A 57671-nucleotide genomic window follows, 5' to 3' on the forward strand; every position below is an offset into this window, starting at 1 on the left:
CGTAACTTTAAACCCACCGATACCAGCTATGCTTTCAAAGAATCCGGCAACTATCATGCTTACGTTACTGTCACCTATCAGGGTCGGTACCGTCTCAAAGGTGGAGACTGGAATATTGTTGGCTCGCTTACGGTTCGCAGTGATCCCACTCTAGTACGCGTGTGGGATACCGAGGTGCATTCTGTAGGTAAAACCTGCCACGAAGACCCTGGTGCTCGAGGATGCCCAGCACATCCGGATGAGCCCGATCGTAATAACCCGAATCCAAAGTTAACGCAGCCTGACCCAGTGACAGGGCAGCATTGGCATCGCGATGACTCGGGAGCAGGCGATACCGAATGGCGGCTCCATAAGAAAAAATAAATCCGAACAAACTCTATAACCTGCCCGAGCGTCGTACACTTTTCTTCTCTATCGTGCCGTTGTGCCCATCTACAAGAAGGACAGAGAGTGTACGGTTCTTGACTATCATCTTCTAGGTCAGAGCGAAAATCTCAGCGGGCGTGCCCTCAGCGGTAATCATGCCTTCCTGAAGCAAAACGGCGCGGTCTGCCAGGGATGCAATACGCGCATCGTGCGAAATAATCAACACAGCACGATTCGCGAGCACGGCCTGTAATGATTCGGTCGCGTCCACAAGCTCAAGCTGGGTGGTCGATTCATCAAGAATCACCGCGTGAGGGTTTGCCGCGACGATGCGCGCTAAAGCAAGCTGCTGAATCTGGTCACGGGTGAGTTCGTGCTCTCCCGTACCGATGCGCGTCTTCAACCCTTGGGGAAGCTCACGCCACCAACGAGCGCTAACAGCATCCAGAGCGTCACCGATCTGTTTCTCGGTGGCTTCTGGTACTACAGCAGTGAAATTATCAATAACGGTACCAAAGAAAATATGTGCTTCTTGGGTACAAACCAGTAGTCGCGGCCTACCATCTTCGTACTTGTCGGTTGGAAATTCCCCATTGCCAACTGGTTTTCCCAGCACACGGATTGTACCGTCAAGCGCGCTCAAGGAACCGCCAATGAGCCTTGCAAGCGTGGTTTTTCCAGAGCCAGAACGCCCAACTAACGCTAAGCACTCCCCAGGCGCAATCTTTAGATTAATATCAGTCAGTACAAGCGCATCTGAAGAATAACCGTACGAAACATGGGAGCACTCGATTACATGTGCGGTATTCCCTAAAGTTTCATGATGTTGTGCTCTACGAATATCTTTGCGCCGAGCACGCTGCGCTTGCGCCAGATTAATAATCCCGAACACGCGCCCCATATTAACCAGCATTATGCGTATATTGCCCACGTGATGCCCCAAAATATCCGCCATAGTTCTCAGGCTGAAAACCATAATGGATGCAGTCGCCAAGGCACCCCAGCTTGCCCACCCTTGCATGACGCAGAAGGACCCCCAGAGCAAGCAGATAACGGTAGGGAACCACGCATTCAGAGCATCAAACGTGTAATAATTTTGGCGTATACGCACCATCTTGAGTGTAGCCCGATAACGCCGATCGTTATCAGCCTCGAATGTTTCGTTGCGGGCATCATGCACCCCAAGTTCACGAATGGTGGATGCGCCCCGAACATTCTCGGTCAGCACGCTATTAAGCTCGCTCGTAATCTCCTGCACGCTCTGATTTTCACGGGCAAGACGCGGCAGAAAATATCCCATCAGCACGCCCAAGCCGATAATCATAGGCAGGAAGATAACGCTCAGAGGTACGCTGAGTGTGGCAAGTGAAACCATAGAAACTACGAAATACAGAATCACAAAAAGAATTTCGAGCAGGTCAAAGCTGACGGCGTTCGATGCTGAAGACAGGTCATCAGTCACTCGCGTGAGCAGGTCGCCACTGCCGGATTCCTCGACGGTTCGCGCATCAAGATCTAGAGTTGCATCAATGGTATCTATACTTGCTTGGCGTGTTACGAGGGCGCCAAGACGGGCGGCGCTGTACATAGCCAAAAGCATCACGATGGCTTGAGCAACAGTAGCGGCAAGAATGATCAATATAGGTTTCCACGGAAATTGCGCATACTTACCAGCCACAACGTCGTCAACAGTTGCACCAATCTGCAGAGGCACTACCGCACCCATGACGCTGCTCAACACATAAACAATAAAAGTGAAGAACGCACGCCCTCTATAACGCACAATGTAGGAACCCATTTTCTGCACAACCACGCGGGGCGGTTCGGTTGGTAACTTAGACATGATTTACCCTCTGGGTTTCGATATTGTTATCTCGCGCAATACGCCGAGATACTTCTGCAGTTGTCGAAATAACGTAAATAGTCTCAAAACTCGCAAGCAGCCCAGGATAGAGCTCTGGCGCGGTAGGTGTGCCCACGCATTCCTCAAGTCTGTCGTAAATATATTTCTGGCTTGGCTCATCCACAGAGTTAAGGGGCTCAGTCAAAATGAGTATTTGGGTGTCCTGGGCGAGCGCACGCGCAAGAGCTAAACGTTGGCGTTGTCCGCCCGAAAGGTTAGCCCCTTCGCTAGTGATCAGCGCTTCAAAATATTTATCTGGATTTCGCCCACCCAAACGGTAAGCAATTTCGCTAGAGTCGGTTATCTGAAGGAGAGCTTCATCTTTCGCTTGCGCAGCTACAGTATCTTCGGGCGGTACGGTGCCCAGACGTAGGTGATTCCGCAAAGTTCCGGCGAAAATCATAGGGTTAGGCTCACTTAGTAGGATTCGCTGTTTATCCGGCAGTTTTTCGGCAGCGAGCGCACGCACATGTTCGACAAGCGATTCTGCATACTCTTGAGCAGTCAGCTGCCAATGCCGAGGATTGATGTATACGATGCGCGCGTTGCGTGCCTTTGCGGGAACCTGCGGGATATCGACAACCGGCATATCGTGTTCTTTCTCATGGCTCACATATACTTCAAGTTCGGTATCTGTTCGCGGTTCTTTGAGCACACCTTGACGTACCCCGGCGTATCCTTCAAGCCGAGCAATTTTAGCCAGCCCCACCTTGGCGTAACGCCATTCGGTGAGAAAGTTTTGTGAAATCCAGACGGGCCCACCCATCATGGCAATAATAGAAGCAACCGTTACTAGGGAAGCAGCTGGAACATCAGGTACCCAGCGTCCGTTCTCAACGTGTCCCGTCAGCGCGAAACCAATACCAAGCAGGGTGACTGTTCCGCTGAGGAATACGCGGATAAGGAACATCCAGCGATGAGTTTTCTCATATTCCATGAGAGCATCGAAAACATCATCTGCTCCCTGGTGATAGCGCTCGCGCATTTGCTGTTCAGCGCCCAGTCCCGTGATGGTGCGTAGTCCCGTTGCTATATCTGAGGCACGCGAAGAATTTTCACCATCTTTCGCGCGGTAGACGCCCACTTTACTTTCCATGAAGGTGGAGTATTTCGCCAGAACCCATATCACTAAGGCTGTTCCGGTAAGAGTCACCGCCGCAGTGAGCGGACTAATGAGCCACAACTGTATAGCGCCTAAAGTTGCGATAATCATAGCGTTGGTGAAGAGAGGGATTGAGAAGAATACTGCGCTGATACGGCGCACGTCTTTGCTCATAACGGTAACCATCTCACCCGCATTGTTCTTATGCGCTGCGCGGTTGAGCAGGGCGTTAATATAGGTGCGCCAGTCGCGGTCTAGCTCGGCACCAAATTTCATGGATGCGCCCCACCCAAAGTATTCGTTGAGCGCGATAAACCCGATGGAGACGACAACGACCCAAAACAGCAGCCAGGCATCAGCCGTGTGTCCTGCGATTTGGTGGTTGATAAAAGTGCCCACGACAACGGGAATGCCGATAGCGCCTATACCCGCAGTAGTTTCGCCAAGCATGGGGATAACCCAACGGTACCAGGGATATGTATAACCGGGGGCACTCACACGTAAAGATACCCGATTTTTCAGGTCATCGTCAGAAATACCTACCTTGGGAGTTTGTGAGGACTGTGTAGGATTTTTCTGCTGGTGCTGTGTCGTCTTTGTACTAGTGGGAGCTTCTTCTGTACTTCTTTGGTGATGCTGCTCATCCACGTTCGCCATATGTGCCTCGCTTATACCCTCTATTTCATTAAATATTGAGGCTAACACATTTACCTTATATATGTGACATGTTGCATTGCAGATTTTATAGTTTTCTGCTGTACCGCTTATTTTCACGAGGGCCTACAGAAAACTAGCTACGATAGTTTTGTAGACAATCTAGATGAAACATACACAACATGGGATGTCACGCAGTAATTTTTGGCGCGAAGACTCAAGACGCTGATTCTATACGTTCATGTGCCGCGGTAGAGTACACTCTCGACTCCACGGTTCGATAGTTCTTGCGCAAGCGCCACAATTTTCTCCGGGGTGACATCGTGAATATCCGATGAGGTTTCAAGAAGTATTCCCTGATACAGGGGTTTTCCTAAGTCGCTGATTAGTTCGCATACTGCTGGTTCGCTGAAATAGGTTTTCCATCCTAGAGATGGTGTATACGCTTCTCTTTTCGGTACAGCACGTAACCAAGTGGTTGTTGTCCATGTGGCTAAGTGCGGTGACCAACAACGAATAATTGTTTCTAGCAGTTGGTGACCGGATTCAAGAGTGGGTTCTCCCTGTGAAGATTCTGGCACTTCGGGGTCTCGCCAAAATTTGATCAGGACAAAGTTTTTAAAATTCTTATTGTCGGTTTGTATTCCCACGCATCCTTGGACAATTATTGGGAGCGGCCCCAGATATTCAAGGTTAAAGTAGTACCCAAATGAGGCGTCTGCATCTGGAGTTTTCGCGCCCTCTAGCTGGCCCAGTAGCAGATCAGTCAGTCCGGGAGTAGAATTTTCAACATTGGCCCCTAACCGCTGAGGAGCTTCGCGCATGATACGCCAGTGTCCGCCCGGGTACAGTGACTCAAGCGAGGTCATAAAATGGTGAAGTTCTGACACACAATCATCAAGAGTATTTTTCCTTGCGGTCGCCCAGTATCCCGCTATTTGTGTGTCCTTTAAGGATATTCTCATGCTATATTGCGTACTCCTTATCAGAAGGGAAACTAACCGCACTTCGCTATACGCAAGTCTAACAGTCAGAGGGGTTTCTGCTAGCGTAAAAATTGACCATAACCTAAGTTTCCTGCGGCGTGTATGTCTTGCGCAACGCAATAGTCAACCAATATTGTGCGCATCGCTGATTTTGACGGATTCTGCTAACTCTCTGCCTCTAGGCTCGGTAAAATTGAAGCACCATGAGCATTCTTGAATACCTTTCCCCCAAACTCGCGGAGAATCCCGGCGGTTACAACCGGCGCGACTATACCGGCAATCCGCTCACCCCGGATGAAATCTATGAGGCGTTCACCGGGTGGATCTCTAGCCGAGGCATGACGCTTTACCCGGCTCAAGATGAAGCTGTCTTGGAAATTGCGGCGGGGCATAACGTGGTGCTGGCTACCCCCACCGGTTCTGGTAAATCTACAGTGGCGGTGGCGGCGCATTTTACCGGTTTGGCGACTGGGCAGCGTTCTTACTACACCGCACCCATCAAAGCGCTTGTTTCCGAGAAGTTCTTTGATCTTATCGAGATTTTTGGTGCCGAAAATGTCGGTATGATTACCGGGGATTCGGCTATTAACGCGGATGCCCCCATTATCTGTTGTACCGCCGAGATCCTGGCGAATATTACTCTGCGCGAGGGTAAGTCTGCGGATGTCTGCCAGGTTATTATGGATGAGTTCCATTTCTACTCCGATCCGCAACGCGGCTGGGCATGGCAGCTGCCGCTTTTGGAGCTTCCGCAGGCGCAATTCTTGCTCATGAGCGCGACCCTGGGCGACACCACGCGCTTCCAGGAAGAGATGACAGCGCTCACCGGCCGCGAAAGTGTGCTGGTTGCCAGTAGCGACCGCCCGATTCCGCTTCATTTCTACTACTCAACCGACCCCATTCAGGAAACGGCCCAGGAGCTTGTGCAGACTAAGCAAGCCCCCGTCTACATTGTTCATTTTTCGCAGAAGGCCGCCCTGGAACAGGCAAACGCGCTGCTGCCGCTAGCTATTGCTTCAAAGGAAGAGAAAGAGCGGATCGCGCAGCTTATTGCGAAGTTCAGGTTTGGTCCGGGTTTCGGCAAGGCGCTGAATAAACTGGTGCGGGCCGGTATTGGTATTCACCATGCGGGAATGCTCCCTAAATATCGTCGCCTCGTGGAGAGGCTTGCGCAGGCCGGGTTGTTAAAGGTGATTTGCGGTACCGATACCTTGGGCGTAGGCATTAACGTGCCTATTCGCACTGTACTTATTACGGCCTTGTCGAAGTTTGATGGGTCGAAGAATCGCCGCCTGCGCGCACGTGAATTTCACCAAATCGCGGGACGGGCCGGTCGAGCTGGTTTTGATACCGCCGGTACCGTAGTGGTGCAGGCGCCCGAACACGATATAGAAAATGCGCGCCTATTGGCCAAAGCACAGGCGAAGTTCGGTGACGATACAAAGAAGATTAATCAGTCACTGTCGTCTAAACGCAAGAAAGCGCCGGAAGGTTTTGTGGGTTGGTCAGAGAAGACCTTCGATCAGCTGGTCGCGGCAGAGCCTGAGCCGCTGACTTCTTCGTTCGATATTACCCACTCAATGCTTTTGAACCTGATGCAGCGCCCTCAGAACCCGGTGGTCGCAGCCTATCGCATTCTTCAGGCGAATCATGAGCCTCCACAGCGTCGCCGGGAGCTTTTGCGTAAAGCCGTCAGTATCTATAAGGAACTACTGACCGGCGGGGTTATTGAGCGCACAGATACCCCGGATGAGCATGGCTCATACCTGCGGCTTACCGAAGATTTACAGGATAACTTTGCTTTAAATCAGCCGCTTTCTGCATTCGCGGTGGCAGCCATTGAACTTTTGGATCCTGATTCTCCCAACTATGCTTTAGATGTTCTTTCGCTGATTGAGGCAACTTTGGAACCGCCTCACCTGGTGCTATATGCACAGGAGCGTAAGGTTAAGAACGAGCTTTCAGCGCAGCTGAAGGCAGACGGCGTGGAGTATAACGAGCGTATGTATGAGCTCGATCAGGTAACCTACCCTCAGCCTCTCACTGAGTTAATCGAGCAGGCATACACTACGTATCAGCAGTCGGCACCCTGGGTGGCACGTTTTGAGCCGCATCCAAAATCTGTGGTGCGTGATATGTACGAGCGCGCTATGGGCTTCAACGACTTTGTGCAGTACTATGCGTTAGAACGTGGTGAGGGCGTGCTGTTACGTTACCTTTCGGATGCGTATAAAGCGCTGCGGCAAACGGTACCCGAGTCGGCCGTCAACGATGATCTTGCGGAGATTATCGAGTGGCTGGGTGAACTAGTGCGCCAAACCGACTCATCGCTGGTGGACGAGTGGGAGAAACTTGCCGCTGGCGAGGACGCTGCATCCTTGGCAACTGACCGTGCCGCCGCCGAGATTAAGGATGATACTCCCCCAGCCGTCACGAAGAATGTACGTGCGTTCCGGGTAATGGTGCGCAATGCTCTCTTCCGCCGTGTTGAGCTTTTCGCCGATGAGCGAGAGAACATACTTGGGGAACTAGATGAGGCCTCAGGATGGGATGCTGACGCTTGGGCGGATGCGATGGATGACTATTTTGATGCCCACGACGATATCTATACGGATGCTGAGGCTCGCTCCCCTAAGCTCGTTCAGATTGACGATGATGTGCGGGAACATCCTGGTGTATGGAAAGTACAGCAGACCTTTGCTGATCCTGAGGACAACTTCGACTGGGGTATTCGGGCGGAGGTAAATCTTGCTGCTTCCGATGATGCTGGTTACCCAGTTCTGAAGATCCTAAGTGTGGGTGAATTCTAAAATATGTGCGATCAGCTGCGTACTTTCAATGCATTGTTTAAACATTTCATAATCCAATACAACGATTCCAGTGCTATAGAGTTCGCATAGCCTTAAACTATCGAGGGTAGGATTGCCCCTCGCGTCTATAAATTTATCCTCTTCCACATCATTTTGCGCCGTCATACATTGCAAATAGTTTGCGTAGTTTGATGTACTTATAGTCCACATACCGCGTTTATCGAACACGCTCATTTTCCAAATATGAAGAATAGTTTCTTTACTTAGAAAAATATGTTACAAATCACAATTTTCCGCCAAAGTGCCTAAATTTTTAGAATATTTAGTATCTTACATCACAAAAACTTCTATAAATCCTAAATTTTTTGTGATCTGAAACAAATTTTATGGAAGTGCACTACCAAAATCTCTCTGCACTTCCGACCACTACAACCTTCAACCACGTAAACTATAAGATACAGTTACGATTCAAAACACACAGATAACAAGAATCTAACCTTAATATCAGCATATATTCTGCCAAGTATATACTTATACCTGACATATATTGTTGATTACATATTAAGGCTTGCCTATGTAATTCTTTGTGTCTGTTGTGCTCAGTAACGCATCCCGGAATTTGCTCTGATAGGCAAACAGGGAAAGACAGTTATCACTACATCTCAGACATTTAGGATTATCATACGTGGCAAGCTCAATTTCTAGACGTCGTGTTATTCAGGGCACCGCATGGGCAACCCCCATTGTTATCGCCAGCTCCGCTGTTCCTGTGTACGCATCCTCCCGCGAAAAATGCGTTCCCGACATTTCTGTCCCGGTTAACCAGAACCTCACTAATGATGGGTCATCTACCCTAGAAGCTTTCACCATTCCTGCTGGTGTTGAAACCGTTACTTTCCGCATTACTGGCGGTGTGGGCGGCTCTTACCGTGGTCTTGCAATGCATGGTTCCGGCGGCCGAGGCGCGCTCATTACTGGGACTCTTGCAGTCAAGGAGAATGACGTTCTCAAGTTTGTTCTTGCTGGGGGCGGCGCCTATAACCGTGATAAGCCAACGGAACCAGGTAAGGGCTGGGCTAATGGCGGTTCACACGGGCCATCCTACAAAACGACCGACGCACGCACCGTCAAATTCTTTGAAGGCCCCAACACTGCCGAGGAATACTACGGTCCTACAGGCGGTGGCGCATCTGCGGTATTCCTCAATGACAAACTCATTGCCGTCGCCGGTGGAGGTGGCGGAGCGGGAACTAGGTTCTACTCCTACACAGTATGGAACGATATGCAGTCCGGTCCCCAACCCAAAGAGTTCCTCCCTCTCATCCTTGAAACAACCGAAGCTGCTCAAGGCGGCAGCGGCGGCGCTGGAAACGGCGCAAATGGCAGCTCATTCTCTGAAATCTACAAGTTCTTCCCCGGTCCTAGCATAAGAGCAAACGGTGGTTTTGCGGGAGAGAATGGTAAGGGTGGTGCTGGCGCAACGACAGGTGGCCTGCGCAACATGGATTCCAATGCTTCCATTGTTTTTGCAACTAACGATGAAAACGATGTATTTTACGAGGATGTAGCTGGCAAATCGGGTGAAGACGCTACCCTTGACAGAAACAGCCTCGGCAATAACGGCGGCACAGGCGGTGGCAGCGTAGTTGGTCGAGCCTTTGTCGATAACCGTCAGTTTACCCACAAATATCTGCACCAGGGCGCGATTGTGCATTCCTCAACCGGTGGCGGGGGTTACGGCGGGGGCGGTTCTGGCTCCGTAACAACCGCAGGTGCTTATGCTTCTGATCAGCGCTGGGTTAAATACGACCGAGGCGGCTGGGCTCCTGTTGGTGCTGCCGCTGTGTCTGGCGGCGCGGGTGCGGGCGGTTCATACCTAACCCATGATGATGCTCTCCTTGAAGGGCAGATCCTACCGGATCTGGTCACCCGTCCGGCTACTGCTTTGAGCCGTATTAACGCCGTGGCAGAACTTTCTTGGTGCCGCCTCCCCAACAACGAGGACCCCAAGAAAGAAAACTCGGATAATAAAGACAACAAAGGTGAGTAAGTAAAGACAACGCCGAATAGCATATGATGATGCTTAAGCGTTACGGTGCTCTCTAGAGATAAGGCTTTGCATGTGTAGAATTTTGACCATGCAAAGCCTTATCTCATATACCTCAAGTAAGTAAAAACTTTACATCAGCACCATTTCGAATCTGACTTCATGCGTGTATCGCAAGCCATAAATTTTATCAAAAATAACTTTACTAATAAATCATTTCTAGATGCTCCCTATATCAAAATCTCTTCTCATGCATTTCATTATGCTCCCTCATTCACTACATGACACATTTTTAATATTTTTACTCGATATCATTCCGTAAGAGGTTGAGAGATTTGTAAATATCACATCAATATTGACGTAAAATAGTGAATTTTATAATATTCTCAACTTTGGAAATACATTTCACAGAGAAAATACTCTATAATCCTTAAATAATCCATGCGCTTCAAATGATCGCACTATATCTATCCTCGAAAGACACCACTACACAAAATAACTTAGGACTTTCTCATCTCCGCAGAGCAGTTTCATATCAGAGTTTTAACAGCTCTGACTGATAAACCTGCAGAGATACCAAGGATAATGACACCTATCGCCTACTAATGACAGTGGTGATAATGCCATCATTCGATAGTGCGTCAAAACTAGCGCTAAGATTTTCATATCACTCACACATCAAACACTGGAAGGATACAATGAAGCATTCCATATCTCGCCGCAACGTTGTTAAAGGTGCTGCGTGGGCTACTCCTATGGTCGTAGCAAGCGCTTCTGTACCAGCTTTTGCATCATCACTATGCACCCCAGGTATTACCCTAGATGTACCCACTAACACTACAACAAACGGGGATTCTGTAACCCACACCTTCACCGCTGGCAATATTGAAGTCATGACCTTCACCCTTTTGGGCGGAGCCGGTGGTACTTATCAAGGCAATGCCCGCGATGGCCACGGTGGTTCTGGTGCTCTTGTTACCGGAACCCTCGATCTTAACCCAACCGATGAGGTAACCTTCATCATTGCTGGCGGCGGAGGCCCATATAATAATACCCCGTCTACACCGGGTAAAGGCTGGGCTGACGGTGGCTCTCATAGTGAAGCGATCATGGATGAAAATGAGTACACGAAGCGGTACAAGGAGCATTCTAGCAAGAGCCTAATAAACGAGCTATATGGTCCTACTGGCGGCGGTGCATCAGCAATTCTCTTGAATGGTACTCCTATTGCTATTGCTGGTGGCGGCGGTGGCGCAGGGGCTCGTCAGATTTCGCGTACTTCTTGGAATAAGGAGTTTTACGGTCCGCAGCCTGAAAGCTTTAAAGGTCTCAAATTCAATACAGGCGATATGGCAAACGGCGGTTCTGGCGGACGTGTGGGTGAACGCGGCGGCAGCTACCAAGAAACCTACTTGTTCTTCCCAGGACCTGCCCTCAACATGAACGGTGGTCTTGGCGGCGGTAATGGGCAGGGCGGAGCAGGTGCACCTGCAGGTTCTTTGTCTGATCCGAAGAGCAACAGCGCTATTTCCTTTGAGGGTTCACAAGAGCGCTACTTATTCAGCCAAAACGTTGCCGGTAACGCAGGTGCCGATGCTACCCTCACAAAAAATTCCCAAGGAAATAATGGAGGTCAAGGCGGTGCAGGCGTGGTTGGTATCGGTATGGCTATTACCTGGTACCGCACAAGTGATCTGAACCAGTGTTCCATTCTCCACGGCTCAACCGGCGGCGGCGGATACGGCGGCGGCGGTAGCGCGTCAGTGACTACCGCTGCCGGTTATGGCGCGGATCAATCCTACGCCTCTGTCACAGGTTGGGTTGATGGGAACTACATCGAGGGGGGATACTGGTCACCAGTTGGCTCGGCGGCGTTCTCCGGCGCAGGTGGCGGTGGAGGGTCCTACGTCGATACCTCTCGCGTCTATGACTCCAATATAACTACTGGTAGCAACATTGGTAAGCCCGGTATGCGTGTGAATGGCGCGGCAACCGCTGTGGTGTGCCGTAATTTCACAGCAGATAAGAAGACCAAGTAAATAAAGTACGGTGCGAAATACGTACAAGTATTTCGCACCGTATTTCTTATCCCTCTAATACGTGTAACTAGGGATCTACACCTTATACGTTGATTGTTCCGTCCCCTTACTGCACTTTGCAAATCTTTATATCAACTTTTCAATGCCTTACCTTAATCCTATGAAAGCAAAATCCCCTCCTTATCTCGTCGAACTTCTTGTACAGGGGTCGGCATGGCATGTCTCCCTCGTGACAGCAAGTACTACCATTCCCCGCTTACGCATCATCAGTGGAATGTGAATATGGGGGGCTACGGACAAGTCTTTGCAAATACCTCATCCGACGGTACGTCACGTACATGTACAGTGACGGTAGATAAGAAGGATATGGCCTTTACATTTTCTATTACCAGTAGCTGTAGAAGATCGTATCAGGTCTCTGCTCAAGGCGGCATCGGGATGCGAGCGATTCATATGTAGATAACTAGCACATCTATACCTCTAATATTTCTTAAGCATACCCCCGGGTTCCCCAGGTCGTCGTGTTAATGGAACCGCTGAGTCTTCGCTGTGCAAGCTTTCCTAATATATTCATGAATACGCATATATAAGCGAATCTGACTTCTTGCACTACCATAAAACTATCGCGCTCTGCCTTAAGAGGTGGGGCGCGATAGACTATATACAGATGAGTTTATAGGTATGAAAGAAGGTTCACCGTTGACCATTTCTGTACTTCCTCAAGTTGAATACCGCCAAGGCGCTATCGTCAAGCATGATGGATACGAAATTATCGACCATCGGTTTCAGGTTCCGCTCACTCACGGCCTGATTTTTTCCAAAGGGCGTGATGCCGCGCTATCTTCGCGTTTTGCAGATCAAAGCATCAAAATTTTTGCTCGTGAAGTCATCAATACAAGCGAAACTCTGACTCTTCCCGTCGAGAAGCGTCCCTATATCGTCTATCTACAGGGCGGTCCTGGGTTTGGTTCCCCTAAGACCGGTTCCATCGGTGGGTGGATAGCCGAGCTGGCTAAAACTCACCGCGTTATCCTGCTGGATCAGCGTGGTACCGGTATGTCTTCTCCCCTATCCGCACGCAACATTACAGCGGTGGGTGACCCCCAGATTCAGGCCGAATATGTTGAGCTTTTCCGGGCAGACTCCATCATCGCAGATGCGGAAGCTATACGCGAGGTCTTGCTCGCCAGCCGTAAGGACAAGCGGTGGTCAACCATCGGTCAGTCCTTCGGCGGATTCTTGACTCTGTCTTACCTGTCCTTTGCCCCACAATCACTGCGTGATTCGAGGATTACTGCGGGTTTGGCACCAATTCGCACCACAGTAGACAACGTGTACCAGCATACCTTCGATCGTATGGCTGAGCGCAACAAGGAATACTATGAGTGGTTTCCCGAGGATGCAGCTCTCGCTACTCACATCGCAGAACATCTGCGCACCCATGAAGAGTACCTTCCTACGGGTGAGCGCCTGACCGATCACCGTTTTCAGATGGCTGGTCACTATTTAGGTGGGCGCTGGCGCGAGCGCGGTCTGCACTACTTCTTAGAAACTGCTTTCGCTGAAGGAGATGATCGCCTCTCAGATCAGTTCCTCTCATCTATGAGCAGCGAAGTTTCTTTCCTGGCAAATCCTCTCTATGCCCTTATGCATGAGACTATCTATGCAGATGGTCCCGCTGACGGTACCTTGCCGGGCATTGCGGGTTATGAGCTCTCACCTTCGCCTGCCCCCACTAATTGGGCAGCGGCACGGGTAGCGGCACAGCGCCCCGAGTTTTCGCCTGAAGCCGATACTCTCTTCTTCACGGGCGAGCACATTTTCCCGTGGTACTACGAAGAAGATCCTGCCCTGCGCCCTCTGGCAGATGTTGCGCAAATTCTTGCGGAGAAGAAAGACTGGGGTCGACTCTACGATCATGAGCAGTTGCATCGGAATGAGGTTCCGGTAGTTGCTGCAGCTTACAACCCAGATATTTATGTGGATTTTGAGAACTCAATGGAAACAGCCCGCTGGGTTGGTAATACTCAGGTATGGACCTCAAAAACTCATCATCATGATGGTTTTGGTTCCGATCCACTCACTATTTTGGGCCATTTGAAGAATATGCTAGCAGAGGTTCATAATCAGTAAATTCTTCGTGAATACTAAAATCCGGTACAGCTTCTTACGAAGCTGTACCGGATTTTAGTTTTTCCGACCCCTACATTTTAGTGAGCAACGGTAAAGCGAACACCAGGATATTTTGGGGTTTCCGCTTCATCAAGCAGAGCAACAGCAAAATCTTCAGCACTAATCTCAGTACCAGCAGGAGTGTCAAGCGATACATTGTATTTGCCGGTGCGCTCACCGGGACGGATAAGAGGTGCGGGGGAAAGCAACGTCCAAGCTAATCCTTCGGATGCTCGGTATTCTTCAAGGATCTGGCAGAAAGCTTTGGCTTCATTTTTGTATGCCTCGGGGAACCCATCGGTATCAACGAGACGCACGCCATTTTCGTCCATGAGGGAACCGGCACCACCTACAATCAGTAGACGGCCAGCAGGCTTGGCTGCAATTAGCGCCTTATGAGCGTTGATAACCGGATCTGCAGAAGTACCGCGACCGGCAGAAACAGCAATAATGGTAACGTCGTGACCGTTAACGATTGAGACAAGTTCGTCGGTGTTAGCTAGATCAACAGTTTTGCTTTCTGCACCGGGTACAACGTTACCAGAACGGCTGTATGCATCGACCTGATGCCCGCGCGCGACCGCCTCTGCCACAATACGTTCCCCGACCATACCGGTTGCCCCAATAACCGCAATATTCATCTGTTTATCCTTTCCTATTTCCAAGCATGCCAATAGCTCAGATTTTTGCCTTCTACTCCCCCGGCTTGCCGGGCTTCCGAGACAATAGTATCCTTTAGTAACCAGATACCTCAAGGTAACTATAGAAACTTTCTCAATTTTTGGACTGGAAAGTAGTTATGGCTGCAACTCTAACATCACATAATGGAGCCCCCGCCAATATTCTGGCTAGCGCGTGTCCTTCACGTACTGTATTGCGACATCTTACGGACCGCTGGACTCCTATGATTGTTGCTGTTCTTGCCGATCAGCCAAGTGCTCGTTTTGGGGAGATTAAGGATCATATCGAAGGGTTATCCCCCAAAGTTCTTACCCAGACTTTGCGCTCCATGGAGCGCGATGGCCTGCTCACCCGCGCGGTCACGGCTTCTATGCCACCACGTGTAGATTATTCATTAACTCCGCTTGGTAATACACTTATTGCCCCGATGAATGCTTTACGCCAGTGGGCAGAAACTAATATGGATGCAGTTCTCGCCGCCCGCGAACGTTACGATCAGAACGTTGTTGCCTCATAGTTTTCCCTGGGCAGGAAGCATCTACCCCGCAAATTCAAAGCAGGGTGAGGTAATTCCGATTGCTCGGGCTACGACTTTATCGCGCCGTTTTTCTTCCGCGGCAACAGTAATAACAGTTTCGAGGCGGTAAAGCCCTTCCTGAGCAGTTACATAAACCTCATGCGCAGACACCTGCCCGCCAAGAGGAACAGAGGTTGATTTGTTAGTGTTCTGCCTCGGCTTTGTCGTATAGGTATGCCCACTGTTACGCACCTGGACCCCTTCAGGGTCATAGAGGTAAACATCTAACTTGACGTCACCTTTGCCTTTGCGCCTACCATGGTCTGCATCATGTGCCGCTACAGAGTATTTAAAAGAATACCGACATCCTGGTCGTAGCTGAGCTTCTGAATCGTAGCCAGCCCGGTACGCCGTGCGCAAAACAATACTCGCTTTTTCATTGCCTGCTGCGGTGCTTTCCGACATCCAGTATTCCTGCCCACCAATAATTTTTATCCCATTCGAGGCAGGCGATATCAGTTCCCCGGATGCAGGATTGGAGATAGACCACCGCTCCAGCTGGGCAAAACTGGGCCCAGGTACATCTTCACAGCCGGAAGCTGCAAAAGCTGGTACTGTCACTGCTGACAGCACTGCAGGTACCGCCCAGGCTATACCTTTAGTAACAGTGCGGCGATTTGCCCTGTAATCGCAGCTCTGCGACGCACCGGTTCGCACAGGTATTGTTCCTTCTTTCAAGTTTTGATGACCACCTAAACCCTTATGGAACAAGAACAAATCCAGAGTGTAGGCATACATGTAAATCTATGCATATGCACTACGACATTATTATCTTTCTGTGCATGTACAAGGTTATGCAAAATAATCTACTTTACATTGGCTCAAAAATTGGCACAGTAAAGCCAAGACCACGATTCTGGACTCGACGAGACTCCAGGCCCTCGGCAGGAACGTCAAAGACAGCCTCAAACCTATAGACTCCAGGAATTGCTTTGAGAGTCCATTCTTGTGCCTGTATATCTTCACCTAAGGGAACTGAAATAAACCCCCCAGGTTGTCCAGCGGGGTCGGTGGTATATCGAAGAGTTTTCCCGTTAATAAGTTTTCCTCGAGGATCTCTCAGGGTAATAGTTACTTTAGGATTACCACGGTATTCTCCGGAAGCTGCTCGTGTTTCTATAGCCGTCATATAGATACGTACACGATACATACCACATTCAGTATTTAAAATACTGCTGTCATCAGCTCCTGATTCAAACCCCGCAGTAATCCTAATAGTAGCGGGTTCTTCGCCTAAAGCAGTTGTATTTGAAATCCAATATTCTTTTCCATGAAACGTGCTCGGACGATTAGATCCAGCGGACTTGAGTTTTCCTCTGTCTGGATTCTTAATGGCCCACGAACCCGCCTGGCGAAATCCAGGGGCGCTCTTAGGGTCACATCGGGATGCAGCAACTGCTGGAACCGCTGTAGAAGCGACCACTATCGGGGTAGCCCATGCGACGCCCTTAGCCACAGCACGTCGATTAATAGGTATTGACTTATTTCTGGGCAAAAGCTTCTCCTTGAATGCCTATGCATATCTTGTGAGTGAGTGTAATTGCTTCTCTGCTAACAAGTAATTATAACGCGCAAATTCCTATACATCTGTGAAACGAAAATAACGCATATCTTCATCGAAGCAATATTCTAAATTTTAGGACAAAACACAATATCTCAACAAGTATAAGGTTGAACCTTTATATTTTCATTCTTAATAAGACATTACGCATGCCCAGCTTCTCGCATCTGCCGAAATTCTTTTTTGAGATCGGTAAGTTCATCACGTAAACGTGCCGCTAACTCAAACTGCAGGTTTTCTGCAGCCAGACGCATCTGCTCACTCAATTGTTCGATAAGTTCCAACAGATCCTCAGCAGGCTCAGCTGCGAGACCATCGGCGCGAACACGGTCTTGAGCTTTGGCAAGAAGAGCATCCGACTCTGGGGTACTTGCTGCGATCTTCGAAGAAGTACTTGACCCTGTCTTCGCTCCGGCTTCAACTGTTCGAGAACCTTTCTTACCGCTCTTGCGTAATTGCAAAAGCTCATGGGTGTCTTCCTCTTCGCGAGCGAGAACATCTGTAATATCCGCAATTTTCTTCCTCAGAGGCTGCGGATCTATGCCGTGCTCCCGGTTATACGCCTGCTGAATCTCTCGACGACGGTTCGTCTCGTCAATAGCAGTACGCATTGAATCGGTAACAGTATCTGCATACATATGTACCTGTCCCGAGACGTTACGTGCTGCACGACCAATCGTCTGGATGAGCGAGGTCGTCGAACGTAAGAATCCTTCTTTATCAGCGTCCAAAATGGCCACCAGTGAAACCTCAGGAAGGTCCAGTCCCTCACGAAGCAGATTAATACCTACCAGAACATCAAAAGTGCCCAAGCGAAGCTCACGTAACAGCTCTACGCGTTTGAGAGTATCTACATCGGAGTGCAAATATTGCACACGTACTCCATGCTGCACCAAATACTCGGTCAAGTCTTCTGCCATACGCTTGGTTAGAGTCGTCACCAAAACACGCTCGTCGCGTTCAGTACGCTCTTGAATTTGTTCAAGAAGGTCATCAATCTGCCCCTTCGTGGGCTTTACAATAATCTCTGGGTCCACCAGTCCTGTTGGACGAATAATCTGCTCAACATAGCCATCAGCCTGCGAAAGCTCATACTTGCCGGGGGTAGCCGAAAGATAAATAGTTTGCCCTATGCGCTCTAAGAATTCATCCCATTTTAGAGGGCGGTTGTCCATGGCAGAAGGCAGACGGAACCCATGTTCCACGAGCGTACGTTTACGAGACATATCGCCTTCGTACATGGCGCCGATTTGAGGTACCGTCACGTGTGACTCGTCGATAATAAGCAGGAAATCATCGGGAAAATAGTCTAACAGACAATGCGGAGCCGAACCTGCTGAACGACCGTCGATATGGCGTGAATAGTTCTCAATACCACTGGTGAACCCCATCTGTTCCATCATCTCAAGGTCATAGGTGGTACGCATACGTAGTCGCTGTGCCTCCAGAAGCTTCCCCTGAGATTCTAGCGTTTGTAGACGTTCCTGGAGCTCGTCTTCGATGGAAGCAATAGCGCGAGCCATACGCTCAGGACCAGCAACATAGTGGCTCGCCGGGAAGACATACATCTCGTCTTCTTCTCGAATAACCTCACCCGTGAGCGGGTGCAGAGTATAGATAGCCTCAATTTCATCGCCGAAAAATTCAATACGAATAGCATGCTCTTCGTACATAGGGATGATTTCGACAGTATCACCCCTCACCCGAAAGGTTCCACGGTGAAAATCCATGTCATTGCGGGCGTACTGCATATTCACGAATTGGCGCAGCAGATCATCACGATCTATCTCATCCCCGCGCTTAAGAGTGACCATCTGCTCCACATATTCTTCGGGCGTACCCAAACCGTAAATACACGAAACAGTCGAGACCACAACAACATCGCGGCGAGTCAAAAGGGAATTCGTAGCAGAGTGCCGCAGACGTTCTACTTCTTCATTGATTGAGGAATCTTTCTCAATAAAAGTATCCGTCTGCGGAACATAGGCCTCAGGCTGATAGTAGTCATAGTATGAGACGAAATACTCGACCGCGTTATTGGGCAAGAGCTCACGCAGTTCATTGGCTAACTGAGCAGCAAGAGTCTTATTCTGCACCATAACAAGCGTAGGGCGCTGCACAGATTCGACCAGCCATGCCGCCGTAGCAGATTTACCGGTGCCGGTGGCACCCATCAGAACGATATCTTTTTCACCGTTCTCCACGCGCTCAGTAAGCTCAGCAATAGCCTTAGGCTGATCGCCAGCTGGCTGATATGGGCTGACAACTTCAAAAGGGGCTACGACTCGTTTAATCTCCGGAGCAAGACTCATACATCTATTCTAGTTGATGTATTCGAGAAATCAGAGGGTTTCACTCTAGGAAGATGCATGCCACCATCTAAGAAATTAATGGGTCTCATATTCCACACGATCCAAACTTGATACTTATTTAACTACAGCTCCCGATAGCTGCATGAAATCTCGTACTGTCATGGGCAGGTAGCCATTTAGCGCTCCCATGAGAGCGGCGAGCGTATCGTCTTCGTCAGCTTCCGTTGGAATGCCGACCGCAGGCATAGTAATTCGTTGCTTATAAAGATCGAGTACGGCACAAACCGTGCGCCCTGGAACATCCAGAACGTGAAAATTACCGCGATGTGCAACCGGGTGAATATTTTCATCCGGGATAATAATCAAAGATCGCAGATCTGGCGCAACCCGAGAATCAAACCGTGGAGCGCCATTTTGCGACGGTGCATTACAGGTATCATCCTCATCAGTGCTCTGAGGAAAGCGCTCTCCTGCAAGAGCCGTTACTACGACGTACCGCGCTCCCATTTTCATGGCGCGGTGCACGTTAATTTCAGCGTATTCTTCAACACGGTATCCCAGCTCAAGCCCACATCGAATATCGTTCTCTGAATCTTCTACTTCTTCATCCCAGAAACATGAGAAGCAAGTATCTGGTGCACCCCGCTCTATGGTATGCACGCGTTGGTAGTCATCGTCGAGAAGCATAACAGATAGTTCATACCCGTCAGGAATTTCGCGTATACCTGTAGCACTCAGCGCCACAGCTTCATTGGAGTTTCCCAACGGAAAATTTTCCCACAGACTGGGTATAAAGGGGTTAACTGCACCATCGAGCGCTGGGTTACATGAGACTGGCTGAGGTTCAGTTTCCATAGGCCGATAAAAATCTTGAGGCGGCATGGTCACAATTAGTCCACGCATCTTAGGTGCCAAACAGAGCTCTAGGGCTAGGAGTAGACGGGCAGCATGAGCACGAGTTATCACAGGGGCCTGGATGATATGCAGCATACGAGAATTATCTTGAGAGATTTTCTCCCCCACGCCGCGAGCTGCGTTGGAATACTGATTATAGAGGCGAACTAGGGTTCCTTGAGGAAGATTTTCGCCTATTTCTTGAAGAGTGACTGCAATACGTTCAATTTCAGAAGGAAAAGCACGGCAAATACGGTTAAGTTGTTGCGCAAAATCATGCGGCCGCTGCGTCAACACGTTCAGGAGCGTATCTAGGTTACCCTGCGCATAAGCATTGAGAATCTGCTCAACAGTCGCAGGTCCAATATCGGGTTTAGACGTATGTGCGATGGAGCTATGCTGTTCAGAGTTAAAATGCACGGGAAAATTCTCGGCTTTCACTTGCGGTGTATGTGGCAGACAATGCTGCACCGTATTCAACGTACCACAATTAGCACCAAGATACTATGCCTAACCTAGTTTAAAATTTAGGGTATGCTCTAAATCTAATATGGCTGGGCTAAAAACATGGAATATCTACCCACCGGGTATCGCCCCATACGATATTTTCCTGACCAGAAGTTATTGCTATAACACGTTCCTGTGCCTCGCGCTTCTTCTGCTCCCGGTCGAAAACACCTAGAGAGATCTGGGCGCCGTCTACAAGATAATCCGTACCTAATACTTCAATTCCTGATGCCCGAATCTCATTCTCCACTCGCCCAGCCTCAGCCAGAGAAACTAAAACGGTGCCTACCCGCATCCGTTCCCGAGAATCAAAATGGGCGTTATCGAGAGTCTGCACCACCGCATCGGTATAGGCACGCACCAATCCGCCAGCGCCCAGTTTGATACCCCCAAAATAACGCACAACAACGGCCACAAGATCAGAAAGGTCAGTACCGCCCTCATCAATGCGTGTCTGGCGTGCTAAAAGAGCTTGAAGTATTGGAATTCCGGCAGTACCGGCAGGTTCGCCATCGTCCGATGAACGTTGAATTTCACGGTCCGCTCCAAGGACAAAGGCCGAACACACATGGCGGGCATCGTGATAGCTCTTCCGAAGCGAATTTATGTAAGCGCGTGCCTCATCTGTTGTGTATACGCGTTTAACATGACCAATAAATTCGCTACGCTTAATCTCAAGAAGACTCTCATAGGGTTCTATTCCATGCAATACTGTGTATCGTTGTGCGCGGGATTCTTGGAACATTTGAGTACTCACAACTACTATTCTAGGGGTTTCATGGGCGTTACACAGTACCGTCGCTACGCTCTGACAGGCGGCATTGGAAGCGGTAAAAGCACAGTCGCGCGGATGTTCAGGGATCTAGGCGCCGTTATTATTGATGCAGATGCGATCTCGCGTGAACTTATGGAGCCTGGGCAGGAAATACTCGCTCGCACGGTGAACACCTTTGGGGAGTCCATTCTCAACGCAGACGGAACCCTCAATCGCGCTCGTTTAGCGGAACGTATCTTTGCCCATCATGAAGAGCGAGAGAAGCTCAATGCTATTGTGCATCCTGAAGTCCGCTCCCACGCCGCCGAGCTTGTTGACGATGCGGTAAACTCCCCCAACTTTTCGGGCATTATCATTGATGATATTCCTCTACTGGTTGAGACTCAACGTGCTGCAGAGTTCGACGGTGTCATTGCGGTACAGACGGATCTCCCCATTCGTCTAGGGCGACTTAGCAAAAATCGGAATATGTCTTATACAGAAGCTCAAGCACGCATTTCTGCTCAAGCCACCGATCAGCAGCGTGCCGACATTGCTCGGTGGGTTATTACCAATAGTGGATCTCGTGAAGATACTCAAGCACAGGTTCAAAAGGTCTGGAACGAGCTATGTGCTGAGGTCTAAAACTGTACGCGAGAAAAGACGCACAATACTACACGAGGGTTCCCCAGGTTTGGGGAACCCTCGTGCGTGATATTTATACTCTAGAACTAGAGGCTACTCTATAAACGAATAAACCTTAGTTGCCAGTCAGCTTCTTACGCAGTTCTGCTAGAGCCTCGTCAGATGCGAGAGTACCAGCGGAAGACTTCTCATCGGAAGAGTAAGATGATGCGGGTGCTGGCTCAGCTGCGGCAACGGGAGCAGCAGCGGCGGCCTCTGCATCAGCTTCAAGTGCTTTAGCAACCTGAACCTTGTGTGCTTCGAAGCGAGCCTGTGCTTCTGCATACTGTGCTTCCCAAGCCTCGCGCTGTGCGTCAAAGCCTTCAAGCCATTCGTTAGCTTCAGGATCGAAGCCTTCGGGGTACTTGTAGTTGCCAGCTTCATCGTATTCAGCTGCCATACCGTATAGTGCGGGATCAAACTCGGTAGCATTGGGATCAACGCCTTCGTTAGCCTGCTTGAGGGACAGGGAGATACGACGACGATCCATATCAATATCAATGATCTTGACGAAGAGCTCTTCGCCTACCGAAACAACCTGCTCTGCCAAATCAACATGGCGCACAGCAAGCTCAGAGATATGAACCAGACCCTCAATACCGTCTTCAACACGAACAAACGCACCGAAGGGAACGAGCTTAGTAACCTTACCGGGTACGATCTGCCCCAGAGCGTGGGTGCGAGCAAATGCCTGCCACGGATCTTCCTGAGTAGCCTTCAAGGACAGCGAGACACGCTCACGATCCAGATCAACCTCAAGAACTTCAACGGTTACAGGCTGACCAACTTCGACAACCTCGGAGGGATGGTCGATGTGCTTCCAGGAGAGTTCGGAAACGTGAACCAGACCGTCCACGCCACCCAAATCGACGAAGGCACCGAAGTTGACGATAGACGATACAACACCTTCGCGTACTTGGCCCTTTTCGAGCTGGTTGAGGAAAGTGGAGCGAACCTCGGACTGAGTCTGCTCAAGCCATGCACGGCGAGAGAGAACAACATTGTTGCGGTTCTTGTCAAGCTCGATGATCTTAGCTTCGAGCTGCTGACCGATGTAGGGTGCAAGATCGCGAACACGACGCATCTCAACGAGGGATGCGGGCAGGAAGCCTCGCAGACCAATGTCAAGGATAAGACCGCCCTTGACAACCTCAATAACGGTACCGGTGACGACGCCGTCGTTTTCCTTGATCTTTTCGATGTCGCCCCATGCACGCTCATATTGTGCGCGCTTCTTGGAGAGGATCAGGCGACCTTCCTTGTCTTCCTTAGTCAGGACGAGAGCCTCGATTTCATCGCCAACTGCGACTACTTCACCGGGATCTACATCGTGCTTGATAGAAAGCTCGCGAGAGGGAATGACGCCTTCGGTCTTGTAACCGATGTCGAGCAGAACCTCGTCGTGATCAACCTTAACAACCTGACCGGAGACGAGATCGCCATCGTTGAAGTACTTGATGGTCTCGTCAACTGCCTTGAGGAATTCTTCCTCGTTGCCGATGTCGTTGATTGCGACCTGAGGGATGTTGGTGCTCATGTAGTTAGGGCTCCAATTGGATTAATAATAGGTCGACGTCTCCGGCAAGTTTGCGAGCGCTCACTTGCTGTTTCCTACTCAAAACATGGGAAGTGACGTCGAGTCTGACGGATACTTACCGCGCGTATCATCCGGAAGATGCGTAGGTACATGCCTCTGGTGCATAGGGATGCTGATACACGCGATTACTAGTGTACGTGTTTTTCGGGCGTGTCGTCAATGAACGACGCGCATCGATGCGGGTATTTCTTGCACTATTCTGTGTGCAATATATTCCGAATAAGTCCGACGGTATCGTTCGTCTCTCTTCGCGGTTTCTGACTAGTGTCCGGCTTCTTCCCAGGACTTGCCCCAGCCAACTTGCACGTCGAGAGGAACCTTCAGCTCGATAGCTTCACTCATCTCCTCTACTAGGATGCGCTGCGCTGCTTCGCGTTCACCGACGGCAACTTCGAGGATAATCTCGTCGTGAACCTGCAAGAGCATGCGGGTCTTGAGATTCTCTTCTTGAAGTCGGCGGTGAATGTTAATCATTGCGATTTTAATGATGTCTGCAGCTGTCCCCTGAATTGGAGCGTTGAGGGCAGCTCGTTCAGCTGCCTCACGTCGAGTTCGGTTTGGAGAGTCAAGATCTGGCAGTGAACGTCGGCGCCCATAAATAGTTTCGGTATAACCGTCGTTATGAGCCTGTTTGACGACCCCGCGCAGGAAACGCCCCACACGACCAAATCGTTTGAAGTAGTTGGTACGCAACTCCCCTGCCTCATCGGAACTAATATTGAGCTGCTTTGCGAGACCAAACCGAGAAAGACCGTATGCCAATCCATAAGACATTGCTTTAACTTTCGCACGCATCTGGGGTGTCACCTCTTCGGGGGCAACCCCGAACACCTCAGAGCCAACGTACCGATGCAGGTCTTCACCATCCGCATAAGCCTGGATTAATTTCTCATCGGCGGCAAGATGCACCATAATACGCATCTCAATCTGCGAGTAGTCGGCGGTGAGCAAACCTTCATACTCTACACCGTCTAAAACTTTTGGAGCCACGATAAAGGCACCGCGGATACGTCGTCCTTCATCAGTGCGGATTGGGATATTCTGCAGGTTCGGTGCCGTCGAGGAAAGACGCCCCGTTGATGCAGCATTTTGCTGGAAAGTAGTGTGTACACGACCATCTGTGACTGCCGCTTTTTGTAAACCTTCAACAGTCTGCTTGAGCTTGATATTATCTCGGTATGCCTGGAGCGCCATCAAGAATTGAGCACCATCTGATTCCGGCGATACTTTGGTCAACAAGTCAGCCACAGATTCTGAATCCGTTGAATACCCAGACTTAATTTTGCGGGTCTTCGGAAGACCGAGCCTCTCAAAGAGTACAGTTTGGAGCTGTTTCACAGATGCCAGATTGAGGGGCTCGCCATTGACGTCACCGCCAATAAGTACTTTCGCCTGTTCCTCGGCCATGGATGCGCGTGAGCTAAACGTATCATTAAGCTCGTTTAGTAAGGCATCTGAGACAGCGATACCCGCCTGCTCCATATCAGCCAGAACGTACAGAAGCGGCAACTCAATGTCTTCATAAATCTTAAGCTGGCCCTGTTCTTGCATTTCGAAGTGCAGAATACGCGCCAGTTCGTGAATAACCCGTGAAACCTGGGTAAAGTAACGTAGGTTCTCTTCACCGGGCATCTCAAAAAGTGAGGGTGCTTCCTCTGGGAAGACAAGTTCACTGAATTCCTGTTGGGGAATCCAAAGATATTTCTCAGCTAAATCCTCAATACGTTCAGCAAAGAGCCTACGATTCGTAGCTGCTATGTATCCGCACATATATGAGGATAGTGACGGATCTTCGATGGCTCCATCGAGTTTATACCCGTACTCACGTAAAAGTTTCCGCTGATTTTTGAGATCCATCACGATCTTACGCATTTGAGGGTCAGAAACCCACTCCGCAAATGCTGAGGCGAGATCTTCGGAAATATTCGTCAGGTTGATCCACAGCGATGATTCTTTCGAGGTCAGAATAATTCCTCGCAGTACCGGATTCTCTTCAGCAGCGCGAATCTTAGTCTTGGTGACTTTCACACCTTCACGGGCTACAGGCACATCAATCACAGGGAAAAGCGTAACCGCGCCTTTAAGCCTTTCAGGAACCTGAATGGTATCACCCGATGCGTCACGCCCATACCCAACGTGGGCTGCATGCTCGCACCATGCACGAAAGTCTGCGGCCGATGTTACGGTGGTCGCCTCATCGGTACGAATCGGCTCAAAGGTGGGACCACTCGGAACCCCGTTATCTGTCATGGGTTCTTCACCTGCGGTACGAGCTTGCGCGCCCAAAGCACGTATAACAGGCCCTAATATATCCTGGGCCCGCTTACGAATAGTGCGGAATTCCACTTCATCGAAGAACGTTTCAAGCTCCTGAAGGTCCGGAATAAACCGCATTTGATCGAACTCAACATCCAAATTGAGCGTGTCAACAAGCTGGTTGAGGCGACGGTTCCTGCGCACATTCTCAATGTTTTCGCGCAGAGCCTCACCTTTTTTACCTTTGATGTTCCCGCTATTAGCAAGTACACCTTCAAGATCACCGTACTCATGAAGCCATTTAGCAGCAAAACCTGGTCCAACTCCGGGGACTCCAGGCAGATTATCGGCTTGCTCACCGGTGAGCGCAGCGAGATCCGGATACAGCCGAGGTGGTACTTTTGTTTTTTTCTCAACCGCTGCAGGATCCATACGCTGAATACCTTTGGAGGGACCAGTCGTTACGGGATACAGCAATGTAACATCGTCCGTAACAAGCTGGAAAATATCGCGGTCTCCTGAAAGAATGAGCACTTTGTATTGAGCTTCTGATCCCTGCCGTGTCAGGGTCGCGACGATATCATCTGCCTCATAATTCTCCTGGGTGAGCGCCGGGATTTTCAGAGCTCCGAGCATCTTCTTGATGAGATCAAGCTGCCCGTCGAAGGCTTCAGGGATAACGTTACGACCGCTCTTATATTCGCTGTATTCCTCCGTGCGAAAAGTACCACCGGGCAGATCGAATGCCACCGCAATATGGCTAGGGTTATGGTCTTTAATAATGTTCAGCAAGGTAGACAGGAAGGCATGAACTGCTTCCGTATGCTGCCCGTCGCTTCGCACAAAAACATGGTTTCCCGTTTTCTCTGCCATTGTATAAATGCCAAAGAAAGAGCGAAGGGCCAGTGAATGTCCATCAATAAGGAGCAGGGTATTTTCTGAGTTACTCACAATCCCATTCTAGAGGTTTTCGACGGCGGGAGTGATAGTGAACGCAACACGCCTGAAAACTTCTAAAAGGCCTATACCGGCTAGGCGTTTTCATGTCATGAACGTCTGTCCTGTCGCTGGATAAACATATTCATTCACGCTAGGATATAACTCTATACTTGAGTGTTCCCTGAGAATACCGGGGATGAGCGGCATGGATCTTATCGGTCCCAACACACATAGGAAATTATGAAACTACTCAAAAAGATCCCTCTCCTTGCCTGGATTGTGATTGCAATTCTTGCAGGTGTTCTTATTGGTGCTACAACTCCTGGGATAATCGGTGGCATGAATAGCGGGCTGGGTACCTCTATCCCTACCGATGTTGTAGTTCAGATCTTTGTCTCGTTCTCTACTGTTTTCAGTGCGTTCCTGAGCTTCTCTATCCCGCTTATTATTATCGGTTTTATCGTTCCAGGAATTGGTTCGCTAGCCCAAGGTGCAGGTAAGATGCTGGGCATTACCGTAGCTCTGTCATATCTTTCCAGTATTGTTGCTGGATTTTTAGCTTTAACGGCGGCACTATTCCTGTACCCTATTTTGTTGAAGGGGCAACGGTTAGAATCTTTTGATAACCCTGAAAATGCACTCTCGACAGGATACATCAAGTTTGAGCTTGACCCCATTATGGGAGTGATGAGCGCACTTATTCTGTCCTTTATCCTAGGTCTGGGAATAACAGCCCTCAAGACTCGTAGCATGCTCAATCTCTTCGAGGATTTTCAAGTTATCATTGAGAAGCTTCTCAGCTACGTTATTATTCCGCTTCTACCCATCCATATCGTGGGTGTCTTTGCGAATATGACCCTTGCGGGCCAGGTTGCTAAGATTCTCTCGGTCTTTGGCATGGTATTCATTATGGTCATTATCTTGCACTGGGTAACGCTAACGCTACAGTACACAGTTGCCGGAAGCGTTTCAAAGCGCAACCCGTTTAGGATGCTCAAGACCATGATGCCCGCCTATTTCACAGCCATCGGAACCCAGTCCTCAGCAGCTACCATCCCGGTAACGGTTCGATCCGCGAAGAAGGCTGGTATTTCTTCTCGCGTGGTTGATTTCGCTATTCCGCTATGCGCTACCATCCACCTTTCGGGTTCTATGATCACGATTACTTCATGTGCAGTCGCAGTCCTGTATATGACTGGGCAAAACCCCAATTTTGCCTCAGTAACTCCAGTGGTGCTTATGCTAGGCATTATGATGGTCGCGGCCCCGGGTGTACCCGGCGGAGGCGTGATGACCGCCATTGGGCTGCTGGAGTCGATGCTTGGTTTCAATGAATCCATGATCGCCCTCATGATTGCTCTGTACCTTGCGCAAGACTCTTTCGGTACCGCAACTAATGTCACCGGAGATGCCACCATTGCAACGTTTACCGAACGTATCTCTAAGATATTGGGAGTTGATCCAACTGCCGGGATTAGCGATGAAGACATCGAAAAAGCAGAAGCAATTTCGGCATAGCCTTGATCTAAACGACGGGGTGCGCGTCCAGAAACCTTGGATGCGCACCCCGTTATTCATATGGAGCTTTACTTACACCTTACTTATTCCGTACGAGGGCTTCGCTAATATGCTGACATCCTTTCCAACCCCAATAGATGCGATGGTTCACAATAAGCCCATCAGATATTTCCATGAGCTCTAAGATATCTATTTGTTCTCCTTCAGGAGTTTCTCGCGGATATTCCCACACCAAAGTTTTCCCATTAGTCAGATACTCCCCCGTGCGGTACCAACGTACAAGTTCATTCGGACGACGGTGGGTGCCCTCTTCCAGAAAATGCTTAATCGCTTCTCGTCCCCGCAAAACTCCGCCGCCAGCTCCGGGAATTATTGCTGGCACGAGGGGGCTTTCAAAAACTGCGTCCTCAGCATAAAGGCTGAGCAGTCCTTCAGTATCACGGTTTTTAGCGTACCGATGCCATTCTTCATAGATACGTGCATGATCATCCATATTCTTACACCTTCCAAAGCAGGAATCTCGTTTCTTCTCAATCCCGACAAACAGATACTTGATAAGAGCTCTTTTTCTACTCCACCCTATCACTGGGAGTACACTTGAAGGCATGACTGAATCTACCCCTAAACTATCTGGTGACCTTATAGCGCAGCTCAACGAGTACGGTGTACCCGCAGAGGCTCATAAATTCTTTCCGAAGGGTTTGGGAGAGCTAATCCCCCGTATGGGAATTATCTTTAGTGAGCTAACTGCTGAGCGAGCTGTGGCATCCATGCCTGTGCAGGGGAATACCCAGCCTGTCGGTTTGCTCCACGGAGGTGCCTCGGCTGTTCTTGCAGAAACTCTTGGTTCATTAGCAGCAGGTATCCATGGAGGAGTTGACTCCATAGCCGTTGGGGTAGATCTCAATGCAACTCACGTGCGCCCTGCTATTAGTGGCCACGTTACGGGAATCTGTACGGCAGTTAAGCTGGGACGTACCGTTTGCGTACACACTATAGAGATTATGGATGAGTCCGATCGAACTATTTGTACAGCTCGTATAACTAATATGATCATTCCACGACCCTAAAGCAGACATATAGAGGATTGATATGGCGCGCCAACCGTATTCCAAACGCTATCCAAAAATCGTCCGTGCAAAACGTATTACATTGCCCTTAGCCATAGCTGTTCTACTGGTATGTTGGGTTGCCGCTATGGGAAATCCAGGAAGTTTCTGGTGGTTAGGACTTTTCATAGCAGCCGGCGTTTTACTCTGGGCTGGGTCCCCAACAGCACGCCCGATTAAAGGTCCTCATGGTAATGATGACGATGACGCCATAACCCGTATAATGCGACGCTAATACATTCATTTCAATGCTGTCGTGAGCAAATGAAAGCGTAAAACAGGAGTGTGGATTTTCAGGACAACAAGAGTCTTGTTGTCCTGAAAATCCACACTCCTGAATTTTATATTCTAGAGCAGCAGCTAATCATCGTTTGGGACTTGACACTAAGGTCCCAAGAATATTACTCAGACAGCTGCTTGATAATAGTATCGGATACCTCTCGCATAGAGAGGCGACGGTCCATTGAGGTCTTCTGAATCCACCGGAATGCCTCAGGCTCGGTGAGGTTCATTTTGGTGATAAGCAATGACTTGGCACGATCTACGAGCTTTCGAGTCTCAAACTGATCACGAATAGTTGTAACCTCTTTCTCTAGCGTACGCAGCTGTTCATATCGAGAAAGCGCCACCTCGATAGCGGGGAAAAGGTCATTAGGAGTAAAGGGCTTGACCACATATGCCATGGCCCCAGCTTCAACAGCACGATCCACCAGCTCTTTCTGGCTGAAAGCGGTCAGGAGCACCACAGGCGCTATTTTTTCCTTTCCGATTTCCTCGGCGGCTGTAATACCGTCCATAATCGGCATTTTGACATCCATGAGCACCAAATCGGGATGGTGTTTTTTGGCAAGCTCGATAGCGGTTTTACCATTATCGGTCTCTGCCACGACCTCGAACCCTTGGTCCTTCAGGATTTCGACGATGTCCAGGCGAATCAATGCTTCGTCTTCGGCAACCACAACGGTGCGCGCCGAGACCTGCTCTCCCTCGTGTTCGTGAGCGGTCTTCTCTGACATAACTCTCTCCTTGGTCTATTTTCAGTCGCCTTTATTCTACAGTAGTTAATAAAACTTCATCTACTGTATAAGGTTGAAATTTGTATGTTTCTCGTCTAGATGCAAAACTATCGTCGAGGATTCAAAGAATACTGTGGACATTTCTCACTCTTTGTAATTCGATTTTATGCCAATCGATAGGGTAAAATCTTATGCGTACCTTTGAGTGCAAGCCCGAGTGGCGGAATTGGCAGACGCGCCTGACTCAAAATCAGGTTCTTCGGAGTGTGGGTTCGAGTCCCACCTCGGGCACATTTACTAAACTCGTCTTGACCATAGTTATGGTTTTGAGACGAGTTTTTATTTTCTTGGAGCTCCAGTTCAATAGATTGTGTACCCGCAACTCATATGGTGGGTCTTTCCGCATATAGAAAGTCCCGCCTCCTGCATCAAAGAGGCGGGACTTCTCATAGATTCAGTTCGAAAAATGTTTACACGATAAAGAAGAACCTTACTTGTGTTCGTCTTCCCCGTAGGGGCGCAGGTGCTCACGCTCTTCCGGTTCATGTTCGCCGGAACCCTGTTCCTTAATACGGTGTACCTTAACCATATTGGTTGATCCCGCCACCCCGGGAGGCGAACCTGCAGCAATCACAATAAGATCACCCGGTTCTGCGAGCTTATGCTCGACCAGGTAGTCATTTACGATGTCGGTCGTACCGTCAATGTTGGTCGCCACCGGCGCATGCGCAGCTTCAACACCCCACAACAGTGAGATAAAAGCACGCACCTTTGGGTTGGGGGTGAAAGCAAGTACCGGCTGCGCAGGGCGTAGACGTGCTAAACGGCGTGCTGAGTCACCCGTCTGGGTAAAAGTACTAATGTAATCTACATCCAATTGTTCCGCAATGTTTACAGCTGCACGCGTGATGGCACCACCACGGGTACGGGGCTTACGGTCCAGCTGTGGTACGCGGTATAGACCTTTTTCCTCAGTATCACGAATAATGGAGGCCATTGCCGCAATGGTAATAATGGGGTAATTGCCTACCGAAGTCTCGCCGGAGAGCATCACCGCATCGGCGCCATCCAAGATTGCGTTTGCACAGTCAGAGACTTCCGCGCGCGTAGGAGTCGGGCTAGAGATCATGGACTCAAGTACCTGAGTTGCCACGATAACGGGCTTAGCCCAGCGACGAGCCATCTCAATAGCTTTCTTCTGAACCAGTGGCACCTCAGAGAACGGCAGTTCCACGCCAAGGTCGCCACGGGCAACCATGATGCCATCAAACTTGTCGATAATATCTTGCAGATTATCAACGGCTTGAGGCTTTTCGATCTTGGCAATCACCGGAATACGGATACCCTCTTCGTCCATGATCTCATGAACGCGGTTTACGTCTTTCCCGCTACGTACAAAGGAAAGAGCAATAATATCTACGCCCAAATTCAGGGCAAAACGAAGGTCAGCCTCATCCTTCTCGGTCAGTGCGGGAAGGGAAACGGCCGCCCCAGGAAGGTTGATGCCTTTATTGTTTGAAATAGGTCCGCCTACAATCACACGAGTGCGAACACGAGTTGGAGTTACTTCAACGGCTTCCAGCTGGATCTTACCGTCATCCAGCAAAAGTTTATCGCCAGGCTTCACATCGCCAGGAAGACCTTTATAAGTCGTACCACAGATATCTTTGGTACCCTCAACGTCCTCAGAAGTAATCGTAAAATCAGCGCCAGGCTTTAGATATTCTTCCCCGTTTACAAAGCGCTCCAAACGGATCTTAGGACCTTGCAGATCAGCAAGAATAGCTACTTCTTTCCCCAACGCCGCGGATTGTTCACGGATAGTTGTGTAAGAGTTAGTGTGAACGTCATGGTCACCGTGACTCATATTCAGACGGGAAACGTTCATACCCGCCTTGATCGCTTCCGCAATTTTTTCGGGAGAAGAAATAGCCGGACCAATGGTTGCAACGATTTTTGCGCGCCTCATGTACCTAACCTTCGTGTGTTGGGGTGGAACTTTCTAAGAAAGATACCCATAATATAGATGGAACCTTCTCATCAGGAGTCCCAATTATTCCCACACAACACCATGTATACACAACATGGCATGTGCGGCATTCATCCCTTCTAGTATATTCCTTCTCAAGCGTTTTCGGGAGGAAAATTCTCGGTATTTTCAGGAAATCCTAGTTTTAACCTCGAACCATGTTGCCCACTCAAGACTCACGTGCTCTCTACCTGCCCCTCAGAACAATAATTAGGTTTTAGTTGTTTTCTGACATCTCATTTGAAACTATGGCCAAGCGCTCCTGTCCGAGAAACAAATATGCCCACATCATGTATGACACACCTTGATGTTCATCACTCACTCCCCTCTTCCATGTGATAAAAACGACACGCCAGTATTGGCTAAGCAATTTCACATTTATCACCACCTGCCATAGACTGGAATCAATAATTAGTATCTTGTATGCAAATTTGCTTTGGGAGGCTTCAGTGACCATTCGTGTGCTGATTATCTTCGGTTCAACCTATGGGTACACCGAGCGTTATGCGAACTGGCTAGCAGAAGATCTGCGAGCATTACCACAGGCTCCTGAAGTCGATACTTTACGGGCTACAGAAGTAACCCCTGAACTTGTGGAAGCAGCGGACTCCGTTATTATTGGCGGTAGCGATTACGGCGGGTTCCTTACAAGCGCTCCCAGCCTCAAGAAGAAGATTGTTCCCTTTATTCTCCCTAAAAAGGAACGTACTGCATTCTTCACGGTTTCCTTCACAGGCGAGTACTCCAAGAAACTGCTCGACAAGGCTGTCGCTAAAAGTTATACTGCAGAACTCACCGATGGACGCCCGACTTTCCATTTACGTGGTGGGATTGACTTTTCAGAGCTTTCACTTGCTCATAAGACCGCTCTTAAAGGTCCGGTTCGCGCTTGGTTGATGGCTAATCCAAACCCCAACGAAGGTATTCAGCAAATGCTTGAGTGCTATAAAACCGGTCATGCGGATTACACCAACCGAGAGTCTCTAAAACCACTTGTTGAAGCAATATCCAAATTCCTCTGATATTGCATAGCAGGTTACCAAAATAGACTTGGCCGGAGGTTTTCTCTCCTCCTCCGGTCTTTTGATTCCGGATGCGGGTGCGAGGCCGCGCCGATAACGTATTCGGTTGCAGGGGGTGGGTCTTGTGTGTGCGGCCCACCCCCTCCTTTTATCTTTCATCAAGGAAAAAGTCAGGTCCTCTCCACCATTGAAACAGTGAAGAGGACCCAAGATTAGTTGTCCAAGAATTTACGATTTAGATTTTTTCCACGGGATCTCAGGGGTTTTATCCTGCTTATCACCGGTCTGAACCCTATCTGCAGGCTCTTCCTGGGTGCCTGGTTCTTTGTCTTTTATAGCTTGCTTCTCTTCCGTTACCTTCTTCTCGGATATCCGAGATTCTTCCAAGGTCTCTTTACCCTGGTTAGAAACCTCATCCGAATCTTGGGCGGCAGTCTCAGTCTTCTCTGAGTTGGGGGTCTGCTGAACAGATGATCCCTGCACTGGAGCTTCAGCAATGCCCGCTGCAGCTTTAGCCCTAGCGCGGATACCAGCGGCAACAAAGCCGATCAACCCTAGTACAATCAGGGCACCCGATGTCCACACGTGAACCCGCAGCCCCAGAAGTGTTTCAGAGGTATCAATACGCAGGAACACTTCAATGAAGAACCGTCCAATACCGTAGTACAGCACATAGAGCCAAAAAGTTTGTCCGCGCTTCAGGAACCTATTCCCCAGGAAAATTAGAAGGAATGCGCCCACAAGATTCCACAATGATTCGTAAAGGAACGTGGGGTGAAAGAGAGTTCCTGCGGGATATTGAGCAGGAAAATTCCCACTCGATTGACTAATCTCCAAACCCCACGGAAGGGTAGTAGGCTTACCGAAAAGCTCCTGATTAAACCAGTTGCCCCAACGACCAAAAGCCTGCGCCAAAATAATACCTGGTGCAACTGCATCCGCAAATGCTGCATAGTTAATCTGGTATCGGCGACAAGCAATCCAGGCCCCCAGGGCTCCTACGGACACCGCTCCCATAATGCCGATGCCGCCTTCCCAAATCTTCAGGAAAGCCCAAGGATCAGAGACATTGGGACCAAAATAGCTGCCAGGGTCTGTAATGAGCACATGGTAAGCACGCGCCCCAATAATTCCAGCGGGAATAGCCCACATTGCCACGTCATATACGCGCTCACGTGTGCCGCCAACTTGTGCCCAGCGCCGAGCGCTAAGCCATAGACACACGATTATTCCGGCTAAAATGCAAAGTGCGTAAAAATGGATACGAAACGGCCCAAGCTGAAGATAAGATACACTCGGCGACGGGATTGACGCCAGAGGAAGGGATACTGCTGAGGTAAAGGATTCCGATAATATAACATTCATACTATGCACGTCCTGCAAGTTCACGAGTTAATGCTCCCACCGCAGTAGGACCTCCATCAGCTAGAGCTTTTACAAGTGCCGTTCCTACAATCACACCATCTGCATAAGTTCCGATCGCTTCAACATGGGCACGAGTTGAAACGCCTAAACCAACACACGCGTATTCAGCGCCTGCAGCATGAAGGTTTTCGACAAGTCCTTGGGCAGCTTCTGAGACTGAAGTGCGAGCCCCTGTAACGCCCATGACAGAAACGGCATAAACGAACCCGCTCGAAGCCTTAGCGATAGTCTCTAAACGTTGAGGCGATGATGATAGCGCCGCCAAGAAAATACGATCTAACCCGTATTTTTCAGAGGCTTCGAACCAAGCCGATGCTTCATCGGGTACTAAATCTGGAGTGATCATTCCAGCTCCTCCAGCAGCCGCAAGATCACGTGCAAAATTATCAACACCGTAGGCAAGTACGGGGTTCCAATACGTCATCACGACAACGACAGCTTGGGTTGCCTCGGTAATGCGCCGTACAGCATCAAAAACCCGAGAAAGTTTGAAGCCGCCTTCTAATGCGATACCTGTTGCGTGCTGGATAACGGGGCCGTCCATGACCGGATCCGAGTACGGTACGCCCAGCTCAATAATGTCGGCACCGTTATTGCCTAATTCGATAGCTGCTGCCACAGAATCTTCAAAGTTGGGAAAACCTGCGGGGAGGTACCCGATAAGTGCTGCACGCCCATCTTCTTTGCATTCGCGTAACCGCTGCACGAGAAGCGAGTTCGGGTTTTGGGGCGGGAAGGTACCGTCAAGGACTTCGTACTTTGCCGCATGCGGCTGTGCGTCTTGATAGCTCATGCGTGCGCCTCGCTTTCTGCCTGCACTGCCTTCTCAGCAACTGCCTCTTTATTGCCTGTCATGAGAGAAGATGACGGGGTTGCTTTCCCTAGATCGAACCATTTCAAGGCAGTCTCCATGTCTTTATCGCCACGACCAGATAGGCACACCACCATTATTTTTTCACGGGCAGACTCAGAATCTTGATGCGCCCACTCCTGACAGACCCGTAACGCACCGGCAAGTGCATGCGCCGATTCGATGGCAGGAATAATACCTTCAGTACGGCAAAGCAGTTGAAAAGCCTCCATAGCTTCAGTATCGGTCACCGGCTGGTAGCTGACACGGCCTAAGTCTGAAAGGTATGAGTGTTCGGGCCCAACGCCGGGATAGTCCAGGCCAGCAGAAATCGAATGCGACTCTATAGTTTGCCCATCTTCGTCTTGCATCAGGTAGGTTACGGCACCGTGAAGCATTCCTGGGCGGCCTAGATTAATAGTTGCGGCGTGACGTCCGGTTTCTATACCATCTCCCCCCGCCTCAAAACCGTAAAGTTTTACATCGCGGTCATCAAGGAATGCATGGAAGATTCCAATGGCGTTTGAACCCCCACCAACGCATGCAGAAACTCCGTGGGGAAGACGCCCAGTCATCTGTTGAATTTGTTCGCGTGCTTCAGAACCAATAGCATCATGAAAGAAACGCACCATCGTAGGAAAAGGATGTGCTCCCGCCGCTGTACCCAGCAGATAGTGGGTATTCTCGACATTAGCGACCCAGTCTCGAAGAGCCTCATTAATAGCGTCTTTCAGAGTACGGGAGCCATTCTGAACGGCAATAACTTTCGCGCCCAAAAGCTGCATACGCGCCACGTTCAAAGCCTGCCGCTCGGTATCTTCTTCACCCATGTAAATCACACAGTCCATGCCGAAAAGCGCAGCAGCCGTTGCCGTTGCTACACCGTGCTGACCAGCACCGGTCTCTGCGATCAGACGTGTCTTACCCATGCGCTTTGCGAGAAGTGCTTGTCCTAAAACATTGTTAATCTTGTGGCTACCGGTATGGTTAAGATCTTCACGTTTCAGAAAGATCCGAGCCCCAGCGTGCTCTGAGAACCGCGGAACTTCCGTTAGCAATGAAGGACGATTCGAGTATTCAGCAGAGAGTCGCTGAAATTCCGCAATAAACTCTGGATCCTGCTTAGCATTCTGGAAGGTAGACTCAAGCTCATCCATGGCGGCAATTAACGATTCAGGCATCCATCGCCCACCGTATTGCCCGAAGTAGGGACCGGGTGCATTTTTGAGGGATTTCCCCTCAAGAAATGCGTCTGCCAGGTTTTCGCTCATTGTTGTCCTTCCCGGGTACTTTTATTTTCATCCATGAGTTAGGTTTGTACACTTAACTCATGGTACGGCTTGTTCGTATTCTTACTATTCTACGCGGAATGACATAGCGTCAGCGTATATAAAGAAAAGCCCTATGATTATTCACATGTGAAAAACTGTCATCTACGTAAGATAGCTCTAATCTGCATTAGAGATGAGGTACAGCCGAAAATTCACGGACAGTTTTCTCCGGGTCTCCAGATTTGACCAGAGTCTCACCAATAAGTACGACATCAGCACCAGCCTGCGCGTAGTTCTGTACATCGCTCAGCCCAGATACACCAGATTCTGCAACTTTAATAACGCTTTCCGGCAGGTCGGCCGCAAGCTCTGCATAATGCGTGTTCTTGACTTCAAGAGTTTTTAGGTTGCGAACGTTAATACCTATAATTTTGGCTCCGACACGCTGAGCGATAGATATTTCTTCTGAAGTATGTGCTTCTACGAGAGCATTCATACCAAGCGATTCGGCAAGCTCTAAGAAAGCGCTCAAGGTATCTTCTTCCAAGGCAGCAACAATAAGAAGCACCAGATCTGCGCCGTGTGCACGTGCTTCCCAAATCTGGTACTCATCAACAATAAAATCTTTACGCAATATGGGAATACTGACGTGAGCACGCACCGCGTCCAGATCCTCCAGGCTTCCGCCGAAACGGCGTTCTTCGGTAAGCACCGAAATAGCTGCTGCTCCTCCACGCTGATACTTCACCGCTAGTTCCGCTGGATCCGCTATTTCCCCCAGGACACCTTTCGATGGAGACGAACGTTTCACCTCTGAAATGATGCGCACAGTTTGGCCATCACCGCGTAAAGCACATACAGCGTCAAGAGCTGGTGCCGTAGAGAGCGCTAGCTCCTGCACCTTTTCCAGAGGATGTTTTGCACGACGATCCTCTAAATCCTCACGTACTCCACCAATAATTTCATCTAGTACGGTACTCAACAGTGTTCCTTCTCATAGTCATCAAATATCCAAAAGTTTGAGATAGCACAAGAGAGAGCGCCTCGTCATGGGCGAGGCGCTCATAGCGTATTTACTAGTGACGCTCAGTATTTTTGGTTTTAGAACCACCTTGACCGTAGCCAGCACTCTTGAGAAGCAATCCAGCCACTAGACCCAGCACGATAATGCCAGCACCAACAAAGACGATAACGGGCTGAGCCAGATCATACGCAACAGCACCAACAAGTACCCCGGTCGTCATGATGGCGATCATAACCCACGATGCTACGGTGCTACCGTGATTTGCATATGGGCGTTCAGGAACAATAACAACTTTCTCTTCCGTCACGAAAACTCCTCATGTGTGTGCACAGATACGCGAATAATGCGTGCAGACGTCCTTTCTTCGATTTTAGGTCATGATCTCGTCTTCTGTGAATTTGCTGGTGAGAATCGTACAAATATTTAGACGAGCAATGTTGTACAACTCGCAGTGTTTGAAGCCTCTTTCACTATTTAAAACTATTTTTCTACGGTAGGGTCTTCTCCCCTGCTCAGCAGATCCCATGCATCCATATTGTCGACCTCACCAGGAGCTTCTTGCAGGTTACGCACTGTGCGGTCATATTTACGCCCACCTTGCCAGTGTCGAGCCACCACAAGAGTCCAAAGTCCCACGCACATAATAAGAAAACCTGATATGCATGAAATCCACGGCCAAACAGTCACAGCATATGTACCTGTAGACGCCACGGTTCCCGTTACCTTGCTGGTCTCAGTTACAACCGCACCTGCGGGATTCATCACCACCGACAGCGCAGAAAAAATAATACCCACCCCGGATCCTAAACTTACCAATGCGATAACATACCGCAAAAGCTGAGGGGCTATGCGCGCCGCTAAAGGAGCTGCTAAAGCTACCATCGCCAGTGCGCTTACTGCGGGCGCCGCTCGAGACCCAGTAACGTCAAGATTTTGTTCCCCCAAGACCCCGTTCACATGCGCTTGGACCCAAGGAAAAAGCGTCGTGCTAAAGGCAAGGGCAGCCACAGCAAGCCCTGTTAAAAGCACCAGTCCAGGTGCTTGTAGTCTCACAGGTTTCGAGTGTAAGTTTTCATCCGCCGCACTAAACGCCGTAGCAGTACTCGTTGTCTCATGGTTATTTGATTGATTCAAAGACGAAGACTTATGCCGCTGTGTATTCATGGGATTATGCCCTCCCGCAGGTTCTTAATCTGCTGTGGTAACGCGTTTTGTCTGCAGAGGTTTCAGACCCGATGCCGTCAATACAGCACGGAGCGGAGCAGCTGACTTATTTACGGTCTCTTCAGTCTCGCACTCCGGGTTGGAGTCCATCACAATACCGGCTCCAGCCTGTACATAAGCTTTTGTTCCCTTGAGAACAGCAGTACGAATTGCAATAGCCATATCCATGTTTCCAGCAAAATCAAAATATCCGCAGACACCCCCATAAACCCCACGGCGGGTCGGCTCATACTCGTCGATAAGCTGCATGGCCCGCGGTTTGGGAGCCCCCGAGAGAGTCCCCGCCGGAAAAGCAACGCGAAGTACATCGTAAGCACTGAATTGAGGGTCAAGTTCAGCACTCACTGAGGAAGAAATATGCATGATATGGCTAAACCGCTCAATCACCATGAACTCATCAACAGAGACCGTTCCAGGCTTTGCAATTCGAGACAGATCATTACGCGCCAAATCAACCAGCATCAAATGCTCAGAGCGCTCTTTTTGATCGGCAAGAAGCTCTTCAGCAAGAGCTATATCCTGTTCACGAGTTGCACCGCGAGGCCGGGAACCAGCGATAGGATGCGAAGTCGCACGACCCTCCTTGAGGGTCACCAAGGCTTCTGGGGAAGAACCAACAATTTGGAAAGGAATACCCTCAGCATCCTCAAAGTTAAAGAGGTACATGTAGGGTGAAGGGTTAGATTGACGAAGGACGCGATAGACATCAAGCGCATCCGCGCCAGTTTCAACTTCAAAACGACGTGAGATCACGATCTGAAAGACGTCGCCATCAATAATATTTTTCTTACACCGATCAATTGCGTCTTGATAGCCTTGCACCGACCAGGTTTGAGTAACCTCACGATGAATTCGATCATTTACCTCAGAAACGCCGGTTAAAACCGATGCCGTTTCAGAGGCACCCTGTTCTAGCTGCTGCAGCATACGGTGCAGACGTTCGACCGCATCGACGTATGCATCATCCACATTTTCATTGGTACCGTTGAAGTTAATGGCATTTGCAATCAAGAGCACTGTGCCGTCAGTATTATCATGGATTGCCATGTCAGAAACCATGTTCAAGGCAAATTCTGGGAGATTCACGTCATCAGCTGGCGGATACGGCAGGTTCTCCCAGCGGCGTACTACGTCCCAGCCCAAGTAACCTACCAACCCCGATGTTAACGGTGGAAGGCCAGGAACTGGTTCAGTATGAAGCATACGAAGGGTTTGATCGATAGCTTCAACGGGATCGCCTTCTGTTGGGGCTCCCGCCGGAGTTTGCCCTTGCCAATATATCTTGCCGTCTCGTGTGGTCAGGGTTGAACGAGAAGAAGCGCCGATAAAAGAATACCGGTCCCAAGCTGCCGATTCCCCCTCGGTCGCGATCTTAGCCGATTCAAGCAAAAAAGTTCCAGGATCAGCGGCACCATCGTGTAGAACCAGCGAACGATAAATACCAATGGGTGTAAGCGAGTCTGCAAGAATTTTGATGCACACCGGAATAACTCGGTGAGTCACCGCGCGTTCCCGGAATTCTTCAAGAGAGGGTGAGATAATGCCCAAATCCTGCATAGGACTAATCCTTCGTGCTCGATTGCTGATGCCCAAACTGTTGCCTGGGGCTCTCGTATTAGTGTACAAGTTCCACCACATCTAACAGTGGTTTGAACAAACAGCGCGAAGTATCAAAATTGACACTTCGCGCTGTTAATTAGCTCAGTCGTTTGAGAGTCGCTGCGGTTTGCAAAGCTGCCGCCGTTGCCTCATAGCCTTTGTCTTCAGAGGAACCAGGAAGTCCGGCACGGTCTAGAGCTTGTTGTTCATTATCGCAGGTGAGTACCCCGAAACCGACCGGGCGACCAGTCAGCACGGAAACATCGGTCAGACCACTCGTAGCGCCCTGACATACGAAGTCAAAGTGAGGAGTTCCACCGCGAATAACAACGCCGAGGGCAACAATCGCATCGTATTTTTCGGCAAGACGGGTTGCTGCAACAGGTAGTTCAAAAGTCCCCGGAACACGCACAATAGTCGGCTCCAGCCCCGCATCAGCGGCGGCGCGCTGCGCCCCATTGAGTAACCCTTCCATGACCTGAGTGTGCCAGCTTGCCGCGACAATAGCTAGTTTGAATCCAGTGTAGTCCTCAGGATTGAGAGTGGTATCTGCTGCTCCTGCGCCGCTCATATTTCTTAACTCCTTGGTGTCGTTGGTTTATATCGCAAAGTCGTCCTCTGACCACACAGCAAGCTGTTATCAGCCAGATTATATACTAGGCCCATGGAGCCTATGCCCCATACGCTGACGTTTTGTTTCAAGGTACTTGGCGTTCTCAGCACGCGCCGGAATTTCGTCAGGAATTACCTCATGTACTTCAAGCCCCAACTCGGTCAGCGCGTCAACCTTTGCCGGATTATTTGTGATAAGTCGCAGATTATGAACCCCGAGTTCTTGCAGAATAAGTGCCGCCTGCGTGTAATCACGCATATCTTCGTCTAAGCCAAGCGCTAAATTTGCGTCTAGGGTATCAAGGCCAGCGTCTTGAAGTGCATAAGCTCGCAGCTTATTTACAAGCCCAATACCTCGCCCTTCATGATTGCGAACATAGAGCATCCAACCACCATAACGCGAGAGAATTTTTAACCCATTCTCAAGCTGCTGACCACAGTCGCATCGGAAGGAGCCCAGAATATCTCCAGTAGCGCATTCGGAGTGGATTCGCACTGCGGGAATCTGATCTTCTCCCGAAAATGCAATAGGGTTCCCTTGGTCGTCTAAAGCACGAATGCTCATATGCTCAGCACCATCGGCAAACCGCCAAGCACGTACCCCAAAGTTTCCATGGGGTGTAGGAACAATAACCTCAATGGTTGATTCCACCAGTTGCGGGCTGGGATGAGGCACTAAGTCTAAAGGCGAAGCTGTGTACCGGTGGGCAAATCTCTCAGCAAGATCGCGTTTCTCGAATTCGAGCTCTGAGGGTATGTGCTTGTGCTGAGTGCTCTGCTTTTCTGGGGTATCACTCATGCTCGTTCCTTCACATACTGAATAAGGTCTTCGATCGAAATCATGGGGAGGCTGTGCGCAGCTGCAAAAGAGCGCAATGCTTCAAAGCGCATCATGCTTCCATCATCATGAACAAGCTCGGCAATAACGCCTACGCCCGAAAGACCGGCCGCACGGGTAAGTTCTACGGCAGCTTCGGTATGCCCAGCACGTTCCAATACCCCACCAGCTACAGCACGCAAGGGAAATATATGCCCCGGACGGCTCAAATCTTCAGGGCACCCTGAGGCGTCTGCAAGAACTCTGACTGTACGAGCACGATCGGCGGCGCTAATACCTGTTGTGGTTCCTACACGCGCATCGCAAGAAACCGTATATGCAGTACCTTTAGGATCTTCATTGTGCGCGGTCATCGGCGGCAAGTTCATGCTGTCTGCGCGTTCGTGACTCATTGGAGCACATATCACTCCGGAAGTATAGCGGATAGTAAATCCCATAAGTTCTTCTGTAGCATATTCAGCCGCAAAAATTATATCTCCCTCATTTTCACGGTTTTCATCATCCACTACAACGACAGCTCGACCGGCGGAGATAGCCTCAATGGCCTCCTGAATAGAATCCAGCTCTTGTGCAACTACGGAAGTTTCATGGAAATCTACATTTCTCATTTCCATCAACCGGGCTACATATTTAGCGAGCGCGTCTGTTTCAAGATTGACAGTGTCTCCTACGGTAAGCTGCCCTAGATTAGTTGCGCTAAGAGTTTCAGGAATCAAACCGACTTCAAACCAGGGAGCGCTCTCAGCAGAGGCAGAAACCGCGGTTACTGTCAGCGATACGCCGGAGACGGCGATAGAACCTTTCTCAACCAGATACGGAGCAAGTTCTTGAGGAATGGAAAAACGAATAGTGCACCACGCATCATGTTCAGTTATTGATGTAACCGTCGCGATACCATCTACGTGTCCCTGGACTACGTGTCCGTCAAACCTTCCGTTGGCAGGCATGCACCGTTCAAGGTTAACGATCGATCCATGAGTTAGTGTGCCTAAATTAGTCCGAGTGAGCGTCTCCCCCATGGCATAAGCGCGAAATTGCTGCGGTTCAATGCTATCCTCATCGACGGCAGTTAGACATACACCGTTGACAGCTAGGGATCCTCCATGATCCAAGTCAGAGACAATATCACCAGCGTTAATAGTGATATATGCAGCTCCGGTCGAAGTCCCTTGAGCGTCATAGACTGGTTGAACGGACTCAACGGTACCTAGCGCACCGATAATTCCTGTAAACATGTGTGTCTTCTCCTCTGTGGCAGCTGCACCGGGATGGAATTCAGATGCCGCTACGATACTTGCACTATAACTATAAAGATGAGTCTTTTATTCCCCGAAATATCGTGCAGGTGCATACCGGAACGATCTCAAAGACGATGTTCCCTTTCCTACACTTTGTTTCCAGGAATTATGCATAACTTTTGTAGTTTTTATTCTCGTGGTTCTGGAAAATATTTGTGCGTGAAACGTGGAAGTACGCGACGAATACCCGGTGTATTTTTTGCAGTGCTACGGGGGCTTGGTATCAGGTGCGTTGCGGTGTCTTCGCCTAAGACCCGAACTGATGGAAACATCCCAAGATCATCAAGCTGCAGACGAGGGGCATTTTCCAACGTGTTGGTAATAAGTCGGTACATTGCACTTTTACCGTGCCCCATAAGTATAGGAGCGCGGTACCAAACAAGTTCGTCAAGAAGATCTTCCCCGGTAAATAGGCCAACCATTCCCGGTCCTCCCTCAATCATGAGGTGTCGCACCCCACGACTGTAAAGTTCGTCAAGAAGGACTCGGGGCTCATGAGTGTAAACCTGCATGTAATTTTCTGGGTCTCTTGTACCTAGACCACACACTTTATAGGTGCTTGGTATATCTGTTTCTCCCATGACAACCCGTAAAGGCTGTTTCTTGTAGCGTTGCCCTGAGATATCACGGGCATCTAGTGAGGGATTATCAAGGAGTGTAGTGCGGGTTCCGATCATCACGGCGTCTGCGCGTTTTCGGATGAGATGCCCATCAGCACGTGCTTGTGAACCAGTTATCCATTTACTGGTGCCGTCTGCTGCCGCGATAAAACCGTCAAGAGTTGAAGCAGATTTAACGGTAATAAATGGTCGTTTTTCTGCGACCGAAATAAACCATCGTTCATTTAGCGCGTACGAGTCCTCAGCAAATTCTCGCATATACGTTGTTACGACTCCGTGAGAGCGTAAATATTCTGCTCCGCCAGAAGCCTGAGCGCTCCTATCTGGATATGCATAAAAGACCTGAGAAATTCCAGCTTCTTTGATAGCATGCGAGCACGGACCGGTTTTGCCTGTATGATTGCAGGGTTCTAGCGACACATACATTTTTGCATCGCTCATATCCGTGCCAGCCGCGCGGGCTTGAGCTAGGACATCAGCTTCAGCATGAGGTGTTCCTGCCCCGCGATGCCATCCAACATGCAGTACTTGACCGGCAGAGTTTGTAATAACCGCTCCAACAAGTGGGTTAGCCCCTCGTATACCCTGACGAGCGGCTTCTATAGCCAAACTCATAGCACGAGCATCGGTCAATGCCCCTTCAGGGACCTTTACAGTTACCGAAGCGGGTATTCCTTGAAGATGACCGTACTCCGCAGCAGAATAGTCAAGATCATTTACGGGCGTATACATCTCAGGACCTAGATACGTTGTCATGATTTGCTCGATTCCACGTCAACAGTAATATCCGGAAATTGCGTTTGGACTCGGGTTTTTTCTTCACGATTCCGAGTACTCCACCATACGAAGAAGCCTACAAGAGTAAAGCATCCGTAGAAAACATACATCAGAGAAGTGGCATAGTAGCCTGCGCTCCAAAGCAGCGGAACACCAACAATATCAACAGCAACCCAAATTAGCCAGAACTCTACCCATCCTCGTGCCATACCATAGGTCGCTATAAGCGAACCGGTAAATATCCAAGCATCTGACCATACGGGCTCGTATGACCCTAGAGAACGAAATATTGGAGTTAAAGCTATCGTGCCAAGAATAAGTACAGAGATAATGCTAAAACGTTCCAGCCTGGATGCCCATCGTGGAATTACAGCTGCCCCCTCGGCACGCATTCCTTGAGCTCTGCAGGACTGCCGCCAACGATACCAGCCCCATACAGAAACAGTTATGAACATAATCTGGCGCCCAGCCTGACCAAGCATATTAATGGGGTTGGGGCTGCCGAAGAAGGCACCCATAAACACGGTAAAAAGCAGCAGATTTCCGGCTATACCGATCGGCCATGCCCAGACTTTACGGCGCATTCCGCCCAAAGCTGAGGCTAAACCGAAAAGGTTACCTAAAACTTCGCGCACAAGAAGAATCTGGTCTCCAAACTGTATTTGTGCGTCGAAGAGCCACCGCAGAACGTTCACTGTTCCTCCCTTTCATCGTCATTGCGGCGACTCCGGGGAGAACAAAATGCATTGATTCCAGCAATTGCTGGAACATTAGATAACGGTTTCGAATATATACCGTGACCGCATCCCGTGCTTTCTGCTCGTGCTGCCTACCATCCAGACTGTACTGTCGGTACCGGAGTTTCACCGGTTCGGCCGTAAGCATCACAATAACTGATACGCACGGTTCGCGGACTGTCACCGCCGGTTCGGAATTTCACCGACCCCGGAGCACGATTACGGGTCAATTATGGCACACCACGCAAGATCGCCAAAAGCAGGTCTTGAGGAAGGCACCAGCGCTATCACAGTATAGGCTAAAGATATGTCAATTTCTTTACCCTTAATTTTGTGATTTAGACATTATGTACCCTCAAATAGAATGTACTGTTCTCCTTGCCTGTTTATATTGAAAAATATAAACTTTTCAACCACATATGAGGTTTAACATACAATTTAATGATATTCATCCTGGGGTATCAGATATTTTAATACTTGACACTTAAAAAATACTCATACTACCGCAAAAACACGCTACAAAGGGTTGAATACTTGAAATTTATAGGAAATTATTTTTAGAATACTCTTCGTTCACGCTTCCTTTGAGAAGCATGATCTGCAGTGCATTTTTAAGAATCGAAAAATATTCTTCGCATTTTTAAATCATGCACAACACATATCACTCTCACATACACAACTAAATAAAATTGCAGGTAAACATGAAACTTTTTAACCGGCAAAAGTCTGTTTCAAAGACCCTAGCAGCCGTTGGCGCTATGGTGCTGGCTTTAGGGACTATAAGCCCGGCAGTAGCTCATGAAAATACTTCTGATGCTTCTTCTACAGCTCAAATTCCCGCTCGCGAGGAAATGAATACTCCAATGGGTGCAGGTGAGCGAGCTCGCCTTGCAGAGTCGCAATCCTCAACTCTTGGCAAGATCTCCCCTAATGCCACTTCCATGTGGACTCCCACAGGTGGGACCCTTGGTATGGACGTTTCTTCATACCAAGGAAACGTAGACTGGAACCGTGCATATAATATGGGCTCCCGTTTTGCATACACAAAAGCAACAGAGGGTAACTATTACACTAACCCTTACTTTGCTCAACAATACAACGGTTCCGCACAGTCGGGCATGATTCGTGGTGCCTATCATTTTGCCAACCCACGCTCCACCTCTGGAGCTGAACAGGCACGCTATTTCGTCAGACATGGCGGTGGATGGAGTAACGACGGAATTACAATGCCCGGCCTACTCGATATTGAATACAACCCATATCCGAGTCTTGGCAACACCTGCTACAACATGAGCAGTGCCGATCTCACTCGGTGGATTCGTGATTTCATGGAGACCTACCGCAGCCTCACCGGTCGATACCCTATGATTTATACCGCTAATTACTGGTGGAGGCAATGCGTAGGCGCAACAGAGTTCGGTAACCACCTCCTGCATCTGGCAAATTACAACTACTATCCCGGTCCTATGCCAGCTGGGTGGGGTAATTACGATATCTGGCAGTTCTCTTCTGAAGGACCTTTCGTTGGAGACTCGAATTTCTTCCCGGGTACGGTTCACGATTTACGTGCACTAGCCACCAATGCGGGGGCAAAGAACCGTTCATGGCATCCTCAACCCGCGCCCCGAGTAGAAACGGCTCCTAAGACCCGGTTCCGGGATGTTCCGCAGAGCTCGCCTTTCTATAAAGAAATTGAATGGTTAGCCAACGAGAAAATTACTACCGGTTGGCCGGATGGCACTTTCCGACCGGACGCAGGTGTAGAACGCGCTGCGATGGCAGCTTATTTCTACCGTATGGCTGGCTCTCCTCCGGTTAATCTTCCAGCACGTTCACCTTTCCGCGATGTAGCGCCTCAAGACCAGTTCTATCGCGAAATTGTCTGGATGCATCAGCAAGGTATCGCTACCGGTTGGGCTGATGGCACCTTCCGTCCGCACGATAGTGTCAACCGCGATGCGATGGCAGCTTTCTTCTACCGTTTTGCGGGGAAGCCAGCGGTGCCCGCAGGCCGTAATTTCTCAGATGTTGGAGCGAATAATCAATTCTATCGAGAAATTATGTGGCTTAAAGGTACTGGTATCGCTACCGGTTGGGCTGATGGCACCTTCCGTCCTTGGCAACCTGTTGAACGGGGCGCAATGGCAGCGTTTATCTACCGCTATAAGCACAAGTAAAATAGTCGCTTCTCATTAATAATAAAGGGAGGATTCCCCACAAAACTGTGGGGAATCCTCCCTTTATTATTACCCGTGGTATTTTCAGATATGACAGTTGCGTTAAGTATGCATACCTCACTGTTTTTCGTGGCTTCAGCTGTACACAGATACGAAAAGGGTCTTCTCAGGTAATTCCTGAGAAGACCCCAATCCAGTATTATGCAGAGTTACTCAACAGAACGGAACGCGACGACTGCGTTATGTCCACCAAAGCCGAAGGAATTCGAGATACCAACAATCTCTCCTTCAGGAAGCTCCCGTGCCTGTGTCACAATGTCAAGATCAATCTGCGGATCTTGGTTTTCCAGATTAATAGTAGCCGGAGCTTTGCGGTTGTAAATCGCCAATACGGTAAGCACTGCTTCAAGGGCTCCTGCACCACCCAAAAGATGCCCCGTCATAGACTTGGTTGCAGAAACAGCAATATTCTTTGTATGCTCACCGAAAGTAGCATGCATAGCAGTTGCTTCTGGTAGATCCCCCGCAGGAGTTGAGGTTGCGTGTGCGTTAATATGCACAACTGTAGCAGGATCAATATCCCCATCTTTGAGTGCTTCACGCAGAGCTCGTGTGGCTCCTAGAGCATCAGGATCGGGAGCGGTTATATGGAAGGCATCAGCAGAGACACCGGTACCTGCTAGCTCGGCATAGACTCGCGCTCCACGGGCTCGGGCATGCTCCTCTGACTCAAGAATCATAGCCGCAGCGCCTTCGCCCATCACAAATCCGTCACGATCCATATCATAAGGGCGTGAGGCTTTTTCGGGGTCATCGTTACGCGATGACAACGCCTGCATACGCGCAAAGGCCGCTAACGGAAGAGGATGAATTGCTGCTTCGGAACCGCCGACAACAACCACATCTGCTTTACCTGTGCGAATCATATCGACCCCCAGCTCCATAGCTTCCGTTGAAGAAGCACAGGCAGATACGACGGTTTGAGCAGCGGCGCGCGCTTTCAGGTTCATCGACACAGCGGCTGCGTTGCCGTTAGGCATTAACATGGGAACTGTCATGGGAAGAACCCTTCGAGGTCCTTTCTCACGCAATGTATCCCATGCATCAAGCAGGGTCCACACACCACCGATACCAGTACCAAATGCTACACCGGTGCGTAAGGGATCAACTTCTTCTGCGGATTCAGCGTCGGAACCCGAAAAACCAGCATCTTCCCAGGCTTCACGAGCAGCGATAAGTGCTAGCTGTCCTGAAGGATCTAAGCGCTTTGCTTCAACTTTGGTGAGTCGTTCTGACTCGTGAGCAGGCTCTGCGAGGCGCCCAGCGATGTAAACAGGCAGACTGTATTCTTCTACCCAGGGCTCATCAATTTTAGTGATACCCGAGACGCCTTTAAGCGCATTTGCCCAGGTGGTGGGGACGTCGCCGCCAATAGGAGTGGTTGCGCCGAGACCGGTCACCAACACTTTTCGAGACATCTTCACACTTTCTTGGTTATATCGGTGGAGGGTGAAACTAGACAGGTGGGCGCGGTTACTTGCCCGCGCCCACCGTCGGCAGCCTAATTTAGGCTGTTTTTGCGATAAAGTCTACTGCGTCACCAACAGTCTTGAGGTTCTTGACCTCTTCGTCTGGAATAGTAACTTCGAACTTTTCCTCAGCGTTCACTACGATAGTCATCATCGAGATAGAGTCAATATCGAGGTCTTCGGTGAAGGACTTATCCAGCTGAACATCTTCAACTTCAACACCGGTCTCTTCGTTTACAATCTCAGCAAGACCTGCGAGGATCTCTTCTTTGTTAGCCATGAAGGGCTCCTTTGTCATAGAAGTGGTAGCACGCTCCTGGTTAAGAGCATGTGCATAATCGAGTTTATCGTGTCTGTGTAAGTATCTCACACAATAACCCCGAGTTTTTCAAATTCGTACTATAAAATCTAGTGTTTGCAGGTACGAATTTGAGCTATCTCATAAAAGGTATATTCAGATACCTTAAGAGTGATCTCGATAACTTACGGAAGAACAACAACCTGTGCCGCATATGCAAGACCGGCCCCAAAACCAATCTGTAGTGCAAATTTTCCAGAAAGTTCAGGCTGTTCCTGCAAAAGACGATGCGCTGCCAAAGGAACGGAGGCGGCAGACGTGTTACCAGCATCAGCAATATCTCGCGCAATAGCGACATTTTCAGGCAATTTCAGGGTTTTTGCCATCTGATCGATAATGCGAGCATTAGCCTGATGCGGAATTAATGCACCCAGCTCATCCGGAGTAATACCTGCCGATTCTAAAGCCTGCTGTGCAACTTTTGCCATTTCCCACACAGCCCAGCGGAAGACTGAAGGTCCATCTTGACGCAGGGTCGGCCAAATCTTTTCATCTTCCTGCACAGGGTTAACGACAAAGTCACGGTTACGGATATCGAGGAGGGAATGGGTCATTCCGACAGTCCCCCAGCGGGAACCGTCTGACCCCCAAATAGTCGGGGCGATGCCGGGTTCGTCCGATACGCTGACAACAGCCGCACCCGCTCCATCTCCCAACAAGAATGAGATAGAACGTTCCGTATTATCTATAAAATCTGAAAGTTTTTCAACGCCTATCACGAGAACATTCTGCGCCATACCAGAACGAACCATAGCATCTGCCTGAGCTATACCATAGCAGAAGCCAGCGCAGGCCGCAGAAATATCGTAAGCAGGACACCGAGACCCAATGGCATCCGCAACCAGAACAGCTAGTGACGGAGTAGCATACGGGTGGGAAATTGTTGAGATAATAACGGCATCAATCTGTTCACCCGTCACGTGTGAGTTGGCGAGCGCATCATGAGCTGCTGCGATTGCAAGGTCATTAACGGTTTGGTTTTCGCTAGCTCGATGTCGGGTTGAAATCCCGGTACGCTGCTTAATCCACTCATCAGACGAGTTGATAGCTTCAACGATATCGTTATTATGAACAATCACCTCACCACGGGAAGCCCCATAGCCTAAAATGCGGGAGTAACGATTGTTCTCATATTGTTTGAGGGTAGTCACGTGTTTACTGTTCCTTGAGCTGTTTTTTCGTGGGTCTGACCTGATACGCCTTAAACCTATGCACCAAATTTTTCGAGGTCTTCAGGAGCGTTAATGGCGGTGAAAGGTACACCACGCATTGCGCGTTTTGCCAATCCGACGAGGGTTCCTGCAGGTGTTACCTCAATAATATCGGTGACTTCGTCTTGCAACATCTGAGCCATACACAGATCCCACCGCACAGGGTTTGTAACCTGCTTGACGAGAGAATCGAGAAATTCCTGTCCGGAAGCGACCACAGAGCCATCGCGATTACTCAAAATTTTGTGCTTTGGATCTTCAACCGTGATCGTGTCTGCAAATTTCTTGAGTGGTTCCACGGCCGGGGCCATAGCTTCTGTGTGAAAGGCACCAGCAACTTTAAGCGGAATAACACGAGTACGCGCCGGTGGATTCTCAGTGAATTTTTCAAGAGCGTCAAGTGCGCCTGCTGCAACGATTTGTCCACCGCCATTGGAGTTGGCTGCAACTAGCTGCGCCGCTTTAATTGCTTCACGAACCTCTTCTTCATCGCCGCCCAGGACTGCTGCCATACCGGTTGGGGATGCAGCGGCGGCTTGAGCCATGCCGGTGGCACGAACGCGAATAAAACGCATAGCATCTTCATCGCTAAGAATTCCAGAAAGCGCAGCTGCTGTAATTTCTCCTACGGAGTGCCCCGCGAAAAGTAGATTCTCTGATCCTAGACGAGCAAGCGTTAGACGCCCGGTGACAATACCTGCAGCAACAATCAAAGGCTGGGCAATAGCGGTGTCTTTAATAGCTTCTTCCTCGGCTTCGGTGCCGTAATGGATAAGGTCAAGCTCTGCTGCTTGTGAGAGACGCTCAAGGTGTTCACGAACTCCGACAATCTCAAGCCAAGGAGTGAGAAAGCCCTTTTTTTGAGATCCTTGACCGGGGCAGACAATAGCGTACATTCTTGACCTTTCAAATAGCTCATGACGCTCTCGCGTATAGTATTCTATCGCTTTATCATCGTACGGAGTAGCTCAAAATGCCACATATTATGATAAACGCTCCAGAGATATTCTACTCATCTTTTGTCCTAGCCGGTATATTCCATAAGCGCCCACCACAGGCTCCGCTGGATATTGGTCTTGACATCTTATGCCTTCTAAGTACCAGTTGCTTCTTGTAACGTCATCATTTTTCGCTTACCGCGCAGGGCAAGCACACGAAAAACTTCAATAGCCTTTTCCGCTTCCGTACAATCAAGCTCGCGGATGAGCACGAATATAGGTATCTGCTAAACGTTTCATGGAGACATGGGTATAGATCTGTGTCGTTGAGAGCGATGCGTGCCCTAACAGCTCTTGAACGGTACGAATGTCTGCCCCTCCGTCAACAAGATGAGTTGCAGCAGAATGACGAAGGACATGTGCCCCTGAAACCTCGGTATTCTCAAGTGTACGTAGGATTCGGCTAATATCTTCACGAATTTGTCGAGGGTTTGCACGTTTGCCGCGTGGCCCTATAAACAGGGCAGTTACATCGCGTGAACCTTTGGCTATCCAATACGGGCGCCCTATTTTGACCCACTGTGAAAGAACTTTCATCGCGGGGGTTCCCAATGGTACAACACGTTCTTTATTACCTTTACCGATAACGCGAACCGTCTTATTAGCTCGGTCTATACTCGATAGATTCAAGCCTGTAAGTTCTGAGATACGCATACCCGATGAGTACAGAACCTCTAGAGCAGCCCAAAGCCTCAGCATCCGGATATCCTGCGGATTTTCGCGGCATCGCAGTGCTACGGTGTCCAAAACGGAGCTCATCTGTTCCTGACTCAGGACAGCAGGAAGATGTCGGTCACGCTTAGGCGTACTCATTCCCCGGGTAGGATTTTCTACGATGAGTTCTTCCTCATGAGCCCAGCTGAAAAAAGTGCGCAGGGTCGAACCACGTCGAGCTACAGTTGTCTTGGCATTTTGTTTTAGGTGCATAGACCCCAGCCATTCACGGATAAGCTGCAGGTTTACATCTTCAACACGGCTAATTCCCCGTCGTCCGATAAAGCCGAAAAAACCGCAGAGATCAGATATGTACGATCGGATAGTCTCTTCGGAACGATACTTCTCGTACCTGAGATAACGTTCGAAATGCTCGACAATAGGTAAAAATACTTCTCCAGATAAGGCGGGAGCAAGGTCTGGGGTGGAATCCTGCTGGCTTGCTGATATGGGGAGGGTAGGGGCTAATGAACTTTCCGGTAAAACTGCATCGGGCATAGGTAAAGTCTTTGAAAGCTCTTTATTATCATCCCAAAATGCTGCTGTCATTTCGCCTTCCTCCTCTCTGTCCCTATCTCTTCTGCGAGGCTAGCAAGTCCATGTACTAAGCTATGATGCTGAGCGAGCTGCCTGCCGTATTTTACGCCACCCGAACCCATCGGTTTCTGCCAGACCTTGTTGCGCCAATTGGCTCAGTTCTACCATAGTACCGCGCAAAGGCAAGCCGATGTGGCCCGCAAGTTCTTCCGCCGATCGATAGGCCCGCGGGGACATCATGTCCCAAAGCCGTCCCTGCGCCTCCGACATGGTATCGAGAATTGTACTTTGCTCGTGATCATGACTTTGCTTTTCTTCCTGCAGAGCATCGAACCCTTCACGAGCTTCCAGAATATCTTGTATCTCGCTCAGGATATGAGCATGACCATCCCGGATAAGCCTGTGGCAGCCTACAGAATTCGGAGAATTAATATTCCCTGGAACAGCCCAAAGTTCTCGTCCAATTTCAAGACCATGCCGAGCGGTGTTGAGGGCTCCAGACCTCCAGCGTGCTTCTACTACCACAATATCGTGTGAAAGGGCAGCGATAAGACGGTTACGTTCCAAGAACCTCCACCGGGTAGGGGTGTTCCCAATGGACACTTCGCTCAGAATAAGGCCTTCCTCCACAATACGATGCAAAATCTCCCTGTTCTGCACGGGATAGAAATGATCCAGACCTCCAGCCATGAGCGCAATCGTAGGAACCGCAGAACTTCCTGCGGCAAGCGCAGCACGATGGGCAGCCACATCAATGCCATAAGCGCCACCGGAGATAATAATGTGGCCCTTCTGCGTTAACTCATGGACCAGATAGGATGTTGCATCAGCCCCGTATACACTCGCATCACGCGACCCTACGACCGCAACACATTTTTGAAAATACGCTGTTAGTACCCGTAATTTTGCGGGATCACCCTTGCCCCACAGACCATACGGAGTTTCATCCCCTAAATCTTGAAGGTGGTTAGGCCAAAAATCATCAACAGGGGTTACAAGCCATATACCGCAAGATACCGCCATAGCGCATTCACGTCGAGGTTCAAATCGCTGACGTCCCTGCCATCTCCTACGCTTCTTCGCGATACCACGAGTAAAGTCCTCATAGCTCATGGAATGCTGACCGGGTGTATAACTGACCCCTGCGGCACGAAGTACATCGGCAATTTCTTCGCTGGGTTCTCCCCCATTCCACCACGTTTCCGTCATTCCTTCCGGATTAGTCACGCAATACAAAGTAAGCGGAGCCCCCAAAGTTTTTAGTCCCTCAACGATCAGAGGATCCGCAGGATCAGCAAAGCGCATAATAAGGGCGGTACATAACCGAATATAGGCTCGCACCTGGCGTATCCGTTCTTCCGGTTCCAGGTTTTCCTCAAATAGCAGCTCGGCTTCTTCATCCTGCAACTTCGCATTTATTCGCCACTGAAACGGTGTTGAACTTTCAAAAGGTTCCGGGATGTACGCTTGGTCTAGGCTTTCAAGCTCTTTCCGGCGATACATCATTAGCTGTTGAAAATATGTATGGTTTTCTACGTCTAAAAGTACGTCTGGCATGATAGTTCTCTCTTCACTATGCTCGTTTATTCCATCAACGTGGATAATTTTTATAGCCCTTGATGCCCACCCTGCTGCCGCAGGAATAAAGCCACATCAAGATGTTCCTGTTGGGGTGAGGTCGTGCCGTCTAGGTCGCTCAGAGTCCATGCGGTGCGTAACACGCGATCGTATCCGCGCGCTGTTAAAGTGCCCCGGTCTACGGCTCGGTTAAGACCTTGTACCAAGGTTGAGTTCAGCCGAAGCGGTCCACGTAGAATTTTTCCATTCGTCTCAGCGTTAACCCGTAACCCAAAGGGAGATAATCTTTCCACCTGGGCAGCACGAGCTGTGATAATCCTTTCTCGAATACTGCGAGAACTTTCCCCGCGTTCTTGGCTGGCAAGCTCGGCGGAGGATACTTTAGGAACCATCAGATTAAGGTCTATACGGTCAAGAAGTGGTCCCGATAGACGACTGAAATATGAGCGTCGCTCACGAGGGGTACAGGTGCAATCAGCACCGGTACCTACGTTCATTCCACAAGGGCAAGGGTTGGCAGCAAGAACTAATTGAAACCGGGCCGGGTAAATTGCTGAGGCCGCAGCTCGATCAAGAACTATTTCTCCGCTCTCCAAAGGCTGGCGCAACGAGTCGAGCACTGTACGTTTAAACTCTGGAGCTTCGTCCAGAAAAAGTACTCCACGATGGGCTTTTGAAACGCAACCCGGTCGCGGGATTCCGCTACCTCCTCCCAAAATAGCGGGTGCAGATGCGCTATGGTGCGGAGCTTCAAAAGGCGGTATACGCACTAGTTCGCTCAAAGATGCGTCCGATGAGCAGAGCGATTGAATCGCTGTTACCTCCATAGCTGCTTCATCATCAAGAAGCGGCAGAATAGTAGGAAGCCGCTCTGCCAGCATTGTTTTCCCAGATCCGGGAGGACCCTGCAGCAAAATATGATGTCCCCCGGCGGCAGCAATTTCGAGGGCAAATCTTCCCTGTTGTTGCCCCGCAACATCAGACATATCAGCTAATACCGCAGTATGCGCAGAAGGATTTGGAGTCATCGACTCAACCGGCGCTGGTGGATATTTCAGGTTCTCTGTGCTCGCTCCGAAAGCAGAAAATACTTCTGCCAAACACCGAAATCCGGCAACCTGAATTCCCGGGATTAACGATGCCTCTGCAACGTTGGCATGGGGCACCACTACGCGCGAGTGCCCCGCATCAGCGGCAGCTTTTACAGCTGGCAGTATGCCAGGAACAGACCGCAAAGAACCGTCGAGCCCTAGCTCCCCAAGAAAAACGCAATCGCCGCTAGGATGTAAATTTCGTTCAGCTTGCAGAGCCGCGATTACCATCGCAAGATCAAACCCAGAGCCACGCTTAGGCAGTGTTGCGGGTGTCAGGTTAATGGTGAGTCTGTGCTGTGTTAACGAAATACCTGAGTTCTTAGCGGCAGAGCGAACACGCTCTTTAGATTCGTTAAGAGCTGTATCAGGAAGGCCCAAGAGCACAAACCCGGGAAGCCCTTGAGATACATCCGCCTCAACATCAACGATATGGCCGTGAAGCCCAACCAAAGCTACAGAGTACGTACGTGCAAACCCCACTACGCCACCCCCATCAAGTGTTCGAAGGTGAACTTTTCAGGAGTTCCTGTCACTGCAATAGCATCAACACGAAAATGCCCAAAATCAAGGTTCTCGCGTAGACGACACCATAGTATAGCGAGTTCACGTGTGCGTTTAGCCTTATCACCATTGATAGCTTCAAAAGGATGCCCGTACTCTTCTGAGGATCGAGTTTTAACTTCGATAAAAGCCAGCTCGTCCTGGGGAGTAATAGCAATAAGATCTAGCTCTCCCCGCAACGGAATATCTAGCCCTGCGGGCGGACGCCAATTACGTTCCAGAATCCGGTACCCATTAACACTAAGAATCTGGGCAACTAGGTCTTCGCCCCAGCGCCCCACCCGATGTGCCTTCGCAGGTCTACGACTCCAGCTTGACTTTCCCAGTGTGCGGCTCGATGGCGTGCGCGACGTTATAGCTGTCATAGTGGCTCCTCATGAGAACACCAAAACTCATGCGAAGCTCACTAGCTCCCCAGATTCTTGGCGCATAGCAGATGTTCTTGCCTCTACTATGACCGCTGTATCCATAGTACGCGGGCTCTACTCTGAGATTTGTGGAAAACCTAAGGGAGTGGGACACTTTTCTTTGTTATCCACAGCGATTTATGCGAAAACTTCCCATTAACCCCAAAAATTTGAGTCTGAGAGCCAGCTATAAACCGCTATATTAAGCTCAGTTTTTTGTCGCGCTACGGTCGCTTTTATCCTAAGTCATCGGGAAGATCAGCAATTTCTGGCACCGTAAAGTCCTGATTTGGTAGCCGTTCTTCAACATTTACGTCACGAGTCGAAAAAGCTCGAACATTCTTGACGAACCGATTAGTGCGAAAAACATCCCACACCCACACATCATTCATCACGACCTCAAAGTATATGGTTCCCTCCCGGATCTGAGGCGTTACATCAACCTTATTTGCGAGATAAAACCGGCGGTCCGTTTCAACGGCATAGCTAAATAGCGACATAACATCTTGGTACTCCCGGTATAATGCTAGTTGAGCATCGGTCTCATAGTTTTCCAGTTCTTCTGCACTCATTAACTTTCCCCGTCTTCTCCCGAAACTTTCAATACTTCGCTGCGACCGATACGTGTATTCGTCAGTTGCTCTTCTGTAGCCGGTAACGACCATGAAAGACGATGATAAATACTAGGTCCATACTC

General features: G+C 49.6%; 47 protein-coding genes, 1 tRNA gene and 1 riboswitch (2 of these 49 cut by a window edge). Of the genes, 12 read left to right on the top strand and 36 right to left on the bottom strand.

Translation table 11 applies throughout. From position 1 onward, the window contains the following. Positions 1-363 carry the end of a hypothetical protein gene (locus tag HMPREF2958_RS09420; protein WP_246828106.1) on the top strand. Its footprint begins 720 nt before the window's first position, so the window shows 363 of its 1083 coding nt (coding positions 721-1083); the start codon falls outside the window, past its left edge; its stop codon occupies positions 361-363. Between the two features lie 112 nt (positions 364-475). Here the strand turns inward: HMPREF2958_RS09420 and HMPREF2958_RS09425 are convergent, their stop codons facing one another. From HMPREF2958_RS09425 to HMPREF2958_RS09435, 3 genes are all read right to left on the bottom strand, one after another. Then, positions 476-2209 carry an ABC transporter ATP-binding protein gene (locus HMPREF2958_RS09425; protein ID WP_070697808.1) on the bottom strand — a complete coding sequence of 578 codons (1734 nt, stop codon included), beginning with the start codon at positions 2207-2209 and terminating at the stop codon, positions 476-478. Beyond that, positions 2202-4028, bottom strand: a complete 1827-nt coding sequence (locus tag HMPREF2958_RS09430) for an ABC transporter transmembrane domain-containing protein (protein WP_246828107.1) — start codon at positions 4026-4028, stop codon at positions 2202-2204. Before HMPREF2958_RS09430 ends, HMPREF2958_RS09425 begins: the two co-directional genes overlap by 8 nt. A 236-nt stretch (positions 4029-4264) precedes the next feature. After that, positions 4265-4915, bottom strand: a complete 651-nt coding sequence (locus HMPREF2958_RS09435) for a hypothetical protein (protein ID WP_246828108.1) — start codon at positions 4913-4915, stop codon at positions 4265-4267. Positions 4916-5214: 299 nt separating this feature from the next. Between HMPREF2958_RS09435 and HMPREF2958_RS09440 the strand changes: the two genes are divergently transcribed. The 4 genes from HMPREF2958_RS09440 to HMPREF2958_RS09460 all read left to right on the top strand — a co-directional run bounded on the left by HMPREF2958_RS09440 (position 5215) and on the right by HMPREF2958_RS09460 (position 14040). Next, entirely contained in the window at positions 5215-7821 is a 2607-nt protein-coding gene (locus HMPREF2958_RS09440; RefSeq protein ID WP_004004585.1) for a DEAD/DEAH box helicase, read from the top strand. 685 nt (positions 7822-8506) lie between these two features. Then, positions 8507-9871, top strand: a complete 1365-nt coding sequence (locus HMPREF2958_RS09450; RefSeq protein WP_004004583.1) for a hypothetical protein — start codon at positions 8507-8509, stop codon at positions 9869-9871. A gap of 695 nt (positions 9872-10566) precedes the next feature. Beyond that, a complete protein-coding gene (locus HMPREF2958_RS09455; RefSeq protein ID WP_037230883.1) occupies positions 10567-11907 on the top strand; it encodes a hypothetical protein in 1341 nt (446 codons plus the stop codon). Between the two features lie 681 nt (positions 11908-12588). Beyond that, positions 12589-14040 (top strand): alpha/beta fold hydrolase, encoded by a 1452-nt coding sequence (locus HMPREF2958_RS09460; RefSeq protein ID WP_004004581.1) that lies wholly within the window; start codon positions 12589-12591, stop codon positions 14038-14040. A 77-nt stretch (positions 14041-14117) separates the two neighbouring features. On the opposite strand, the gene HMPREF2958_RS09465 is transcribed toward HMPREF2958_RS09460, so the two are convergent. After that, positions 14118-14720: an NAD(P)-dependent oxidoreductase gene (locus tag HMPREF2958_RS09465; protein WP_004004580.1), complete on the bottom strand. Its 603-nt coding sequence runs from the start codon at positions 14718-14720 to the stop codon at positions 14118-14120. A 158-nt stretch (positions 14721-14878) separates the two neighbouring features. Between HMPREF2958_RS09465 and HMPREF2958_RS09470 the strand changes: the two genes are divergently transcribed. Next, on the top strand, positions 14879-15277 hold the full coding sequence (locus tag HMPREF2958_RS09470; protein ID WP_004004579.1) for a winged helix-turn-helix transcriptional regulator: 399 nt from the start codon (positions 14879-14881) through the stop codon (positions 15275-15277). A 21-nt stretch (positions 15278-15298) separates the two neighbouring features. Here the strand turns inward: HMPREF2958_RS09470 and HMPREF2958_RS09475 are convergent, their stop codons facing one another. The 5 genes from HMPREF2958_RS09475 to HMPREF2958_RS11195 all read right to left on the bottom strand — a co-directional run bounded on the left by HMPREF2958_RS09475 (position 15299) and on the right by HMPREF2958_RS11195 (position 21356). Next, on the bottom strand, positions 15299-15994 hold the full coding sequence (locus HMPREF2958_RS09475; protein WP_004004578.1) for a hypothetical protein: 696 nt from the start codon (positions 15992-15994) through the stop codon (positions 15299-15301). 154 nt (positions 15995-16148) lie between these two features. Next, complete coding sequence (locus HMPREF2958_RS10815) at positions 16149-16832, bottom strand: hypothetical protein (RefSeq protein ID WP_004004577.1); 684 nt, start codon at positions 16830-16832, stop codon at positions 16149-16151. A 209-nt stretch (positions 16833-17041) separates the two neighbouring features. Then, entirely contained in the window at positions 17042-19210 is a 2169-nt protein-coding gene (gene uvrB / locus HMPREF2958_RS09480; RefSeq protein ID WP_004004576.1) for an excinuclease ABC subunit UvrB, read from the bottom strand. A 114-nt stretch (positions 19211-19324) separates the two neighbouring features. Beyond that, positions 19325-20524 carry a hypothetical protein gene (locus tag HMPREF2958_RS09485; protein WP_246828110.1) on the bottom strand — a complete coding sequence of 400 codons (1200 nt, stop codon included), beginning with the start codon at positions 20522-20524 and terminating at the stop codon, positions 19325-19327. 139 nt (positions 20525-20663) lie between these two features. Continuing rightward, positions 20664-21356 (bottom strand): IMPACT family protein, encoded by a 693-nt coding sequence (locus tag HMPREF2958_RS11195; protein ID WP_004004573.1) that lies wholly within the window; start codon positions 21354-21356, stop codon positions 20664-20666. Between the two features lie 33 nt (positions 21357-21389). Here HMPREF2958_RS11195 and coaE point away from each other — a divergent pair, with 33 nt between their 5' ends. Further along, positions 21390-22010 (top strand): dephospho-CoA kinase, encoded by a 621-nt coding sequence (coaE, locus tag HMPREF2958_RS09495; protein WP_246828112.1) that lies wholly within the window; start codon positions 21390-21392, stop codon positions 22008-22010. 115 nt (positions 22011-22125) lie between these two features. Here coaE and rpsA read toward each other — a convergent pair whose 3' ends face one another. Together rpsA and polA are read right to left on the bottom strand one after the other, a co-directional pair. Beyond that, complete coding sequence (gene rpsA, locus HMPREF2958_RS09500; RefSeq protein ID WP_004004572.1) at positions 22126-23586, bottom strand: 30S ribosomal protein S1; 1461 nt, start codon at positions 23584-23586, stop codon at positions 22126-22128. A 321-nt stretch (positions 23587-23907) separates the two neighbouring features. Then, positions 23908-26853: a DNA polymerase I gene (polA, locus tag HMPREF2958_RS09505; protein ID WP_083313741.1), complete on the bottom strand. Its 2946-nt coding sequence runs from the start codon at positions 26851-26853 to the stop codon at positions 23908-23910. A gap of 228 nt (positions 26854-27081) precedes the next feature. Between polA and HMPREF2958_RS09510 the strand changes: the two genes are divergently transcribed. Continuing rightward, positions 27082-28359 carry a dicarboxylate/amino acid:cation symporter gene (locus tag HMPREF2958_RS09510; protein WP_070697811.1) on the top strand — a complete coding sequence of 426 codons (1278 nt, stop codon included), beginning with the start codon at positions 27082-27084 and terminating at the stop codon, positions 28357-28359. A 79-nt stretch (positions 28360-28438) separates the two neighbouring features. On the opposite strand, the gene HMPREF2958_RS09515 is transcribed toward HMPREF2958_RS09510, so the two are convergent. Continuing rightward, positions 28439-28852: a nuclear transport factor 2 family protein gene (locus HMPREF2958_RS09515; protein WP_037230878.1), complete on the bottom strand. Its 414-nt coding sequence runs from the start codon at positions 28850-28852 to the stop codon at positions 28439-28441. A gap of 112 nt (positions 28853-28964) precedes the next feature. Between HMPREF2958_RS09515 and HMPREF2958_RS09520 the strand changes: the two genes are divergently transcribed. Further along, positions 28965-29429, top strand: coding sequence for a PaaI family thioesterase (locus HMPREF2958_RS09520; protein WP_070697853.1), 465 nt, complete (start codon positions 28965-28967; stop codon positions 29427-29429). Positions 29430-29869: 440 nt separating this feature from the next. Here HMPREF2958_RS09520 and HMPREF2958_RS09525 read toward each other — a convergent pair whose 3' ends face one another. After that, on the bottom strand, positions 29870-30484 hold the full coding sequence (locus HMPREF2958_RS09525) for an ANTAR domain-containing response regulator (RefSeq protein ID WP_048754317.1): 615 nt from the start codon (positions 30482-30484) through the stop codon (positions 29870-29872). 211 nt (positions 30485-30695) lie between these two features. Between HMPREF2958_RS09525 and HMPREF2958_RS09530 the strand changes: the two genes are divergently transcribed. Next, positions 30696-30775 (top strand) — tRNA-Leu (locus HMPREF2958_RS09530). Between the two features lie 199 nt (positions 30776-30974). Here HMPREF2958_RS09530 and pyk read toward each other — a convergent pair. Beyond that, a complete protein-coding gene (gene pyk, locus HMPREF2958_RS09535) occupies positions 30975-32453 on the bottom strand; it encodes a pyruvate kinase (protein WP_070448651.1) in 1479 nt (492 codons plus the stop codon). A 509-nt stretch (positions 32454-32962) separates the two neighbouring features. On the opposite strand from pyk, the gene HMPREF2958_RS09540 reads away from it, so the two are divergent. Next, on the top strand, positions 32963-33535 hold the full coding sequence (locus HMPREF2958_RS09540) for a flavodoxin domain-containing protein (protein WP_070697812.1): 573 nt from the start codon (positions 32963-32965) through the stop codon (positions 33533-33535). 228 nt (positions 33536-33763) lie between these two features. On the opposite strand, the gene lgt is transcribed toward HMPREF2958_RS09540, so the two are convergent. From lgt to pnuC, 12 genes are all read right to left on the bottom strand, one after another. Continuing rightward, positions 33764-34900, bottom strand: coding sequence for a prolipoprotein diacylglyceryl transferase (gene lgt / locus HMPREF2958_RS09545; RefSeq protein ID WP_083297320.1), 1137 nt, complete (start codon positions 34898-34900; stop codon positions 33764-33766). A gap of 1 nt (position 34901) precedes the next feature. After that, complete coding sequence (gene trpA, locus HMPREF2958_RS09550; RefSeq protein ID WP_070697813.1) at positions 34902-35753, bottom strand: tryptophan synthase subunit alpha; 852 nt, start codon at positions 35751-35753, stop codon at positions 34902-34904. Next, the gene (trpB, locus tag HMPREF2958_RS09555) at positions 35750-37081 is read right to left on the bottom strand and encodes a tryptophan synthase subunit beta (protein ID WP_070697814.1); all 1332 of its coding nucleotides are present in this window, start codon (positions 37079-37081) and stop codon (positions 35750-35752) included. The genes trpA and trpB overlap by 4 nt, the downstream gene beginning before the upstream one ends. A 187-nt stretch (positions 37082-37268) precedes the next feature. Further along, positions 37269-38063: an indole-3-glycerol phosphate synthase TrpC gene (gene trpC, locus HMPREF2958_RS09560; RefSeq protein WP_070697815.1), complete on the bottom strand. Its 795-nt coding sequence runs from the start codon at positions 38061-38063 to the stop codon at positions 37269-37271. Between the two features lie 94 nt (positions 38064-38157). After that, a complete protein-coding gene (locus tag HMPREF2958_RS09565; protein WP_048751642.1) occupies positions 38158-38412 on the bottom strand; it encodes an HGxxPAAW family protein in 255 nt (84 codons plus the stop codon). Between the two features lie 173 nt (positions 38413-38585). Beyond that, positions 38586-39269 (bottom strand): Trp biosynthesis-associated membrane protein, encoded by a 684-nt coding sequence (locus HMPREF2958_RS09570; RefSeq protein WP_070697816.1) that lies wholly within the window; start codon positions 39267-39269, stop codon positions 38586-38588. A 24-nt stretch (positions 39270-39293) separates the two neighbouring features. Next, positions 39294-40886, bottom strand: coding sequence for an anthranilate synthase component I (locus HMPREF2958_RS09575; RefSeq protein WP_070697817.1), 1593 nt, complete (start codon positions 40884-40886; stop codon positions 39294-39296). A 139-nt stretch (positions 40887-41025) separates the two neighbouring features. Then, entirely contained in the window at positions 41026-41499 is a 474-nt protein-coding gene (gene ribH, locus HMPREF2958_RS09580; RefSeq protein WP_048751639.1) for a 6,7-dimethyl-8-ribityllumazine synthase, read from the bottom strand. 78 nt (positions 41500-41577) lie between these two features. Then, a complete protein-coding gene (locus HMPREF2958_RS09585; protein ID WP_070697818.1) occupies positions 41578-42339 on the bottom strand; it encodes a GTP cyclohydrolase II in 762 nt (253 codons plus the stop codon). Continuing rightward, the gene (gene ribB, locus HMPREF2958_RS09590) at positions 42336-43613 is read right to left on the bottom strand and encodes a 3,4-dihydroxy-2-butanone-4-phosphate synthase (protein ID WP_070697819.1); all 1278 of its coding nucleotides are present in this window, start codon (positions 43611-43613) and stop codon (positions 42336-42338) included. Before ribB ends, HMPREF2958_RS09585 begins: the two co-directional genes overlap by 4 nt. Before the next feature lie 191 nt (positions 43614-43804). Next, positions 43805-45052 (bottom strand): bifunctional diaminohydroxyphosphoribosylaminopyrimidine deaminase/5-amino-6-(5-phosphoribosylamino)uracil reductase RibD, encoded by a 1248-nt coding sequence (gene ribD, locus HMPREF2958_RS09595; protein ID WP_070697820.1) that lies wholly within the window; start codon positions 45050-45052, stop codon positions 43805-43807. After that, positions 45049-45768, bottom strand: a complete 720-nt coding sequence (gene pnuC / locus HMPREF2958_RS09600; protein WP_070697821.1) for a nicotinamide riboside transporter PnuC — start codon at positions 45766-45768, stop codon at positions 45049-45051. The genes ribD and pnuC overlap by 4 nt, the downstream gene beginning before the upstream one ends. Positions 45769-45891: 123 nt before the next feature. Next, positions 45892-46031: riboswitch (FMN riboswitch) on the bottom strand. A gap of 480 nt (positions 46032-46511) precedes the next feature. Here pnuC and HMPREF2958_RS09605 point away from each other — a divergent pair. Beyond that, complete coding sequence (locus HMPREF2958_RS09605) at positions 46512-47987, top strand: GH25 family lysozyme (protein ID WP_070697822.1); 1476 nt, start codon at positions 46512-46514, stop codon at positions 47985-47987. Between the two features lie 209 nt (positions 47988-48196). On the opposite strand, the gene fabF is transcribed toward HMPREF2958_RS09605, so the two are convergent. The 10 genes from fabF to HMPREF2958_RS09655 all read right to left on the bottom strand — a co-directional run. Next, complete coding sequence (fabF, locus tag HMPREF2958_RS09610) at positions 48197-49465, bottom strand: beta-ketoacyl-ACP synthase II (protein WP_070697823.1); 1269 nt, start codon at positions 49463-49465, stop codon at positions 48197-48199. Between the two features lie 88 nt (positions 49466-49553). Beyond that, positions 49554-49796, bottom strand: coding sequence for an acyl carrier protein (locus tag HMPREF2958_RS09615; protein ID WP_004004541.1), 243 nt, complete (start codon positions 49794-49796; stop codon positions 49554-49556). Between the two features lie 203 nt (positions 49797-49999). Continuing rightward, entirely contained in the window at positions 50000-51025 is a 1026-nt protein-coding gene (locus HMPREF2958_RS09620) for a beta-ketoacyl-ACP synthase III (RefSeq protein WP_013398962.1), read from the bottom strand. Positions 51026-51081: 56 nt separating this feature from the next. Continuing rightward, positions 51082-51981: an ACP S-malonyltransferase gene (locus tag HMPREF2958_RS09625; protein WP_070697824.1), complete on the bottom strand. Its 900-nt coding sequence runs from the start codon at positions 51979-51981 to the stop codon at positions 51082-51084. 294 nt (positions 51982-52275) lie between these two features. Next, complete coding sequence (locus HMPREF2958_RS09630; RefSeq protein WP_083313743.1) at positions 52276-53346, bottom strand: tyrosine recombinase XerC; 1071 nt, start codon at positions 53344-53346, stop codon at positions 52276-52278. A gap of 60 nt (positions 53347-53406) precedes the next feature. Further along, complete coding sequence (gene dprA, locus HMPREF2958_RS09635; protein WP_070697825.1) at positions 53407-54891, bottom strand: DNA-processing protein DprA; 1485 nt, start codon at positions 54889-54891, stop codon at positions 53407-53409. 50 nt (positions 54892-54941) lie between these two features. Beyond that, on the bottom strand, positions 54942-56486 hold the full coding sequence (locus tag HMPREF2958_RS09640) for a YifB family Mg chelatase-like AAA ATPase (RefSeq protein ID WP_070697826.1): 1545 nt from the start codon (positions 56484-56486) through the stop codon (positions 54942-54944). Continuing rightward, complete coding sequence (locus HMPREF2958_RS09645) at positions 56486-56932, bottom strand: YraN family protein (RefSeq protein ID WP_246828113.1); 447 nt, start codon at positions 56930-56932, stop codon at positions 56486-56488. Before HMPREF2958_RS09645 ends, HMPREF2958_RS09640 begins: the two co-directional genes overlap by 1 nt. A 278-nt stretch (positions 56933-57210) precedes the next feature. Then, the gene (locus tag HMPREF2958_RS09650) at positions 57211-57546 is read right to left on the bottom strand and encodes a DUF2469 domain-containing protein (RefSeq protein ID WP_013398957.1); all 336 of its coding nucleotides are present in this window, start codon (positions 57544-57546) and stop codon (positions 57211-57213) included. Then, positions 57546-57671: the 3' end of a ribonuclease HII gene (locus tag HMPREF2958_RS09655; RefSeq protein ID WP_070697828.1), read on the bottom strand. The gene runs 669 nt beyond the window's last position; the window shows 126 of its 795 coding nt (coding positions 670-795); its start codon lies beyond the right edge, outside the window — the gene reads right to left on this strand; the stop codon is at positions 57546-57548. Before HMPREF2958_RS09655 ends, HMPREF2958_RS09650 begins: the two co-directional genes overlap by 1 nt.

The sequence above is a fragment of the Rothia sp. HMSC036D11 genome (assembly GCF_001814205.1).
GTDB classification, from domain to species: domain Bacteria; phylum Actinomycetota; class Actinomycetes; order Actinomycetales; family Micrococcaceae; genus Rothia; species Rothia dentocariosa.

Bases quoted from the DNA above. Each gene is read 5' to 3' on its own strand.
- HMPREF2958_RS09570 (WP_070697816.1), bottom strand. From the start codon at position 39,269: ATGAATACACAGCGGCATAAGTCTTCGTCTTTGAATCAATCAAATAAC.
- HMPREF2958_RS11195 (WP_004004573.1), bottom strand. From the start codon at position 21,356: ATGTTCCAAGAATCCCGCGCACAACGATACACAGTATTGCATGGAATA.
- coaE (WP_246828112.1), top strand. From the start codon at position 21,390: ATGGGCGTTACACAGTACCGTCGCTACGCTCTGACAGGCGGCATTGGA.
- HMPREF2958_RS09470 (WP_004004579.1), top strand. From the start codon at position 14,879: ATGGCTGCAACTCTAACATCACATAATGGAGCCCCCGCCAATATTCTG.
- fabF (WP_070697823.1), bottom strand. From the start codon at position 49,465: ATGTCTCGAAAAGTGTTGGTGACCGGTCTCGGCGCAACCACTCCTATT.
- trpB (WP_070697814.1), bottom strand. From the start codon at position 37,081: ATGAGCGAAAACCTGGCAGACGCATTTCTTGAGGGGAAATCCCTCAAA.
- rpsA (WP_004004572.1), bottom strand. From the start codon at position 23,586: ATGAGCACCAACATCCCTCAGGTCGCAATCAACGACATCGGCAACGAG.
- uvrB (WP_004004576.1), bottom strand. From the start codon at position 19,210: ATGAGTCTTGCTCCGGAGATTAAACGAGTCGTAGCCCCTTTTGAAGTT.
- HMPREF2958_RS09625 (WP_070697824.1), bottom strand. From the start codon at position 51,981: ATGTACGCTATTGTCTGCCCCGGTCAAGGATCTCAAAAAAAGGGCTTT.
- ribH (WP_048751639.1), bottom strand. From the start codon at position 41,499: ATGAGCGGCGCAGGAGCAGCAGATACCACTCTCAATCCTGAGGACTAC.
- HMPREF2958_RS09605 (WP_070697822.1), top strand. From the start codon at position 46,512: ATGAAACTTTTTAACCGGCAAAAGTCTGTTTCAAAGACCCTAGCAGCC.
- HMPREF2958_RS09425 (WP_070697808.1), bottom strand. From the start codon at position 2,209: ATGTCTAAGTTACCAACCGAACCGCCCCGCGTGGTTGTGCAGAAAATG.
- ribD (WP_070697820.1), bottom strand. From the start codon at position 45,052: ATGACAACGTATCTAGGTCCTGAGATGTATACGCCCGTAAATGATCTT.
- HMPREF2958_RS09650 (WP_013398957.1), bottom strand. From the start codon at position 57,546: ATGAGTGCAGAAGAACTGGAAAACTATGAGACCGATGCTCAACTAGCA.
- HMPREF2958_RS09465 (WP_004004580.1), bottom strand. From the start codon at position 14,720: ATGAATATTGCGGTTATTGGGGCAACCGGTATGGTCGGGGAACGTATT.
- lgt (WP_083297320.1), bottom strand. From the start codon at position 34,900: ATGAATGTTATATTATCGGAATCCTTTACCTCAGCAGTATCCCTTCCT.
- HMPREF2958_RS09510 (WP_070697811.1), top strand. From the start codon at position 27,082: ATGAAACTACTCAAAAAGATCCCTCTCCTTGCCTGGATTGTGATTGCA.
- HMPREF2958_RS09615 (WP_004004541.1), bottom strand. From the start codon at position 49,796: ATGGCTAACAAAGAAGAGATCCTCGCAGGTCTTGCTGAGATTGTAAAC.
- trpA (WP_070697813.1), bottom strand. From the start codon at position 35,753: ATGAGCTATCAAGACGCACAGCCGCATGCGGCAAAGTACGAAGTCCTT.
- HMPREF2958_RS09645 (WP_246828113.1), bottom strand. From the start codon at position 56,932: ATGACAGCTATAACGTCGCGCACGCCATCGAGCCGCACACTGGGAAAG.
- HMPREF2958_RS09440 (WP_004004585.1), top strand. From the start codon at position 5,215: ATGAGCATTCTTGAATACCTTTCCCCCAAACTCGCGGAGAATCCCGGC.
- HMPREF2958_RS09520 (WP_070697853.1), top strand. From the start codon at position 28,965: ATGACTGAATCTACCCCTAAACTATCTGGTGACCTTATAGCGCAGCTC.
- pyk (WP_070448651.1), bottom strand. From the start codon at position 32,453: ATGAGGCGCGCAAAAATCGTTGCAACCATTGGTCCGGCTATTTCTTCT.
- HMPREF2958_RS09630 (WP_083313743.1), bottom strand. From the start codon at position 53,346: ATGACAGCAGCATTTTGGGATGATAATAAAGAGCTTTCAAAGACTTTA.
- HMPREF2958_RS09515 (WP_037230878.1), bottom strand. From the start codon at position 28,852: ATGGATGATCATGCACGTATCTATGAAGAATGGCATCGGTACGCTAAA.
- HMPREF2958_RS09430 (WP_246828107.1), bottom strand. From the start codon at position 4,028: ATGGCGAACGTGGATGAGCAGCATCACCAAAGAAGTACAGAAGAAGCT.
- dprA (WP_070697825.1), bottom strand. From the start codon at position 54,891: ATGCCAGACGTACTTTTAGACGTAGAAAACCATACATATTTTCAACAG.
- HMPREF2958_RS09455 (WP_037230883.1), top strand. From the start codon at position 10,567: ATGAAGCATTCCATATCTCGCCGCAACGTTGTTAAAGGTGCTGCGTGG.
- HMPREF2958_RS09575 (WP_070697817.1), bottom strand. From the start codon at position 40,886: ATGCAGGATTTGGGCATTATCTCACCCTCTCTTGAAGAATTCCGGGAA.
- HMPREF2958_RS09525 (WP_048754317.1), bottom strand. From the start codon at position 30,484: ATGTCAGAGAAGACCGCTCACGAACACGAGGGAGAGCAGGTCTCGGCG.
- ribB (WP_070697819.1), bottom strand. From the start codon at position 43,613: ATGTTTACAGGAATTATCGGTGCGCTAGGTACCGTTGAGTCCGTTCAA.
- HMPREF2958_RS09460 (WP_004004581.1), top strand. From the start codon at position 12,589: ATGAAAGAAGGTTCACCGTTGACCATTTCTGTACTTCCTCAAGTTGAA.
- HMPREF2958_RS09585 (WP_070697818.1), bottom strand. From the start codon at position 42,339: ATGAGTGATACCCCAGAAAAGCAGAGCACTCAGCACAAGCACATACCC.